The sequence below is a fragment of the Segeticoccus rhizosphaerae genome (assembly GCF_005222685.1).
GTDB lineage: Bacteria > Actinomycetota > Actinomycetes > Actinomycetales > Dermatophilaceae > Segeticoccus > Segeticoccus rhizosphaerae.
Window position 1 is genome coordinate 55960 of record NZ_SWMA01000008.1, and the last position, 57397, is coordinate 113356.

The 57397-nt window shown below is 71.3% G+C and carries 51 protein-coding genes (2 of these 51 running past the window's edge); 27 read left to right on the top strand and 24 right to left on the bottom strand.

Annotated elements, in window-relative coordinates; all coding sequences use genetic code 11:
• The 4 genes from FCN22_RS08215 to FCN22_RS08230 form a co-directional block, all read right to left on the bottom strand.
• A protein-coding gene (locus FCN22_RS08215) for a DNA gyrase/topoisomerase IV subunit A (RefSeq protein ID WP_137121064.1) crosses the window boundary here: on the bottom strand, nt 1-1691 show its 5' portion. The gene continues 835 nt to the left of window position 1, outside the view; 1691 of the gene's 2526 nt are visible here — the first part of the coding sequence; its start codon is at nt 1689-1691; its stop codon lies off the left edge, out of view.
• A gap of 138 nt (nt 1692-1829) precedes the next feature.
• Nucleotides 1830-3263: a dihydrolipoyl dehydrogenase family protein gene (locus FCN22_RS08220; protein WP_137121065.1), complete on the bottom strand. Its 1434-nt coding sequence runs from the start codon at nt 3261-3263 to the stop codon at nt 1830-1832.
• A complete protein-coding gene (locus FCN22_RS08225) occupies nt 3256-3933 on the bottom strand; it encodes an HAD family hydrolase (RefSeq protein WP_137121066.1) in 678 nt (225 codons plus the stop codon). The genes FCN22_RS08220 and FCN22_RS08225 overlap by 8 nt, the downstream gene beginning before the upstream one ends.
• Before the next feature lie 108 nt (nt 3934-4041).
• Nucleotides 4042-4659, bottom strand: coding sequence for a nitroreductase family protein (locus tag FCN22_RS08230; protein ID WP_137121067.1), 618 nt, complete (start codon nt 4657-4659; stop codon nt 4042-4044).
• 156 nt (nt 4660-4815) lie between these two features.
• Here FCN22_RS08230 and FCN22_RS08235 point away from each other — a divergent pair, with 156 nt between their 5' ends.
• Nucleotides 4816-6663: an NAD(P)/FAD-dependent oxidoreductase gene (locus FCN22_RS08235; protein WP_137121068.1), complete on the top strand. Its 1848-nt coding sequence runs from the start codon at nt 4816-4818 to the stop codon at nt 6661-6663.
• Between the two features lie 16 nt (nt 6664-6679).
• Here FCN22_RS08235 and FCN22_RS08240 read toward each other — a convergent pair whose 3' ends face one another.
• Genes FCN22_RS08240 through FCN22_RS08250 form a run of 3 tightly spaced genes read right to left on the bottom strand, consistent with a single transcriptional unit; the run spans nt 6680 to nt 10024 of the window.
• Entirely contained in the window at nt 6680-7471 is a 792-nt protein-coding gene (locus FCN22_RS08240) for a metallophosphoesterase family protein (protein ID WP_137121069.1), read from the bottom strand.
• Nucleotides 7468-8283 (bottom strand): type 1 glutamine amidotransferase, encoded by an 816-nt coding sequence (locus FCN22_RS08245; protein WP_202911469.1) that lies wholly within the window; start codon nt 8281-8283, stop codon nt 7468-7470. The genes FCN22_RS08240 and FCN22_RS08245 overlap by 4 nt, the downstream gene beginning before the upstream one ends.
• Complete coding sequence (locus FCN22_RS08250; RefSeq protein ID WP_137121070.1) at nt 8258-10024, bottom strand: AMP-binding protein; 1767 nt, start codon at nt 10022-10024, stop codon at nt 8258-8260. The genes FCN22_RS08245 and FCN22_RS08250 overlap by 26 nt, the downstream gene beginning before the upstream one ends.
• Nucleotides 10025-10117: 93 nt before the next feature.
• Between FCN22_RS08250 and FCN22_RS08255 the strand changes: the two genes are divergently transcribed.
• The 7 genes from FCN22_RS08255 (at nt 10118) to FCN22_RS08285 (ending at nt 19312) form a co-directional block, all read left to right on the top strand.
• A complete protein-coding gene (locus tag FCN22_RS08255) occupies nt 10118-10681 on the top strand; it encodes an RNA polymerase sigma factor (protein ID WP_202911470.1) in 564 nt (187 codons plus the stop codon).
• Nucleotides 10678-12069 carry a sialidase family protein gene (locus FCN22_RS08260; protein WP_137121071.1) on the top strand — a complete coding sequence of 464 codons (1392 nt, stop codon included), beginning with the start codon at nt 10678-10680 and terminating at the stop codon, nt 12067-12069. The genes FCN22_RS08255 and FCN22_RS08260 overlap by 4 nt, the downstream gene beginning before the upstream one ends.
• 132 nt (nt 12070-12201) lie before the next feature.
• Nucleotides 12202-14886 carry a bifunctional acetate--CoA ligase family protein/GNAT family N-acetyltransferase gene (locus tag FCN22_RS08265; protein ID WP_137121072.1) on the top strand — a complete coding sequence of 895 codons (2685 nt, stop codon included), beginning with the start codon at nt 12202-12204 and terminating at the stop codon, nt 14884-14886.
• A 14-nt stretch (nt 14887-14900) separates the two neighbouring features.
• On the top strand, nt 14901-15503 hold the full coding sequence (locus tag FCN22_RS08270) for a DUF5998 family protein (protein ID WP_238384601.1): 603 nt from the start codon (nt 14901-14903) through the stop codon (nt 15501-15503).
• A gap of 27 nt (nt 15504-15530) precedes the next feature.
• Entirely contained in the window at nt 15531-16661 is a 1131-nt protein-coding gene (locus FCN22_RS08275; protein WP_238384602.1) for an alkaline phosphatase family protein, read from the top strand.
• A 142-nt stretch (nt 16662-16803) separates the two neighbouring features.
• The gene (locus FCN22_RS08280; RefSeq protein WP_137121074.1) at nt 16804-17529 is read left to right on the top strand and encodes a thymidine kinase; all 726 of its coding nucleotides are present in this window, start codon (nt 16804-16806) and stop codon (nt 17527-17529) included.
• 67 nt (nt 17530-17596) lie between these two features.
• Entirely contained in the window at nt 17597-19312 is a 1716-nt protein-coding gene (locus tag FCN22_RS08285) for an MFS transporter (RefSeq protein ID WP_202911471.1), read from the top strand.
• 72 nt (nt 19313-19384) lie between these two features.
• Here the strand turns inward: FCN22_RS08285 and sepH are convergent, their stop codons facing one another.
• The gene (sepH, locus tag FCN22_RS08290; protein WP_137121076.1) at nt 19385-20860 is read right to left on the bottom strand and encodes a septation protein SepH; all 1476 of its coding nucleotides are present in this window, start codon (nt 20858-20860) and stop codon (nt 19385-19387) included.
• 96 nt (nt 20861-20956) lie between these two features.
• Here sepH and FCN22_RS08295 point away from each other — a divergent pair, with 96 nt between their 5' ends.
• From FCN22_RS08295 to FCN22_RS08305, 3 genes are all read left to right on the top strand, one after another.
• Nucleotides 20957-21592, top strand: coding sequence for a trimeric intracellular cation channel family protein (locus FCN22_RS08295; RefSeq protein ID WP_137121077.1), 636 nt, complete (start codon nt 20957-20959; stop codon nt 21590-21592).
• A 122-nt stretch (nt 21593-21714) separates the two neighbouring features.
• A complete protein-coding gene (locus tag FCN22_RS08300; RefSeq protein WP_238384612.1) occupies nt 21715-22836 on the top strand; it encodes a ferrochelatase in 1122 nt (373 codons plus the stop codon).
• Nucleotides 22833-23672, top strand: coding sequence for an inositol monophosphatase family protein (locus tag FCN22_RS08305; protein WP_202911472.1), 840 nt, complete (start codon nt 22833-22835; stop codon nt 23670-23672). Before FCN22_RS08300 ends, FCN22_RS08305 begins: the two co-directional genes overlap by 4 nt.
• Before the next feature lie 39 nt (nt 23673-23711).
• Here the strand turns inward: FCN22_RS08305 and FCN22_RS08310 are convergent, their stop codons facing one another.
• The gene (locus FCN22_RS08310) at nt 23712-25235 is read right to left on the bottom strand and encodes a DHA2 family efflux MFS transporter permease subunit (RefSeq protein WP_137121078.1); all 1524 of its coding nucleotides are present in this window, start codon (nt 25233-25235) and stop codon (nt 23712-23714) included.
• A gap of 163 nt (nt 25236-25398) precedes the next feature.
• The gene (locus FCN22_RS08315) at nt 25399-25599 is read right to left on the bottom strand and encodes a hypothetical protein (protein ID WP_137121079.1); all 201 of its coding nucleotides are present in this window, start codon (nt 25597-25599) and stop codon (nt 25399-25401) included.
• A gap of 284 nt (nt 25600-25883) precedes the next feature.
• Here FCN22_RS08315 and FCN22_RS08320 point away from each other — a divergent pair, with 284 nt between their 5' ends.
• From FCN22_RS08320 to FCN22_RS08340, 5 genes are read left to right on the top strand one after another with little or no spacing between them, the layout of a single operon-like run.
• Complete coding sequence (locus tag FCN22_RS08320; RefSeq protein ID WP_137121080.1) at nt 25884-26183, top strand: DUF4193 domain-containing protein; 300 nt, start codon at nt 25884-25886, stop codon at nt 26181-26183.
• Between the two features lie 33 nt (nt 26184-26216).
• Entirely contained in the window at nt 26217-26693 is a 477-nt protein-coding gene (dut, locus tag FCN22_RS08325; protein WP_137121081.1) for a dUTP diphosphatase, read from the top strand.
• Nucleotides 26694-26701: 8 nt separating this feature from the next.
• Nucleotides 26702-27640: a DUF3710 domain-containing protein gene (locus tag FCN22_RS08330; RefSeq protein ID WP_238384603.1), complete on the top strand. Its 939-nt coding sequence runs from the start codon at nt 26702-26704 to the stop codon at nt 27638-27640.
• Between the two features lie 7 nt (nt 27641-27647).
• Nucleotides 27648-28049 (top strand): OB-fold nucleic acid binding domain-containing protein, encoded by a 402-nt coding sequence (locus FCN22_RS08335; RefSeq protein ID WP_162308160.1) that lies wholly within the window; start codon nt 27648-27650, stop codon nt 28047-28049.
• Nucleotides 28039-28695, top strand: a complete 657-nt coding sequence (locus FCN22_RS08340) for a DUF3159 domain-containing protein (RefSeq protein ID WP_137121082.1) — start codon at nt 28039-28041, stop codon at nt 28693-28695. The genes FCN22_RS08335 and FCN22_RS08340 overlap by 11 nt, the downstream gene beginning before the upstream one ends.
• A gap of 96 nt (nt 28696-28791) precedes the next feature.
• On the opposite strand, the gene FCN22_RS08345 is transcribed toward FCN22_RS08340, so the two are convergent.
• Entirely contained in the window at nt 28792-29475 is a 684-nt protein-coding gene (locus FCN22_RS08345; protein ID WP_137121083.1) for a potassium channel family protein, read from the bottom strand.
• Between the two features lie 24 nt (nt 29476-29499).
• Nucleotides 29500-30162 (bottom strand): potassium channel family protein, encoded by a 663-nt coding sequence (locus FCN22_RS08350; RefSeq protein WP_137121084.1) that lies wholly within the window; start codon nt 30160-30162, stop codon nt 29500-29502.
• A gap of 46 nt (nt 30163-30208) precedes the next feature.
• On the opposite strand from FCN22_RS08350, the gene FCN22_RS08355 reads away from it, so the two are divergent.
• From FCN22_RS08355 to FCN22_RS08385, 7 genes are all read left to right on the top strand, one after another.
• Nucleotides 30209-32254: an APC family permease gene (locus FCN22_RS08355; RefSeq protein ID WP_373681292.1), complete on the top strand. Its 2046-nt coding sequence runs from the start codon at nt 30209-30211 to the stop codon at nt 32252-32254.
• Between the two features lies 1 nt (nt 32255).
• Entirely contained in the window at nt 32256-33524 is a 1269-nt protein-coding gene (locus tag FCN22_RS08360) for a class I SAM-dependent RNA methyltransferase (RefSeq protein WP_137121086.1), read from the top strand.
• Nucleotides 33525-33660: 136 nt separating this feature from the next.
• Nucleotides 33661-36471, top strand: a complete 2811-nt coding sequence (locus tag FCN22_RS08365; RefSeq protein WP_137121087.1) for an aconitate hydratase — start codon at nt 33661-33663, stop codon at nt 36469-36471.
• A 234-nt stretch (nt 36472-36705) separates the two neighbouring features.
• The gene (locus FCN22_RS08370) at nt 36706-37677 is read left to right on the top strand and encodes a hypothetical protein (protein ID WP_238384604.1); all 972 of its coding nucleotides are present in this window, start codon (nt 36706-36708) and stop codon (nt 37675-37677) included.
• Nucleotides 37678-37798: 121 nt separating this feature from the next.
• Nucleotides 37799-38164, top strand: coding sequence for a hypothetical protein (locus FCN22_RS08375; protein ID WP_238384605.1), 366 nt, complete (start codon nt 37799-37801; stop codon nt 38162-38164).
• Between the two features lie 42 nt (nt 38165-38206).
• The gene (gene dxs / locus FCN22_RS08380; RefSeq protein WP_137121088.1) at nt 38207-40087 is read left to right on the top strand and encodes a 1-deoxy-D-xylulose-5-phosphate synthase; all 1881 of its coding nucleotides are present in this window, start codon (nt 38207-38209) and stop codon (nt 40085-40087) included.
• A gap of 242 nt (nt 40088-40329) precedes the next feature.
• Nucleotides 40330-41295, top strand: coding sequence for an alpha/beta fold hydrolase (locus FCN22_RS08385; protein WP_137121089.1), 966 nt, complete (start codon nt 40330-40332; stop codon nt 41293-41295).
• Here the strand turns inward: FCN22_RS08385 and FCN22_RS08390 are convergent.
• The 8 genes from FCN22_RS08390 to FCN22_RS08420 all read right to left on the bottom strand — a co-directional run bounded on the left by FCN22_RS08390 (nt 41263) and on the right by FCN22_RS08420 (nt 49204).
• A complete protein-coding gene (locus tag FCN22_RS08390) occupies nt 41263-43089 on the bottom strand; it encodes a helix-turn-helix domain-containing protein (protein WP_238384606.1) in 1827 nt (608 codons plus the stop codon). The two genes, FCN22_RS08385 and FCN22_RS08390, sit on opposite strands and share 33 nt — an antisense overlap.
• Nucleotides 43090-43141: 52 nt before the next feature.
• Nucleotides 43142-43909 carry a 3-hydroxybutyrate dehydrogenase gene (locus tag FCN22_RS08395; protein ID WP_137121091.1) on the bottom strand — a complete coding sequence of 256 codons (768 nt, stop codon included), beginning with the start codon at nt 43907-43909 and terminating at the stop codon, nt 43142-43144.
• A 122-nt stretch (nt 43910-44031) separates the two neighbouring features.
• Nucleotides 44032-44832 (bottom strand): glycerophosphodiester phosphodiesterase family protein, encoded by an 801-nt coding sequence (locus tag FCN22_RS08400; RefSeq protein ID WP_338016640.1) that lies wholly within the window; start codon nt 44830-44832, stop codon nt 44032-44034.
• Between the two features lie 23 nt (nt 44833-44855).
• On the bottom strand, nt 44856-46385 hold the full coding sequence (locus tag FCN22_RS08405) for a helix-turn-helix domain-containing protein (RefSeq protein WP_137121092.1): 1530 nt from the start codon (nt 46383-46385) through the stop codon (nt 44856-44858).
• A gap of 63 nt (nt 46386-46448) precedes the next feature.
• Nucleotides 46449-46670, bottom strand: coding sequence for a hypothetical protein (locus tag FCN22_RS22675; RefSeq protein WP_338016641.1), 222 nt, complete (start codon nt 46668-46670; stop codon nt 46449-46451).
• Nucleotides 46639-47235, bottom strand: coding sequence for a 3-hydroxyacyl-CoA dehydrogenase family protein (locus tag FCN22_RS08410; RefSeq protein ID WP_338016642.1), 597 nt, complete (start codon nt 47233-47235; stop codon nt 46639-46641). The genes FCN22_RS22675 and FCN22_RS08410 overlap by 32 nt, the downstream gene beginning before the upstream one ends.
• Before the next feature lie 68 nt (nt 47236-47303).
• A complete protein-coding gene (locus tag FCN22_RS08415) occupies nt 47304-48620 on the bottom strand; it encodes an HRDC domain-containing protein (protein WP_137121093.1) in 1317 nt (438 codons plus the stop codon).
• Nucleotides 48617-49204: a DUF3000 domain-containing protein gene (locus tag FCN22_RS08420; protein ID WP_238384607.1), complete on the bottom strand. Its 588-nt coding sequence runs from the start codon at nt 49202-49204 to the stop codon at nt 48617-48619. The genes FCN22_RS08415 and FCN22_RS08420 overlap by 4 nt, the downstream gene beginning before the upstream one ends.
• Before the next feature lie 49 nt (nt 49205-49253).
• Between FCN22_RS08420 and hemE the strand changes: the two genes are divergently transcribed.
• Complete coding sequence (hemE, locus tag FCN22_RS08425; protein ID WP_137121095.1) at nt 49254-50360, top strand: uroporphyrinogen decarboxylase; 1107 nt, start codon at nt 49254-49256, stop codon at nt 50358-50360.
• On the opposite strand, the gene FCN22_RS08430 is transcribed toward hemE, so the two are convergent.
• A complete protein-coding gene (locus FCN22_RS08430) occupies nt 50326-51306 on the bottom strand; it encodes a DUF4349 domain-containing protein (RefSeq protein WP_137121096.1) in 981 nt (326 codons plus the stop codon). The two genes, hemE and FCN22_RS08430, sit on opposite strands and share 35 nt — an antisense overlap.
• A 129-nt stretch (nt 51307-51435) precedes the next feature.
• Here FCN22_RS08430 and hemG point away from each other — a divergent pair, with 129 nt between their 5' ends.
• Together hemG and hemQ are read left to right on the top strand one after the other, a co-directional pair.
• Nucleotides 51436-52857 (top strand): protoporphyrinogen oxidase, encoded by a 1422-nt coding sequence (gene hemG, locus FCN22_RS08435; protein WP_137121097.1) that lies wholly within the window; start codon nt 51436-51438, stop codon nt 52855-52857.
• Between the two features lie 4 nt (nt 52858-52861).
• On the top strand, nt 52862-53563 hold the full coding sequence (gene hemQ, locus FCN22_RS08440) for a hydrogen peroxide-dependent heme synthase (protein WP_137121098.1): 702 nt from the start codon (nt 52862-52864) through the stop codon (nt 53561-53563).
• 88 nt (nt 53564-53651) lie between these two features.
• Here the strand turns inward: hemQ and FCN22_RS08445 are convergent, their stop codons facing one another.
• The gene (locus FCN22_RS08445; RefSeq protein ID WP_137121099.1) at nt 53652-54167 is read right to left on the bottom strand and encodes a DinB family protein; all 516 of its coding nucleotides are present in this window, start codon (nt 54165-54167) and stop codon (nt 53652-53654) included.
• 84 nt (nt 54168-54251) lie between these two features.
• Here FCN22_RS08445 and FCN22_RS08450 point away from each other — a divergent pair, with 84 nt between their 5' ends.
• On the top strand, nt 54252-54638 hold the full coding sequence (locus FCN22_RS08450) for a VOC family protein (protein ID WP_137121100.1): 387 nt from the start codon (nt 54252-54254) through the stop codon (nt 54636-54638).
• Nucleotides 54639-54710: 72 nt separating this feature from the next.
• Here FCN22_RS08450 and msrB read toward each other — a convergent pair whose 3' ends face one another.
• Together msrB and FCN22_RS08460 are read right to left on the bottom strand one after the other, a co-directional pair.
• Complete coding sequence (gene msrB, locus FCN22_RS08455; protein WP_137121101.1) at nt 54711-55127, bottom strand: peptide-methionine (R)-S-oxide reductase MsrB; 417 nt, start codon at nt 55125-55127, stop codon at nt 54711-54713.
• Nucleotides 55128-55220: 93 nt separating this feature from the next.
• Nucleotides 55221-57397, bottom strand: the 3' portion of a protein-coding gene (locus tag FCN22_RS08460; RefSeq protein WP_137121102.1) for a DUF8508 domain-containing protein. 241 nt of this gene lie beyond the right edge of the window; 2177 of the gene's 2418 nt are visible here — the last part of the coding sequence; its start codon lies off the right edge, out of view; the stop codon is at nt 55221-55223.

Genomic DNA, 57397 nt, shown 5'->3' on the forward strand with positions numbered 1-57397 from the left:
ACCAGCCCGACATACCCTCGCGCGGTGGTGCGGACGGCGGCGGTGACGGCGTCGTGCTTGTGCCGTCCGCCCTCATTCGACAGGGGATCGGCGGACGTGGTGCGGGCCAGCAGGCCCGTCGAGGAGAGCAGGACCCAGCAGGGGTCGTCGCTGACCTCGAGCGGGGTGGCGGCGGAAACGGCCTGACCCACCGACTCGAGCAGCACGGTCCGCCGCGGTGTGCCGTGCTTCTTGGCCACCTCGGCCAGCTCGTCGGACACGGTCTTGAGCAGGAGCTTCTCGTCCTCGAGGATCGCGCGCAGTGCCTCGATCTGCTGCTCCAGCTCGGACTTCTCGGTCTCCAACTCGATGCGGGAGAACTTGGTCAACCGCCGCAGCTGCAGGTCGAGGATGTAGGTGGCCTGCGCCTCGGACAGGTCGAAGACGTCGATCAGGCGGGCCCGGGCGACACCCGCGTCGTCGGAGCTGCGGATCACCTGGATCACCTCGTCGATGTCCAGGATCGCGATCAGCAGTCCCTCGACCAGGTGCAGGCGCTCCTCGCGCTTGCGCAACCGGTAGGCGCTGCGCCGGCGCACCACGTCGGTGCGGAAGTCGAGGTAGACCTGGAGCAGCTCCTTCAGGCCGAGGGTGCGTGGCTGGCCGTCGACCAGGCAGACGTTGTTGATGCCGAAGTTGTCCTCCATCGGCGTCAGCTTGTAGAGCTTCTCGAGGACCGCCTCGGGGTTGAAGCCGTTCTTGACCTCGATGACCAGCTGCAGCCCCTTCTTGCGGTCGGTCAGGTCGATGACCCCGCTGATGCCCTGCAGCTTCTTGGCCTGGACGAGGTCCTTGATCTTCTCGATCACCTTCTCCGGGCCGACCGTGTAGGGCAGCTCGGTCACGACGATGCCCTTCTTGCGGGGCGTGACGTTCTCGATCCGCGTGGTCGCCCGGGTCCGGAAGCTGCCACGGCCGGTGAGGTAGGCGTCGCGGATGCCCTCGAGCCCGACGATTCGGCCGCCGGCGGGCAGGTCGGGCCCGGGGACGAACTTCATCAGGTCGTCCAGCGAGCAGGTCGGGTGCTTGATCAGGTGGCGGACCGCGCCGATCACCTCGACCAGGTTGTGCGGCGCCATGTTGGTGGCCATGCCGACCGCGATGCCGCCGGCGCCGTTGACCAGGAGGTTGGGGTAGGCAGCGGGCAGTACCTCCGGCTGCATCAGCTGGTCGTCGTAGTTGGGGACGAACTCGACCGTGTCCTCGTCGAGGCTGCCGGTCATCAGCAGCGCCGCGGGAGCCATCCGCGCCTCGGTGTAGCGAGCGGCGGCGGGGCCGTCGTCGAGGGAGCCGAAGTTGCCGTGGCCGTCGACCAGCGGCAGGCGCATCGAGAAGGGCTGTGCCATCCGCACGAGGGCGTCGTAGATGGAGGCGTCGCCGTGCGGGTGGTACTTGCCCATGACCTCGCCCACGACGCGGCTGCTCTTGACGTGCGCGCGGTCGGGCCGCAGCCCCAGCTCGTTCATGCCGAACAGGATCCGGCGCTGCACGGGCTTCAGGCCGTCGCGGGCGTCCGGGAGCGCGCGGGAGTAGATGACCGAGTAGGCGTATTCGAGGTAGGCGCCGCGCATCTCCTCCTCGACGTCGATGTCGACGATGTGCTCCTCGAAGTCCTCGGGCAGCTGGGGGGTCGTCGACTTGCGGCGGGCCATGCGCGGGGTGTCTCCTTGCTCGAGCGGTCAGGCGTCAGCGACCCATCCTCTCGCACCCGTCCGCGTGGTCGGTCACCGACGCGCCGGTCGTGCTCGTGGGCCCCGCTCCTGTCCTCGCTGCGGCCGTGCCTTCGCCGTCTAGAGACCGTACTCCTCGAGGAAACGCAGCCACACCTCGCTGATCGTGGGGTAGCTCGGCACCGCGTGCCAGAGCCGTTCGAGCGGCACCTCGCCGGCGACAGCCACGGTGGCCGAGTGCAGCAGCTCCGCGACGTCGGGGCCGACGAACGTGACGCCGACGAGAACGCGACGGTCCTCGTCGACGACGAACCGCGCCTTGCCGGAGTAGCTCTCGCGGTGGAGGTAGGCGCCGGCGACGTCGATGTCGAGGTCGACGACCCGCGTGCGCAGCCCCGCCTCCCCGGCCTCCGCCGCAGTGCGGCCCACCGAGGCCACCTGGGGAGTGGTGAAGACCACCTGCGGCACCGCCACGTGGTCGGCCGCGAGGGAGTATGCCGTCCACGCCGCGATCGTGTCGGGCAGCTCGCCCCGGGCACGGGCCACGACCACGGACCCGACGATGCGCGCCTGGTGCTTGCCCTGGTGGGTCAGCGGCGCGCGACCGTTGACGTCTCCCACGGCGTGCAGCCAGTTGCCGTCCAGCCCCTCGACCACCCCGCTGTCGTCCACCGTCAGGGTCTGGCCGGGTTCCAGGCCCACCGTCTCCAGGCCGAGGTCGGAGGTGGCCGGACGGCGTCCCGTGGCGACCAGCAGCTCGTCGCCACTGACCGTGCTGCCGTCGTCGAGCTGCAGGTGCACACCCTGGTCGTCGCGGTCCACGCCACGGGCCCGAGCGCCGGTGTGCAGCGTGACGCCTTGAGCCCGAAGGGAGTCGGCGAGCATCTCGCCCGCGAAGGGTTCGGCGCGGCCGAGCAGTCCCGAGTCGGCCACCAGGGTGACGCGGCTGCCGAGTCCGGTGAAGGCCTGCGCCATCTCCGACCCCACCACGCCGCCACCGAGCACGACGAGGCTCGGCGGCACCTCGTGGGCGCTGGTGGCCTCGCGACTGCCCCAGTGCTTGGTGTCGGCAAGTCCCTCGATGGGTGGCTCGGCCGGCACCGACCCGGTCGCCACGACGACTGCGTGCCGCGCGGTCAGCTGTCGCACCCCGTCGCCGGTCGTGACCTCGACGGCGCGTTCCCCCGCCAAGCGGCCGTGACCGCGCAGGATCTCGATGCCGACACCGACGGCCCACTCCACCTGCCCGGCGTCGTCCCAGTGAGCGGTGAACTCGTCACGGCTGCGCAGGACCGCTGGCACGTCGAGGTCTCCGGCCGCCGCGGTCCCGCCACCGGGGACGTGTCGTGCGGCGTCGACCGCTTCGGGCGGACGCAACAGCGCCTTGGACGGCATACAGGCCCAGAAGGAGCACTCCCCGCCATAACGTTCCGCCTCGACCAAGACGGTGCGCAGCCCGGCTGAGGCGGTGCGCTCGGCGGCGTTCTCGCCGACCGGGCCACCGCCGATCACGATGACGTCATAGCTCGGATCCGGCGTGTCCTGCTCACTCATCTGCACACCGTGCCACACCTTCGCCCGCTTCGCGCGAGACCAGGTCGACTGCGTCGGTGATGGTGTCCGCCTGGCGGTCGACCGGGCCGTCCGCGTCGTCCCAGGCCCGGCCGTGCCGCAACCAGACGGAACGGATGCCCGCTGCGCGCGCGCCTCCGATGTCGGCGACCGGGTTGTCGCCGATCATCCAACGTGCGCCACCAGGACCACCGAGCCGCTCGATCGCCAGCGCGAAGATCGCCGGATCGGGTTTTGCCACACCGGCTTCGCCCGAGATGACCACCGTGTCCACGTGTTCGGTCAGGCGGAGGTGCTCCAGCTTCGCCCGCTGCAGGTCCGCAGGACCGTTGGTGACGACGCCGAGGCGAAAGCCGCTCCGGCGCGCCCGGGCCAGGGCGGCCAGAGCACCGTCGACCAGGTGGGTGTGGCCGGCGGCCTGTGCGATGTAGTCGGCGTGCAGGTCGCCGGCACTCGCGCGCACCCCGAAGCGCTGGCGGAAGGCGGCGAGCCGGTCCTGCGGGTACATCGGCCGGACCTCGTCACCGGTGAGGAAGTCGACCATCTCGGCGCGATGCTCGGCGGTGAACCGTGCGACCCACTTCTGGGCCCATGCGCTGAAGCCGCGGTCGGCGTCGGTGAGGGTGTCGTCCAGGTCGAGCAACAGGATCATGCTTCTCGACCCTAGACCGGCGCCGCGATCAGCGTCCCGGGCCCGGGTCGAGGCCTCCCGGGCGACCGTCGGGAGCGGGTGAGGGGAGCCGGCCCAGGTCTGGCGGGTTCAGAGCCGGTCGTGCTGGCCGAACCGTCCGTGGTGGACGACCTGCTCGGCGCCGCGCCGGCCCCGTTTGAGGCTGGGGCTCTTGCGGTCGGGTGCGGGGTAACCCAGGGCGACGACGCCGATGACGGTGCGGGCCGGAGGGATGGCGAACGTCTCGTGCACCGCGGCCTGCGACTCGGGCGGCACCCCGAAGAACAGCCCGCCCAGCCCTTCGTCGACGGCGGTCAGCAGCATGAGCAACGCGGCCATGCCGGTGTCGATGTCCCAGTAGGGGACCGGCCAGCGAGCCTCGTCCCGGTCGGTCCAGCCCTTGTCGGGCTCGGCGTAGCGGTCGAGGTAGGCGTCCTTGTGCGAGCAGCAGAGGATGAGGGCCGGCGCGGTCTGCAGCCCGGCCAACCAGGAGTCGGGCGCGGCATCCGGGTCGGTGGTCGCGTCCCAAAACGCTTGGCGCTCCTCGGGTTTGGTCAGCACCACGAAGTCCCAGCCCTGGCTGAACCCCGCGCTGGGGGCGCGGGTCGCGTGTCGCAACACGGTGTCCAGCACCTCGTCGGGCACCCGGCGGTCGGGCTGGTAGCGCCGGACCATGCGGCGCTTGCGGACGACCTCGCGGAACTCCATGCGGCCACGATCTCACCCGTGCACAGTTCGGCGCGAGCGCCACGGGTGGCCGTGTGCCACGCGTCCCCGCTGTACCGGTCGAACCGGAGACGGGCCCTGTCGCGAACACGTCCCGAGGTGGTGTGATGTGGGTCCCAGCCGTCGAAGGAGCGAGCCATGACCCAGACCGTCGAGTCGCGCGGAGCCGGGACCGAGCAGGAGGCAGGTGCCGCGGCCCCCGACGCGAGCCAGGCGAGGGTCGACGCCTGGTTGTCGGAGTTCGAGCAGGCACTGACTGCCCGCGACGTGGAGGCGGCCACCCGGTTGTTCGCCCCCACCTGTTACTGGCGCGACCTGATCGCTTTCTCCTGGAACCTCACGACGGTGGAGAACCATGAAGGCGTCGCCGACCTGCTGCAGCGCACCCTCGAGACCACCGACCCCTCCGCCTTCCGCACCGAGGAGCCACCGACGCAGGAGGACGGGGTGGTCACCGCCTGGATCCTGTTCGAGACCGCTGTGGCCCGGGGCCGCGGCTTGCTCCGGCTGACCGACGAGGGTGCCTTCACCCTGCTGACGACGGCCTACGAGCTCAAGGGACACGAGGAGCCGCGCGGCCGCAGGCGTCCCAAGGGTGCCGAGCACGGAGCGCGGCGCGACCGCACCTCCTGGCGGGAGCAGCGTGAGCGGGAGGCCGAGGAGCTCGGCACCTCGCGCCAGCCCTACGTGCTGGTGGTGGGCGGCGGCCAGGGGGGCATCGCCCTCGGCGCCCGGCTCCGTCAGCTCGACGTGCCGGCGATCGTGATCGACAAGCACGACCGCCCGGGTGACCAGTGGCGCGGCCGCTACAAGACCCTGTGCCTGCACGACCCCGTCTGGTACGACCACCTTCCCTACCTGAAGTTCCCGGACAACTGGCCGGTCTTCTCGCCCAAGGACAAGCTCGCCGACTGGCTCGAGTCCTACACCAGGACCATGGAGCTCAACTACTGGGGCGGCACCGAGGCCAAGCACGCGGCTTACGACGAGGACGCCGGGGAGTGGACGGTCACCGTGGAGCGGGAGGGCCGTCAGGTCGTGCTGCACCCGAAGCAGCTGGTCCTGGCCACCGGGATGTCGGGCAAGCCCAACCTGCCGAGCTTCCCCGGGATGGACGTGTTCCGCGGTGAGCAGCACCACTCCAGCGAGCACCCTGGTCCGGACGCGTATGCCGGAAAGCGTTGTGTCGTCATCGGGTCGAACAACAGCGCGTTCGACATCTGTGGTGCGCTGTGGGAGCACGGCGCGCAGGTGACCATGGTGCAGCGGTCGTCCACGCACATCGTGCGGTCTGACTCCCTGATGGAGATCGGCCTGGGCGCGCTCTACTCGGAGGAGGCAGTGGCCGGGGGGATGACCACGGAGAAGGCCGACCTGACCTTCGCCTCGCTGCCCTACCGGATCATGCACGAGTCGCAGATCCCGCTGTACGAGCAGATGCGCGAGCGCGACCAGGACTTCTACCAGCGTCTGGAAAGTGCTGGCTTCTGGCACGACTGGGGCGAGGACGGGTCCGGCCTGTTCATGAAGTACCTCCGGCGCGGCTCCGGCTACTACATCGACGTCGGGTCCGCAGACCTGGTGGCGAACGGTGACGTGGCGCTCGCCCACGGGCAGGTGGACCACCTCACCGAGGATGCGGTGGTGCTGCAGGACGGCACGGAGCTGTCCGCCGACCTGGTCGTCTACGCGACCGGCTACGGATCGATGAACGGCTGGGCGGCCGACCTGATCTCCCAGGAGGTCGCCGACACGGTGGGCAAGGTCTGGGGGCTCGGTTCGGACACCGCCAAGGATCCCGGTCCCTGGGAGGGCGAGCAGCGCAACATGTGGAAGCCCACCCGGCAGGAGGCGCTGTGGTTCCACGGCGGCAACCTGCACCAGTCGCGGCACTACTCGCTCTACCTCGCGCTGCAGCTCAAGGCCCGTCAGGTCGGCATCCCCACGCCGGTCTACCGGCTGGCCGAGGTGCACCACCTGTCCTGAGCCGTATGCCGGGTGCTCACCCGCCCGCGGAGCGCCCGTCACGCGGCCCGAAGGCAGCGAGGGCCTCGGCGTCGCTGGATGTCGAGAGGAGGTATTCCTCCGTCCAGGCGTCGACGTCCGGGTAGTCGCACGTCGCGGCGATCGACGCCCGGGCCACGTCCACGTCGAAACCGCTGCTGCCCAAGGTGACTCGGCCGCCCTCGAGCAGGGCCCAGTGAGCGCCGTCGCCGCCGTACGGCATACCGACGCTGCCCGGGTTGACCACCAGACGCCTGTTGACCAGCCGGGTGAAGGGCATGTGGGTGTGGCCGCAGACGACCGTGCTCACGTCCTCCGGCAGGGCCGCGAACGCCTCCGCCCAGCGGGACATGCGGGTGTCGACGAGCACGACCTCGTCAAGGTCTCGGGGAGTCCCGTGGCAGAAGAGGACCGGGCCGAAGCCCTCGACGGGCACGGTGACCGGGTGGGGGAGCGAGTCGAAGAGATCCACCTGATCGGGCCGCAGCTGCCCCGCTGCCCAGCTCGAGATTTCGTCGGGCACCGCCACCGCCTCACCGCGCGCGATCCTGGCCAGGTCCCGGTCCGCGTTGCCCTGCACGAGCACCGCCCGGTGGCCGAGCCCGACCAGGCGGTCGAGCACGGCCACGGGCTGCGGCCCGGCCGCATGGTCCCCGGTGACCAGCACCAGGTCGGCGCCGGCCACCGCGGGTTCGGCAAGGGCGGCGTCGAGGGCCGGCAGCACGCCGTGCACGTCGGAGAGCACGGCCACGGATCGAACAGGGCCGTCGAAGGTCGGCAGGGACGTCATCCGGCGTGGCGGGAGGTGGCGATCTCCGCAAAGCGCCGCGCGACCTCGCGCCACACCGCCGCGGAGGCCGGTTCGTCGGCCTCGGCCTGCCGCACCACCTCATCGGGGTCGAAGCCCTGCTCGCGCAGCCGGTCACGGTCCCACTTCCGGACACCGGCGGCGTCGGCCTCGGGGTGGAACTGGAACCCCCACGCGGGCGCGCCCTCGATCCGGAACGCCTGGTAGGGACAGCGGTCGCTCTGCGCGAGCCACACTGCGGTGGCCGGCAGTCCGGTGATCGCGTCGACGTGGTGCTCCATGCCGGTGACGACTTCGGGGAGCTCCCGGAACAACGGGTCGTCGGCCGCCTCCGGGCGCAGCGTGAGCACCGTGCTCCCGCTCTCGGGCAGCCCGTGGTCGGGCTTGACCTCGCCACCGGCGATGTGGGCCAGCAGCTGCCCACCCAGGCAGATGCCGAGCAACGGGACGCCGGACTCGAGCGCCGCACGGGCGAGCGCCCGCTCCTGGGCGAGCCACGGCGCCTTCTCGTCGGCGTCCGGCATGAGCCCACCACCGAGCAGGACCAGCGCTGCGACCCCGTCCGTCGACTCCGGCAGCGCTGCGCCGTCATAGGCCTCGACGAGGTCGACTCGCAGCCCGTCCTCGGCGAGCCAGTCGCCGAGCCGGCGCAGGCCGGAGGTCTTGGAGTTCTGGATGACCAGGGCGCGGTGCTCTGCAGCGGTGATGGTGCTCAGTCCTTCGGTCCGTGTCGCGGGGTCGGTTCGGGGTCGCGTCGTCGGTGGTCGGCTAGCCCTTGAGGTCCGGGAAGTCACTCTCCCAGAACTCCAGCTCGCTCGCCCTCGAGGTGAGGTCCTCGCCGGTGCCGTGCGACGCGTCCTCGCGTCCGCGCAGCTCGACGCGGCGGATCTTGCCGGAGATGGTCTTGGGCAGCTCGCCGAACTCGATCCGCCGGATCCGCTTGTACGGCGCGAGGTGCTCCCGGGCGAACCGCAGGATCGACTCCGCGGTCTCCTTGGTGGGCTCGTGACCACCGGCCAGCACGACGTAGGCCTTGGGCACCGACAACCGGGTCGGGTCCGGGGAGGGCACGACGGCGGCCTCGGCGACGGCCGGGTGCTCGATGAGCACCGACTCCAGCTCGAACGGGCTGATCCGGTAGTCCGAGGCCTTGAAGACGTCGTCGGCGCGGCCGACGTAGGTGATGTAGCCGCGCGCGTCCCGGGAGGCGACGTCGCCGGTGTGGTAGGCGCCGTACTCCATCGACTCGGCGGTCCGCCCCGCGTCGCCGTGGTAGCCGGCCATCAGCCCGACCGGACGACCTCCCGGCCCGGACAGCGGCAGGCACAGCTCGCCCTCGGCGCCGTCGCCGGTGCGCTCCTCGCCGGTGAGCGGGTCGAGCAGGACCACGGTGTAACCCGGCAGCGGCCGACCCATCGACCCGGGGACGATCTCCTGGCCGGGTGGGTTGGCGACCTGCGCCGTGGTCTCCGTCTGGCCGTAACCGTCGCGGATGGTGAGCCCGAGAGCGGTCCGCACCTGCTCGATGACCTCGGGGTTGAGCGGCTCACCGGCGCCGACCATCTCGCGCAGCGACAGCCGGTCGCGCCAGCTGGCGAGGTCCTGCTGGATGAGCATCCGGTAGACGGTCGGCGGCGCGCAGAACGTCGTCACCTGCTCGTCGGCCATCGCCTGCAGCAGCGCCGGCGCGTCGAACCGCTCCTGGTTGACCACGAGGATCGTCGCCTCGGCGTTCCACGGCGCGAAGAACGAGCTCCACGCGTGCTTCGCCCAACCGGGGGAGGAGATGTTGAGGTGCACGTCGCCCGGTTGCAGACCGATCCAGTAGACCGTCGAGAGGTGTCCGACGGGATAGGAGAGGTGGGTGTGCTCGACCAGCTTGGGGCGTGCCGTGGTGCCAGAGGTGAAGTAGAGCAGCAGCGTGTCGTCTCCCCGCGTCTGACCGGACGGCTGGAAGGCTCCCGCGAAGGACGTCGACTCGGCGTATGACGTCCAGCCGGCAGTGTCGTCCGCCTCACCCTCCCCGACCGCGACCCGGGTGAAGTCGCCCGGGATGTCGCTGAACTTGGCGGCGTCCGCCGCCCGCGCGACCACGTGCCGCACGGCGCCTCGCTCGATGCGGTCCGCGAGGTCCTGGGTGGTCAGCAGGGTGGTGGCCGGGATGAGCACGGCGCCGAGCTTGATGCAGGCGAGCATGGTCTCCCAGAGCTCGACCTGGTTGTTCAGGACGAGCAGGACGCGATCGCCGCGCACCACGCCGAGCGAGGTCAGCCAGCCCGCCACCTGGGAGGAGCGCCGCGACATCTCGGCATAGGTCACGCTCAGTCCGGAGCCGTCGGCCTCGAGGATGCGCAGGGCCGGCCGCGTGGCGGTCGCGGGGTCGGCGGCAACGCGGTCGAACCAGTCGAGTCCCCAGTTGAACAGCTCCGGCCGCGGGGGGTCATATTCCGCGACGGCCCGGTCATAGTCCTCGCGCCGGTCCAGCAGCAGGTCACGGGCAGTGCGAAACTGGGTGTACGAGTCGGTCTCGGCCATGGCCCGACCCTAGTACCGCAGCACGGGTCGTGGACGGGGACCGACGGACAGACAGGTGACCAACCGGGCGGCTTCCTCGGTCGTCTACGGGGCATGACGACGATGGTGGCCGGGGGAGCGCTGCGTGCCCGACCCCGCCCGGGAGGCGATGTGGCAACGCGCAGCACCGACCTCGACGCGGAGCAGGCCGTCAAGGAGGTCTACGACGCCCACTACGGCATGCTCGTCGGCTGGACCACCAAGCTCGTCAGCGACCCCGATCTGGCCCATGACTTCGTCACCGAAGCATTCGTCAAGCTGCTGCGCCACTGGGACACCGTCATCGAGCCGCGGGCCTGGCTCTACACCACCGTCGCCAACCAGGTGCGTGACCACTGGCGCAAGCGCGGGCGCGAGGCCACGGCATACGAGCGGTTGCAGGCCGGGCAGCGTGACCCCGACGTGGCACCGCTGCAGGACCAGGCCACGACCCTGTCGGTGCGCGAGGCCGTGGAGTCGCTGCCACCGCGGTTGCGAACCCCCGTGCTCCTGCACTACTTCGCGGATCTGACGGTGGTCCAGATCGCCCGGCAGCTCGGCAAGTCCGAGGGCACCATCAAAAGAGACCTGTATGACGCCCGCCACAAGATGGCGGCGATGCTGGAGGGAGTTCGATGAACGACGAGCGGGAGCGGCACGAGGGTGACGACCCCGTCGCCGACTTCTTCGCGCGCGAGCGGGCCTCGATCCGACCCGAACCGGCGGACGACCTGCGCTGGCAGCGCATCGTCCGGGAGGCCCGGCGTGGCCGGCAGTCCCGCTGGCTCGCCACCGTCGGGGGAGTGGCGGCGGCCGGTGTCGTGGCCGCGACGCTCGCCTTCGGACCGCAGGTCGCAGACACGCTCCGCGGCACCCCGCAGCTCGGGCCAGTCGCACCTGCCTCGCAGTCGGCCGCACGCTCGGCGGCGCCCACCCCCCACGTGTCGTCCGCGCCGTTGCCGAACCCCACCACCGGGTCGTCGACGAGCTCGCCTACGGGAGCCCAGTCCTCGACGGCCTCGGCGTCGCCGGAGGCCGGCACGTTCGTCGCGGGCTCCTTGTCCAACTCGGGCAACAAGCGTCTCTACCTGCTCGGCAACAGCCAGTGCGGCGACAGCCGATGCCCGGTGCTGCAGACCTCGTCGGACAACGGCAGGACCTGGGAGGTCGTGCACACCTTCTCCGCCCAGGACGCTGACCTGACCCAGGTGCGCTTCGCCAACCCCGAGGTGGGCTGGGCCTACGGCACCTCGTCGATCCGGATGACCCGCGACGGCGGCCGCACCTGGCACGGTTACCCCTTCCCGGGCGATGCCGTCCTCGACCTGGAGTCCAACGGCAAGGTCGTCATCGTCACCTCCAGCAGCCAGTGCGCGTCCGGCACCTGCTCCGGCGTCCTGCGGGTCTCTGTCACGCCCATCGGGGGATCGGCAGCGACGCAGACGGCGCAGTTCCATGGCGGTCTGCAGCGAGCCGACATCGCCACCAGCAGGGAGCACACGGTCATCGATCCGCGCTGGCCCACCACGGCCAGCCGGGTCGGCGGCCCGTGGACCCTGGCGGGCGCGGACCTCGTCGGCACCGGGCCGGTCAGCAACATCACGACCAGCTGCATCGCGACCGGCAAGGGCCTGCTCACGGTCGGCTCCAACGACCCGGGACGACTGGTCTCGCTGTGCCCGGTCGGCGGGACCGGCACCTTCGAGGTGCACAGCAGTGACGACGGCGGCTCCACCTGGACCCGGCAGGGCAACGGCCTGTCACTGCCCGGCAGCGGCCCGGTCTCGCTCGCCGCCGCCAGCAAGTCGCACCTGCTCGCGATGCGGGGCGACACCCTGCTGGTCAGCACCGACGCCGGTGCCAGCTGGCACACTCCGGCCGGCCCGCCGCCGACGCCGAGGCAGGGCTGGGCCTGGATCGGTGCACCAGGCGGCACCCAGCTCTACGCGATCGCCCACGACCAGGGCGGCTACTGGGTGAGCAACGACTGGGGCGAGCACTGGACCGAGGTGACTCCCGGCTCCTGACCGTCCACGTCATACCCGCCCAAGGCCCTGCTCTCGTGCGGATCACTGTTGCGGCCAGAGGGCGCTGGTCGCGGGGATGGCAACAACGATCCGAGGCGCGGCCCGGGCGCCCGGGGACGGCATACTGGCCGGATGACCGACGCACGTGAGCTGCCCGAGGGCTACCCCTCCGAGTGGGAGGCCGACGTCGTCCTCCGCGACGGGTCCGTGGCCCACGTGCGACCGATCACGCCGTCCGACGCCGACGCCATCCAGGCCTTCCACGCCCGCCAGTCCGCCGAATCGGTCTACCTGCGCTTCTTCGCGCCGATCAAGCGGATCAGCGACCGTGACCTGGAGCGGTTCACCCACGTCGACTACGTCGCCCGGGTCGCCCTCATCACCACCGTCGGCGAGGAGATCATCGGCATCGCCCGCTACGACCGGCTCGAAGGAGCCTCGGGACCCACGGCGGAGGTCGCCTTCAACATCGCCGACAGCTACCAGGGCCGCGGGGTGGGGTCGGTGCTGCTCGAGCACCTCGCGACCATCGGCAGCGACCACGGCGTCCGCCGGTTCGTGGCCGACGTGCTACCCCAGAACCGCAGGATGATCGGGGTCTTCGAGGACGCCGGCTTCGAGGTCACCCACCAGTTCGACGACGGCGTCATCGCGGTGTCCTTCGACATCGAGCCGACGGCCCGCAGCCAGGCGGTCATGCTCTCGCGCGAGCACCGGGCCGAGTCGGTCAGCGTGCGCGCGGTCCTGCACCCGAGCTCGGTAGCGGTGGTGGGGGCCAGCCGGCGCACCAACTCGATCGGGCACCGGTTGCTCCAGAACGTCGTGGAGGGCGGCTTCACCGGCACGGTCCACCCGGTCAACCCGGAGGCGAGCGAGGTGCTGGGCCGCAGGGCGGTTGCCCGGGTGTCCGACATCGGGGAGCCGGTGGACCTCGCGGTCATCGCCGTGCCGGCGCCGGCGGTCGTCGACGTGGTCCGCGACTGCGCCCGCGCCGGGGTGAAGGCGGTGCTGGTCGCCTCCGCGGGTTTTGCCGAGACAGGGCCTGACGGCGCGGCACTGCAGGACGCGTTGCTGCGGACGGCGCGCACCAGCGGCATGCGCGTCGTCGGGCCGAACTCGTTCGGCATCATCAACGCCGATCCCGACGTTCGCCTGAACGCCTCCTTGGCGCCTGCGATCCCGGCGCCGGGGACCCTGGGCCTGTTCTCCCAGAGCGGCGCCCTCGGGATCGCCGTCCTCGAGTCGGCGAGCCGGCGTGGCCTCGGCATCTCGGCTTTCGTCTCCGCGGGCAACCGGGTGGACATCTCGGGCAACGACATCATGCAGTACTGGATCGACGACGACGGCACCGACGTGGTCGGCCTCTACCTCGAGTCGATGGGCAACCCCCGCAAGTTCTCCCGCATCGCCCGCCACCTCGCTGCCGGGAAGCCGGTCATCGTGATCAAGTCGGGGATCTCGGCATACGGTGTGCCGCCCGGACACCGGGTGCGGCTCACGCGCGCCCGGCCGGGGGCGTTCGACGCGATGCTCCGGCAGTCCGGTGTGATCCGGGTCGAGAACGTCCACCAGCTGCTCGACGTCGGTCAGTTGCTCCTGCACCAGCCGTTGCCGGGGGGACCCCGCGTCGCCATCGTCGGCAACTCGGACGCCCTCGGTGCGCTGACCGCGGACTCCTGCCTCAGCTGGGGACTGGAGGTGGCCCACGGACCCGTCTCCATCCCGTCCGGTGGGTCGGCGGAGGAGTTCCGTGCGGCGTTGGCCACGGCGTTCGACGACCCGGAGGTCGACAGCGTGATCGCGTGCTTCGTCCCGCCGCTGATGACCGCCGACGAGGAGGTCGCGTCGGCACTGGCCGAGGAGGCCGCGAAGCACGACAAGCCCTGTGTCGCCACGTTTCTCGGTATGCGGGGAGTGACCGAGGCCTTGTCGGCGGCATCCCCCGACCCACGAGGGCGACGGTCGGTGGTGCCGGCCTACACGATGCCCGAGGACGGGGTGCGGGCCCTGGTGGCCGCCACGCGGTACGGCGAGTGGCGGGTCCGCGACCACGGGCAGCGGGTCTCACCCGACGGCATCGACCGGGCACGCGCGCGGGCGCTGGTGCACGAGGTGCTCGCCGGGTCGCCGGACGGCCGGCAGCTGCGCCCGGACGAGGTCACCGAGCTGCTCGCGGCCTACGGTGTCGCGGTCTGGCCCACGGTGTCGGTGGCCGCCGCGGACGACGCGGTGCGCGCCGCCGACGGACTGGGCTATCCCGTCGTGCTGAAGTCGGTGTCGCCCCTTGTGCGTCACCAGGGTGGGCTGACCGGCGTGCGGGTGGACCTTTCGAACGCTGAGGCGGTGCGCACGGCATACGCGGCTCTGGACGCACGGTTGGCACCGCTGCACGCCAACCGCTTCGTGGTCCAGCGCCAGGCCACCCTGGGTGTGCCTTGCGTGATCGGCACGGCGGAGGACCCGCTGTTCGGGCCGGTCGTGAGCTTCAGCGTGGGGGGACCTCCGACGGAGCTGCTCGACGACGTCGCGCACCGCATCCCGCCGCTGACCGACGTCGACGTGGCGGATCTCGTCGGCTCGGTGCGGGCGGCACCGCTGCTGCACGGACACCGAGGAGCCGCGCCCGTGGACCTCGCGGCCCTGCACGAGCTCGTCGCGCGGTTGTCGGTGCTGGCCGACGACCTGCCCGAGGTCGCGTCGCTCGAGCTCAATCCGGTGAACGCGCACGAGCAGGGTGCGGACGTGCTCGGCGCGGAGGTGGCGCTCGCGCCGGCGCCGGTCCGGACGGACACGGGTCGCCGGGCCCTGACCTCGTGAGCGAGGATGGGGTCATGGTCCGTTCCAGCAACCGGTCGATGATCGACCACAGCTCCCTGCCGTCCGAGGTCACCGAGGCGATCGAGCAGGCCGGTTACTACCCTGCCCTCGTGGTCGACGTCGTCGCGGCGGCGGTGGCCGGTGACGAGGTGGTGTCGCACCTCGTGCACCAGGAGACGACCTTCGACGAGGACGCGGTCCGGCGCCACATCACCGTGCTGGTGATGACGGGGGGCAGGCTGGTCATCGTGCACGCGGACGACCACGCCGCCGACCACGACGACGCGCAGCAGGTCGCGACGGCCACGAGCGAGACGGTGCCGCTGTCTGCGGTGCGGGGAGTGATGCTCACGCACGTGGTCCCGGGGCCGGACCGCTACGTGCCGGGCACGCTGGGCCGAGAGGTCAGCCTGACCCTTGGCTGGGGGGCGGTCAGCCGGGTCGACCTGCTGCCGGCGACCTGTGGCGATCCGACGTGCGAGGGCGACCACGGCTACGACGGCACGATCACCTCCGACGACATCAGCCTGCGGATCAGCGCCGAGGCGGATGGTGACACCGCGCTGGGCCAGGCCCTGGCTTTCGCAGGTCACCTGTCCTCGGCCATCGGGCGCTGACCGTTGCCGACGCAGGTCCAGCCCCTGGTGCCCTCCTACGACGGTGCCGGCCTGGCCGGGGTGCTGCCGTCGGTCGTCCACTCGCTGGGCGTGGCCGGACCGCCGGGGCCCTTCCCCCTGCCGCCGGCACGTCGGGCCGTGGTGGTGCTGGTCGACGGGCTGGGCCTGGAGCTACTGCGCTCGCGCAGCGGCCACGCCCCCTTTCTGCGTTCCCTGCTGGCGGGGTCACCGAGCCTGACCTCCGGGTTCCCGTCCACGACGGCCACCAGCATGGGGACCTTCGGGACCGGCCTGCCGCCCGGAGCGCACGGACTCGTCGGCTACGAGGTGCTCATCCCCGGGGAGGACCGGCTGCTCAACGAGCTGTCCTGGGAGGACGGCCCTGACCCCTTCGTCTGGCAACCCTCGGAGACGGTGTTCCAGCGCGCCGAGGCCGCCGGGGTGGCCGTCACCCGGGTCGGGCCGCACTACTTCGACGGCTCCGGGCTGACCAATGCGGCGTTGCGGGGCGGTGGCTTTCGGGCGGCGCGCGGTCTGGAGGCGGCGGTGGACACCACGCTGGCCGCGGTGCGCGAGACGCCCCGGTCGCTCGTCTACCTCTACTGGGGCGACCTGGACAAGGTCGGTCACGTGCACGGCTGCCGGTCGTGGCAGTGGGGCGACGAGCTGGAGCAGATCGACGCGCAGCTCGCTCGCCTGAGCGAGGCGCTCCCGACCGACACCTCGTTGACCATCACGGCCGACCACGGCATGGTCGATGCGCCTCACGCGTTGCGCATCGACCTCGCGCACGACGAGGAGCTGGCAGCCGGGATCCGCCACGTGGCAGGGGAGTTCCGCGGACTGCAGCTGCACTGCGAGGACGGGGCCGCCGCCGACGTGATGCAGACGTGGTCGGACCGGGTCGGTGAGCGGGCCTGGATCCGCAGCCGTGACGAGGCGATCGACCAGGGCTGGTTCGGGCCGGTGACCCAGCGGGTGCGACCGCGCATCGGGGAGATCATCGTCGCGATGCGCGAGAACTTCGCGATCGTCGACTCGCGTTCGGCGCGTCCGCAACTGCTCTCGCTGCTGGGACTGCACGGTTCGCTCACTCCGGACGAGCTGGCGATCCCGATGCTGCACCGGATGGCGAACAGCCAGGCAACCGGTCGGTAGGTTGCTGCTCCTCGACCGGGAAGGTCAATGGTTTCCTCAGTCCTGGAGCCGCAATCAGGTGACCAGCGGAGGGCGGCACAAGGGCACGGTGGCGCGACCCTGCCGCGGAGGAACAGCGGCAGTGAACATAGAGTCAGCGACCGTGGCTGAGCTCGTCTTCTTCTCCGGGACCATGGACTGCGGCAAGTCGACACTGGCCCTGCAGATGGACCACAACCACGCGGCGAGGGGCAGGGGCGGCCTGATCTTCACCAAGCACGACCGGGCGGGGGAGGCGGTGCTCTCGTCGCGGCTGGGGCTGTCCACGCCTGCCCTGGAGGTGACCGACGAACTCGACTTCTGGGACGTCATCGTCGGGCAGGCCACCCACGGGCGCCGGGTCGACTACCTCATCTGCGACGAGACGCAGTTCTACACCCCCCTTCAGGTGGAGCAGCTGGCGCGACTGGTGGACGAGATGGGGATCGATGTCTACGCCTTCGGCATCACGGCAGACTTCCGCACCGAGCTGTTCCCCGGATCGCGCCGGATGATCGAGCTGGCCGATCGCACCGAGGTGCTGCAGGTCGAGGCTCTGTGCTGGTGCGGTCGCCGGGCCACCCACAACGCCCGCGTCGTGGAGGGCACCATGGTGGTCGAGGGCGCGCAGGTGGTCGTGGGCGACACCGGTGCGGCACGCGAAGGTGTCGTCGAGTACGAGGTGCTCTGTCGCCGGCACTACATGCGTCGTATGACGTCCCATGCCGCCCGCGCGGCAGCGGTCTCCGCCGAGGTGCTCCCCTTCGACCTCGACGTGTGCCCGCTCCCCGTCCGCCGCGATGCCGAGGAGTCCGAGCGTCGCGGCGCGACGCCTGACCGCCGGAAGTGAGCGACGCGCGGGTCCGGTAGCGGCCCCGCATCAGCGCGGATCGCCGCGCATTCGGCAAGATGGGGGTGTGCCGCCCGATGACCACTTCGACCCACCGGCGTGGACGGACGGACCGGATCGTGCCGTGCCTCCGCCCGACGGGGATGGAGCACGGCATCGACGGGCGGCCCGTCGCCGGGCCCGTGCGGGCAAGCTGGCCAAGGGCGTCGGCCGGGGAGCCCGGGGCGTGGGCAAGGGAGCCGGCGCCAGCGCCCGGGTGACCGGGAAGGCGGCCACGTCAGCCTTCCACCTGGCGCGTCGGGCAAGCCATGCGGAGGGAGCTGGGGAGAGCGGGCTGTCCCGCCTCGTGGAGCTGGGGGCGGTCAACGCGGCCGGGGACACCACCGTTGCGGTGGCCCTCGCCGGCTCGCTGTTCTTCCAGGTGCCGTCGGGCGAGGCACGCGGTCAGGTGGCCCTGTTCCTGCTGCTGACCATGCTGCCCTTCGCGATCATCGCGCCGCTCGTCGGTCCCTTCCTCGACCGGTTCCGGCGCGGCCGCCGGTGGGCGATCGGCACCACGATGGCGCTGCGCGCCTTCTTGTGCTGGGTGCTCGCCGCGTCCGTCTCCGAGCAGTCGGCGTGGCAGTTCCCTGCAGCGCTGGGGGTCCTGATCGCCTCCAAGGCCTACAACGTCACGCGTTCGGCCGCCACGCCACGGATGGTGCCGCGCCAGCTGACGTTGGTGAAGGCCAACGGGCGGCTGTCGCTGGCGGGAGTGGCGGGCGCGGCGCTCGCCGCCCCGATCGCGGGCGGGCTCTCGCTCGTCGGCCCCGAGTGGACGCTCCGCTTCGGCTTCCTGGTCTTCATCCTCGGCACCATCCTGGCGATCCTGCTGCCATCCCGGGTGGACTCCTCGACCGGCGAGGAGGAGCTGTCGATGCTCGGCATGACCGGGGCCGGCAAGGGGCGCCGGCTCGGCCCGGAGGTCGTGACCGCGCTCCGGGCCAACGTCGGGCTCCGGGCGCTGTCCGGGTTCCTCACGATCTACATGGCCTTCCTGCTGCGCGATGTGCCGTTCCCCGGGTGGGAACACCGGATGTCGCTGCAGATCGCGCTCGTGGTCGGCGCCGCCGGTGCCGGCAGCGCGCTCGGCACCTTCCTCGGGTCGGTCGTACGCTCGCGGCCGCCACAGGTGGTCGTGCTCGCGGTCCTGATCGTCGATGCCGTCGTCGCCGTGGCGGCCGCGCTCTTCTTCGGGGTCGTGCTCGCTGTGGTGCTCGGGCTGACCGTCGGACTCTGTCAGCAGCTGGGCAAGCTCTCGCTCGACGCGATGATCCAGGACCGGGTGCCCGAGGAGGTGCGCACCAGCGTCTTCGCCCGCTCCGAGACCCTGCTGCAGCTGTCCTGGGTCCTCGGTGGCGGCCTGGGCATCCTGCTCCCGCTCAACGCCGGTCTCGGCCTCGGGGTGATCGGTGGGCTGCTGGTGTGCTGGCTGGCGCTGGTGCTGTTCCTCCGGGGTGGTCGGAAGCTGCCCGTCCCTGAGGCGGCTGGGCGGGTACCGGGACGTCGCCGCGGTGCCGGCCAGGGGCCCAGGGCTCCCCGGTCGGCACCGACCGAACGGATGGCCCGGCGCGGACGGACGCGGCCGATGCCGCACGATGATCCACACGAAAAATCCCCCGGCGAGCAACCCTTCGACCCGGGTGCGGCCTACGAGGTGGAGCGGCCGCCGACGGACCGGCGGCACCCACCGCGGCCGCCCGACCCGGACGGGCGGTGGAGTGACGGCTGGCAGGACCGCTGAGGCCATGGCGGGCGCCGTTCTTCCGTGCGGCGAGTCCGTGCACCTCCCGCCCCTGGATCACGCGTCAGCGGATCAGCCGTCGCTGCGGGGCGTCCCGAACATGATGTCGTCCCAGCTCGGGACACTCGGCCGTCCGCTCTTGCGCGACGACCGCCGCGGCTTGGTGCGGTCGGGCTCGGACTGTTCGGCCTCGGCAGCCACCGAGGCCACCTGCTCCGGCGCCGAGCGAGGCTGGGCAGCGTCGGGTTCATCGGCCTGAGGGTCCTCATCGACGGCATCGGCCGAGCCGGCTTCGGGCCGGGCTGCTTCGGAGCCGTCGGCCTGATCGGGCTCGACCCGACCGGTTCCAGCGGACTCCTCTGCCTCGTCCTCGGCGGTCTCGTCCGTCCCGGCCTCCACGGGCTCCACGGCCTTCACGGGCTCCGCGGCCTCCTCTTCGGGACTGCTCTCTTCGGCCTCGTCCGCGTCGAACAGCCCGGGCTCCTCGAACCGCGTCCCCTGCGGTTCCGCCTCTTCGCCTTTGGCCTCCACGCCGGCGCCCGTGGTCACCGGCTCGGGATCGGCTTCGGGAGCTGCGTGTGCGCCCGGTGGCGGGGGCATCGTCGCCGGGTCGTAGGCGATGTCCTCCAGCGGCAGGGCATCGTCGGGAGCGTCCTCCGCGCCGGGCACGTGCGCCGGCGAGGTGGGAGGAGCGGTCTTGCGCTTGCCGCGACGACCGGAACGGCGGCCACGCGCGGCGCTGCGCTCGCGCATCGTGGTCATCAGGTCGACCGGCTCCTCGTGCGACGCGTGGGACCGGTCGCTGTGCGCGGAGTCATCCTCTTCGCGGCGCGACCCGGTGCGCTGCGCCGAGGTGGCGCCGGCAGCACCCGACCGCTCGGCGGGACGCAGCCCGCCCTCGGCCTCGACGTCATACACACGGGTCTTGCGGCGCGGGCCGGCGGCGGTCGGGATGGGGCCACCCACCGGCTCCTGCTCGTCGCCGCTGAGCCACCTCGCCTCGTCGTCGAGCGGGGTCAGCGCGCGGTCGAGCGGGTCGAAGTGCCATGAGGCGCGCCGCTCGCGGCCACCGGCCGGGAAGATCGCGACGACGGTCCACGGTCCGGTCTCGCGCCGCCAGGCGTCCCACTGCGCCGCGTCGGCAGGCACGCCGCGGTCGGTCAACCGGGCGGACACCCGTGCCTCGACGGTCTGCACGCTGGCGGCCCCGCCAGGGGTGCGACCGCGGACCGAGACCCGCCGGGCCAGCCCCGCGATGTGCTCGCGCTCGGCGAGGATGGGGCCTTCGTAGCGATGGACCTTCTCGACCGGCCAGCCGGCTCGTTCGGCGGCTTCCTCGGCACTGGCGCCACCGCGGATCAGCGCCTGGACGTCTCGGGGCCGCAGCGTGCTCCCGCCGTCCTCCGCGGGCAACGGTCGCCTCGGGTGGTGCCGCAGGCCGTCGCGCAGCTGGTCGTCGATGGGTAGGCGGAAACGCTCCTCGCCGTCGCCGGCCAGCAGCAGGTGCTCACCGTCCTCGTGCACACCGATCAGTCGCAGGTCCTGCATTCACGTCTCCTGTGGTCGCCCCGTTCAGGGGCGACTCTGCCACCTTCGCCGCCTGCGGCACAGTCGGACGCGCCGCACCGGTAGTTTTGGGAGGCCATGCTCATCCACGACGCCAACCTCCAGCTCGCCCTCGACATGGTGGGTGTGTTCGTCTTCGCGCTCTCCGGGGGCCTCGTGGCCGTGCGCAAGCGGCTCGACGTGGTCGGTGTCATCGTGCTCGCGTGGGTCGCCGGTCTGGGCGGCGGGACGATCCGCGACGTCCTCATCGGCGCGGTGCCACCGGTCGGCGTGTCCGACTGGCGTCAGATGGCCGCGGCCGCGGCGGCCGGTCTCCTGACCTTCGTGTTCCATCCGGGATTCGGCCGGATCAGTCGCTTCGTCCGGGTCCTTGACGCGTTGGGCCTCGCGGTGTTCGCGGTGGGCGGCTCGCTGAAGGCGCTCGGCTACGGCGTGACCCCGATCACCGCGGTCGTCGTCGGCGTGGTGACGGCGGTGGGTGGCGGGATGATGCGCGACGTCCTGGCGGGGCAGGTGCCGGAGGTGCTCCGCCACGAGCTGTATGCCGTGCCCGCTCTGCTCGGGTCGACGATCGTCGTCGTGGCCTCGAAGACCGAGCACCTCAACGTCGTGGTCGTCTGGCTTGCGGTGGCACTCGTCTTCGCGGTGCGGATGGGCGCTGTCATGCTGGACCTCAACGCCCCCAAGCCCCTACGCACCGGAGACCGTTCGTGACCTCACCTGCCGCCGAACCCGCCGACCCCGTGGGCCCTGCCGACCCTACCCAGCCGTCCACCGGCCCCGTCGAGCCGGCCGACCCGGCGACCCCGGACGAGGTGCTCGAGCCCGCGCCGGACCTGCGGGAGACCGACCGCCTGGAGCCCTACGACGCCGTGCTGCTGCTGTCCTTCGGTGGCCCGGAGGCGCCCGAGGAGGTCATGCCGTTCCTCCGCCGGGTCACCGCCGGTCGTGGCGTCCCCGACGACCGCCTCGCCGAGGTGGCGGAGCACTACCACCGGTTCGGGGGCCGCAGCCCGATCAACGACCAGAACCGCGCGCTGCTCGCAGCCCTGCGCGGTGAGCTGGACCGCCGGGGGACCACCACGCCGCTGCTGTGGGGCAACCGCAACTCCGAGCCCTTCCTGAGCGACGTCCTGCGCGGCGCGCACGAGACCGGGCTGCGCCGGGTGGTGACCATCGTGACCAGCGCCTACTCGTCATACTCCTCCTGCCGGCAGTACCGCGAGGACCTCGCCGACGCGGTCGCGGAGCTGGCGGACGAGGGCCGTTCGATGGAGGTCGACAAGATCCGCCCGTACGCCAACCATCCCGGCTTCACACACGCCACGGTGCGGCTGGTGACCGAGGCCGCCCGTGAGCTGGCGCAGCGCACCGGCGCCGACGACGCGCACACCCGCCTGGTCTTCGTCACGCACTCGATCCCGACCGGGATGGACGAGACCTCGGGCCCGGGGGACGGCGAGGGCAGGGCCTACCAGCGCCAGCACGCACAGCTGGCCGCCGCCGTCGCCGACGAGCTCGGCGTCACGCTCGGCCGCGAGCTGGACTGGTCGCTCGTCTACTGCTCGCGGTCCGGGTCGCCGTCGCGGCCCTGGCTCGAGCCCGACGTCTGTGACCACCTGCGGGAGCTCGCGCAGGAGGGTGTCACCAATGTCGTGCTGGCTCCGATCGGCTTCGTGTCGGACCACATGGAGGTCATCTACGACCTCGACACCGAGGCCGCGCAGGTCGCTGCGGAGCTCGGGATCACCATGGTGCGCGTCCCCACGGTCGGCACCGACGAGGAGTTCGTCAGCGGCCTGGTGGACCTGCTCGAGGAGCGCGCCGCGCAGGCCCGCGGCGAACAGGTGGCGCGTCCCGCCTGGCCCGACCCGCACGCCCTGCCCGCCATCTGTCCCGCCGGGTGCTGCCCCAACCTGCGCGAGCACCGGCCCGCCCTGTGCGGAGCGGACCGGTGACCCGGTCGCAGATCCGTTCCGGCGAGGGCGCAGAGCTCGAGGAGCTGGCCGTCGAGCTGGCCCGCGAGGCCGGTCGGCTGATCGTCGAGGAGCGCCCCGACCGGGTGACGGTCGCCGAGACCAAGAGCAGCGCGACCGACGTCGTGACGGTCATGGACCAGCGGGCTGAGCGCCTGCTGCGTGACCGTCTGGCCGCGGCCCGGCCGGATGACGGCATCCTCGGCGAGGAGGGGGAGAGCACCTCGGGCAGCAGCGGACTCACCTGGGTCGTGGATCCGATCGACGGCACCGTCAACTACCTCTACGGGCTGGCGGCCTTCGCGGTGTCGGTCGCGGTCGTGACGGGCGACCCGACCACGCCGGGCGCGTGGGAGCCGGTCGCGGCGGCGGTCGACCATCCCGTCGCCGGCGAGACCTTCCACGCCCGCGCCGGCGGTGGGTCCTTCGTGTCGTCCGCGGCCGGCTCGCCGGTCGGGCTCCGGGCCAACCACGTGGACCGGTTGGACCGCGCCCTGATCGGCACCGGCTTCGGCTACCGGGCCGAGGACCGCCGGCGCCAGGGGGCGGTCGTCGCCGACCTGCTGCCGCACGTGCGTGACATCCGCCGGGCCGGCAGCGCCGCACTCGACCTCTGTCACGTGGCGGCCGGGCGGCTCGACGGTTACTACGAATCGGGCCTCAACCCGTGGGACCTCGCAGGCGGGCAGCTGGTGCTGACCGAGGCGGGCGGCCGGGTCAGCGGCCTGCACGGTGCACCGCCGAGCCGGGACATGGTGATCGCCGCGGGCCCGGCCCTGCACCCCCTGCTCCGCGACGCGGTCGACACCCGACACTGATCACTGGTCGCCCCGCGCGGCCCGACCCGCGGCGGCCAGTCAGTGGACGGCGGCGACCGTGGGGTCGACGGCCTTGGCGGACGGGTGCCGCGGCAGGAAGAACGCCGGGATGAAGGTCAGGATGACCAACACCCACGCCACCGTGAACGTGCCCGAGAAGCCGTCGGCGATCTGGGCCACGGCCTGCGGGATCTGGGCCTGCGTCAGCTGCGGCGGCTGGCCGGACTGCATGGACTCCATGAGCTTGCCGCCGAGCGGCGACCCCAGGATCTGGTTGGTGAGCACCACCGACATGACCGCCGCACCGACCGAGCTGGCGATCTGCTGGACGATGTTCATCAACGTGGAGCCCCGCGCGATCATCTGGTCCGACAGCGTCTGCAGCGCCGCCGTCATGTTGGGCATCATCGTCGCGCCCATGCCCATTCCCATGACGAACAGCGCGCTGAGCAGCAGCCAGTACGACGTGTCGGCACCCACCTGGGTGAGCACCGCCATACCGACGACGATCAGGACCAGACCGGACAGGACGATCCGTCCGGGACCGATCTTGTCGGTGAGCTTGCCGGCCAGCGGCATGGTGAACATCGCGCCGATACCCTGCGGCGCCATGAGGATTCCGGCCGAGAGGGTGGATTCGCCCCGGACCTGCAGGAAGTAGCTCGGGATGAGCAGCATGGCGCCGAAGAAGGCCACGGCGAACATGAACATCGTGATCACGGCCACGGTGAGCTGGCGGTTCTTGAAGAGGCGCAGCTCGATCAGGGGGTGCTCGGGCCGGAACGCATGCACCACGAACAGGGCGATCAGCACCGCACCGATCGCCGCGGGAACCAGGACCTTGGTGGCGAGGACGGTGCCTTCACCCGGCACGGACGAGACGCCGAAGAGCAGCAGCGCCAAGCCAGGCGACATGAGCAGCATGCCGACGAAGTCGAAGGACTCCGACGGGGTGGGGGCGTCCTTGGGCAGCACCCTGGCCGCCGTCAGGAAGGCAGCGATGCCGATCGGCACGTTGATCAGGAAGATCCAGTGCCAGCTGACGCTCTCGATCAGCCAGCCGCCGAGGATCGGGCCGGCGATCGGGCCGAGCAGCATGGGTACGCCGAGCACTGCCATGACGCGGCCGACCCGCTCCGGTCGCGCGGCGCGGGTCATGATCGTCATGCCCAGCGGCATCAGCATGCCGCCGCCGAGACCCTGGATGACCCGGAAGGTGATCAGCGACTCGATGCTCCAGGCGGTGCTGCACAGAACGGACCCGAGGACGAACAGCACGAGGGCCAGCAGGTAGAGCCGCTTGGTGCCGAACCGGTCGGCCGCCCACCCGGTCAGGGGGATCACCGTGGCGAGGGCCAGCGTGTAGCCGGTCATCGTCCACGCCACCGTGGCGTAGGTGGCGTCGAACGTCGACTGGAAGGTCGGCAGAGCGACGCTCACCACGGTGATGTCCAGGATGGACATGATGGCGCCCAGCACCACCACACCCGCGACCTTCAGGACGGCGGCGTCCAGTTTGTCGTCGGCGGCGGGCCTCGCAGAAGACGGTGGAGCAGCGGACATCAGTGATCCTCCGGACGGTTCCCCCTGCAGGGGCTGGCGGGTGACGGCGACGCCATCGGGTGTCGCCCCCGAGGCACATCACGATTTTGTCACGCAGCGGCCGCGGGGAGCGACAGAATTTCCGGCGCTACCCGGCGATCTTGATCACGTCCTCAGGCAACTGCTAGCAGGCGGCCGGATCGCCGCCCAGGAGCGGCTCGGCCTCGGGCACGCGCACGCCGTGCTCGCGTGCGGTGCGCACCAGCGTCTCCAGCTCGCCCGTCCGCAGCTCGACCAGGTAGTCGTCGCCCTTGCGACGCGCCTCCTGCAGTGCCCGCACGGTCTGCTTGATCCGCCGCTTGATCACGGCCACGAACTCACTCATGCCTTGCCACCTCCTGGTCCGGGGCGCAGACCATATGCGACGACCCCGGGGCGCTGTCCAACGCGGCAGGTGAGCGGGGGTGCAGGGGCGGTGGTTTTCGCCCGAGGCGGACCCCGGTGTGCGGACGCCGAGCGGGATAGGGCACAATCCGCCGCGCGACTCGGGCACAAAACGTGACCCCGCCGCGTTATCCCCGCAAAGCCGCGACACACCGTCCGCGGTGCCGCATTCTTGAACATCCTTGATCTGGTCACAGAACATCCCGAGGGAGGGGTTCCCACCCCATGGCAACTGATTACGACGCACCACGCAAGACCGACGACGACGGGGCCGAGGACTCCATCGAGGAGCTGAAGTCCCGCCGCGTGAGCAAGTCCACGTCGAGTGTCGACGTCGACGAGACCGAGCAGGCCGAGGGCTTCGAGCTGCCGGGTGCAGACCTGTCCGGCGAGGAGTTGTCGGTCCGGGTCCTGCCCCGCCAGGCCGACGAGTTCACCTGTTCCCAATGCTTCCTGGTCCACCACCGCAGCCAGCTCGCCAAGGAGGTCGGCGGCCAGCCGGTGTGCCGCGACTGTGCCGCCTGAGGTGGGCAGGCGCACCAGATAGGGTCACTCCTCGTGACTGACCCCGCTCCCGTCCCGGTGCTGCTGCGACGGTTGGATCCCGACCTCCCGGCGCCCGGCTACGCACATCCGGGGGACGCAGGCGTGGATCTGCACGCGCGCGAGGACGTCACCTTGGCGCCGGGGGAGCGGGCTCTGGTGCCGACCGGGGTGGCCATCGCCCTGCCGCAGGGATACGCCGCATTCGTGCACCCCCGCTCGGGGCTCGCCAGCCGGCACGGAATCACCACGCTGAACGCGCCGGGCACGGTCGACGCGGGCTACCGTGGAGAGATCCAGGTGAACCTGATCAACACCGACAAGGACCAGGCCTTCACCCTCCACCGGGGTGACCGGGTCGCGCAGCTGGTGGTGCAGCAGGTGAGCCCGGTCAGGTTCATCGAGGTGGACTCGCTCCCGGGAAGCCATCGGGGTGACACTGGACACGGAGCCAGTGGGGGCTTCGGCCCCCAGACGACGACAAAGGACTGAGCACGCAAGTGGGCATCTTCCGCCGCAAGGAGAACAAGACCGGGCGCCATCGCGGCACCGACCGGCCGGCCGTCGTGCCGGCGGCTTCGGACGAGGCGCCCCTCATCGAGGACGGTCCCGTCACCGACGAGGCGTCCACCACGGACCCCGCGTCCGTGCCGGGCGAGCCGGGCGAGGGCACGGTGGACGACGTGGCGACCGACGCGGGAGTCGGCACCGAGGGCGAGCAGGAGGAGCCGGAGGACGAGCCGGAAGCGCCGGTGCCCACCGCACCGGTCACCCGCCGACACGGCCCGGTGGATCGCTCCGAGGGGCCGTTCGACGAGTCCGAGGTGGAGGGTCCAGGCGGGCGCCTCGACCTCGGCGCCCTGTGGCTGCCCGGCCGGCCGGGCATGGAGCTGCGGGTCGAGGTCGACCAGGAGAACCAGACGATCGTGGCGCTGACGGCCGCGCTCGGTCAGTCCGCGGTGCAGCTGCAGGCCTTCGCCGCGCCGAAGTCCAGCGGCATCTGGGACGAGGTGCGCAGCGAGATCGCGGACAGCATCATCGCCCAGGGTGGCACGGCCGAGGAGGTCGACGGGCCCCTTGGCGCCGAGCTGCAGACCCGGATGCCCGGTCGCGGCGCGGACGGTCGCACCGTCTTCTCGCCGGTCCGGTTCATCGGCGTGGACGGGCCACGATGGTTCCTGCGCGGGGTGCTGTCCGGCCGTGCCGGGTCGGACGTCGACGCGGCGGCCGAGCTGATCGAGATCGTCAAGGAGACGGTCGTGGTCCGAGGACCCGACGCCATGGCTCCGCGGGAGCTGCTCGGCCTGCATCTGCCGGCCGAGGTCACGCAGGACGGTCAGGACGAGGCGGGGGCCACCGAGCCCGAGGACGGCGGCCAGCAGGACGCCGACGACCTCAACCCGTTCGAGCGCGGCCCAGAGATCACCGAGATCCGCTGAGGCTCCCGTGTCACACTCCACCGCATCCACCCCATCCACCGCCGGCAGGCTGAGGCAGCTCGCCAGCCGGTTGTCGCGCACCCAGGACGAGGCCGAGGTGGAGGAGCTGCGGGTCGAGTCGGACCGTCCCGGGGTCACCGCGATCGCACAGCTGCAGAACCGTCGGCACGCCAACGTCTGCGGCGTCGTCCGCAGCGTCACGCTCCGTCCCCGCGAGAACGTCCCCGCCCTCGCCGTCGAGCTCTACGACGGCACCGAGCTGATGACGTTGGTGTGGCTCGGCCGTCGGCGGATCCGCGGCATCGAGCCCGGCGTCTTCCTCACGGCCAGGGGATGCGTCTGCATGCGCCGGGGCACGCCGACCATGTTCAACCCCTACTACGAGCTGATGCCCGGCCGTGGACACTGAGGCCGTGGTGGACGCGCCCACGGTGGAGGGCCTGATCAAGGAGCGGCTGTCGGCTGCCCTCGGGGGCTGGCGCGGTTCGCTCGAGACCGCGTTGCCGACCGCGGCGTTCGTCGTCGCCTGGGTCTGGGCGCACGACGTGCGCACCGCCGTCTACGCCGCGGTCGCCGTGGCGGTGGTGCTCCTCGTGGTCCGGCTGGCCATGCGACAGACGCCCCGCTACGTCTTCTCGGCTGTCATCGCCACCGCGATCGCCGCCTTCTTCGCCCTGCGCAGCGGTCAGGCGCAGGACGCCTTCCTCCCCGGCATCCTCGGCAGCATCGGCTTCGGGCTGCTCAGCATCGTCTCCGTGCTGGGACGCTGGCCATTGGTCGGATTCATCGTGGCCGCAGGCGATCCCGCGATGGCCGAGGACCCGCTCGGGTGGCGACGCAACGCCGCACTCGTCCGGGTCTGCAACCGCCTGACCCTGGTGCTCGTCGGACTGTATGCCGTCCGCGTGGCCATCATGCTGCCGCTCTACTTCGCCGGCCAGGTCGCTCTGCTCGGCGTGTCCAAGATCGTGCTGGGCTGGCCGGCCTACCTCGCGGCCGTAGCCGTGATGGGCCTGATCCTCGTGCGCGGCAACACCGCTCTCAGCGACGACTGAGCGGCGACGACCCGCGGCCACGATGGAGCGGAGCGACCCTGCCGCCGAGGAGCCGCGACCACCGGGACCGAGCGGCGAGGGCCAGCGGCACGGTCGTCACTCCCTGCCCCGGGTGGGCCGCTGGCCAGGGCTCAGCATCTGCTCGAGGGCATCCTCGGTCTCCGGCGTGGACACGAACAACAGCTCGTCGCCACCCTCGATGGAGTCGTCCCGGGTCGGCGCAATCGCCTTGTCCTCGCGCAGGATCGCCACGAGCACACACTCCGGGGGCAACTCCAGGTCTCCGACGCGGTGCCCGGCATACGGGCTCTCGATCGGCAGGGTCAGTTCCACCATCGTGGCGTTGCCCTGCTGGAACTGGAAGATCCGCACCAGGTCACCGACGCTGACGGCCTCCTCGACCAGGGCGGTCATCAGGCGTGGCGTGGACACCGCCACGTCGACCCCCCACGCCTCGTCGAAGAGCCACTCGTTCCTGGGGTTGTTGACCCGGGCCACCGTGCGGGGGACCCCGAACTCGGTCTTGGCCAGCAGCGACACCACGAGGTTGGCCTTGTCGTCACCGGTCGCGGCGACGACCGTGTCGCAGTCGGCCAGCCCCGCCTCGCGCAGGGCGCTGATCTCACAGGCGTCTGCGAGCAGCCAGGAGGCCTCCGGCATCCGCCGTGACTGGACGTCGTCGGCGTCCTTGTCGACGAGCAGGACCTGGTGGCCGTTGTGCAGCAGCTCGCGGGCGATGGAGCGGCCGACGCTGCCCGCTCCGGCGATGACGACGCGCATGGGGTCGCAGGTCCTTTCGGTGGGCTACGCGGGAGGAGGGGACTGGTCGAGCAGCTGCTCGATGACCGGGATCTGGTCGGACGTGGCGACGACGTGGACGAGGTCACCCTCCTGGTAGACGGTGTCCGGGCCCGGGATCATGCCCTCGCCGAGACGCGTGAGGTAGGCGATGCGAGCGCCGGCGACGGCCTCGATCCTGGAGAACCGCTGGCCGACCCAGTCGGCGTGGACCGGCACATCGGCCAGCACGATCTTGCCGCTCGGGTCGGTGTGCTCCGGCACCGAACCCAACGGCAGCAACCGGCGCAGGGTCTGGTCGGCCGTCCAGCGGACCGTGGCCACGGTGGGGATCCCGAGTCGCTGGTAGACCTCGGCCCGACCGGGGTCGTAGATCCGCGCCACCACGTGCTCGACGCCGTAGGTCTCGCGGGCAACTCGCGCGGCAAGGACGTTGGAGTTGTCACCGCTGCTGACCGCTGCGAACGCGTAGGCGTTCTCGATCTCCGCCTCGCGCAGGGTGTCGCGGTCGAAGCCGAGGCCGGTCACCCGGCGGCCCTCGAACGTGGCGCCCAGACGACGGAACGCCGCGGGGTTCTGGTCGATGACGGCCACGTCGTGGCCCTGCTCCTCCAGCGTGCCCGCGAGCATGGAACCCACGCGGCCGCAGCCCATGATCACGAAGTGCACGGTGCGACCGTACACCGCGGGCTGCGCGGACATACACTTGCGGATCGTGTCGACATCGGGCCGGATCATCAAGCGCGTTCTCGTGGGTCACGCCATGCGCAGCGACCGCCTCGGTGAGACCCTCCTGCCCAAGCGGATCGCCTTGCCGGTCTTCGCGAGCGACGCGCTCTCCTCGGTCGCCTACGCCCCCGACGAGATCTTCATCACCCTGTCGGTCGCCGGTCTGTCGGCCTACGCGTTCTCCTGGAAGGTCGCGGTCGCCGTCGCGCTCGTGATGCTGACGATCGTGGCGTCCTACCGGCAGAACGTGCACGCCTACCCCTCGGGAGGCGGGGACTACGAGGTCGCGACCACCAACATCGGGTCCTTCGCCGGCCTCACCGTCGCGAGCGCCCTGCTCGTCGACTACGTGCTCACCGTGGCGGTGTCGATCTCGTCCGGGGTCCAGAACGCCGCGTCGGCACTGGGGTTCGTCAACGGGCACGAGGCGACGTATGCCGTCGCGCTGGTGGTCCTCCTCGCGGCGGTCAATCTGCGCGGCGTGCGCGAGTCCGGCGCCACCTTCGCCATCCCCACCTACTGCTTCATGGCGGCGATCATCGGGATGACCGCGTGGGGGCTCGCGCGGCTCGCGTTCGGGTCACTGCCGGCCGTGTCGAGCGCGCAGTTCGAGGTGCCCTCCGACACCAGCTTCACCCACGGCCTGGGCACGGCGGCGGGCGCCTTCCTGATCCTGCGCACCTTCTCCTCGGGTTGTGCCGCGCTGACCGGCGTCGAGGCGATCAGCAACGGCGTGCCGGCCTTCCGCAAGCCCAAGAGCCGCAACGCCGCGACGACGCTGCTGCTGATGGGGACCATCGCCGTCACCATGCTCATCGGCATCATCGTGCTGGCCAACGTGACACACCTGCGCTACGTCGACCCGGACTCCGACATGAACCGGCTGACCCTGGACGGGGTCCACGGGGTGCAGACCGCGCCCGGTGTGGCGATGTTCCCGAACGGCGTGGAGTACGACCAGCACACGGTCGTCGGCCAGCTCTCCGACGCGGTGTTCTCCAACTTCCCGCCCGCCTTCTACTTCACTATCGCCGCCACCGGCATCATCCTCGTGCTGGCGGCCAACACCGCCTTCAACGGCTTCCCGGTGCTCGCGTCGATCCTCGCCAAGGACGGCTTCCTGCCCCGGCAGCTGCACACCCGCGGCGATCGGCTCGCCTACAGCAACGGCATCCTGATCCTCGCGGCCGGCGCGATCGTGCTCATCGTCGCCTTCGATGCCCAGGTGACCCGGCTGATCCAGCTCTACATCGTGGGCGTGTTCGTCTCGTTCACCACCAGCCAGATCGGCATGATCCTGCACTGGAACCGCAACCTGCGCCGGGAGAAGGACCGTCGGACGCGGGCACGGATGATGCGCAGCCGCGCGATCAACGCGCTCGGGGCGAGCATGTCGGGGACCGTGCTGGTCGTGGTGCTGGTCACCAAGTTCACCAAGGGCGCCTGGATCGCCATCGCGGCCATGGTGGTGCTCTTCGTCATGATGCGCGCCATCCGTGGCCACTACCGGCAGGTGAGCGAGGAGCTGGCGGTGGACGACGACGCCGAGGAGACCGTGCTCCCCTCGCGCGTGCACGCGGTGGTGCTCGTCTCCAAGATCCACAAGCCGACCATGCGGGCGCTGTCCTACGCCAGGGCAACCCGGCCGTCGATCCTCGAGGCCGTCACCGTCGACGTCGAGGCCGAGGAGACCAAGGCGTTGCAGGACGAGTGGGACCGGCGCGACATCCCGGTGCCGCTCAAGGCGCTCGCGTCGCCCTACCGTGAGATCACCCGGCCGGTGGTCGACTACGTGAAGTCGATCCGGCGCGACAGCCCCCGGGAGGTCGTGGTGGTCTACATCCCGGAATACGTCGTCGGGCACTGGTACGAGCAGATCCTGCACAACCAGAGCGCGCTGCGGCTCAAGGGCCGGCTGCTGTTCACCCCCGGAGTCATGGTGGCCAGCGTCCCGTGGCAGCTGCACTCGTCCGAGGGCGCCGAGGGCCGGCTCGAGGGACCGACCCCCGGGTCGGTGCGCCGGGGGAGCTGACGTGGGGGAGCAAGCGCCTTCTCGCGTCGGCGAGCTGGTCGAGCTCGACATCGGCCCCGTCGCCCACGGCGGCCACTGCGTCGCCCGTGACGAGGGGCAGGTGGTCTTCGTCCGGCACAGCCTGCCCGGCGAGCGGGTCCGCGCGCGCATCACCGAGGGGCGGGCCGACTCGCGGTTCCTGCGGGCGGACGCCGAGGAGGTGCTCGTCGCATCCCCCCACCGCGTCACGCCCCCCTGCCCGTATGCCGGGCCGGGCCGGTGCGGCGGGTGCGACTGGCAACACGCGTCCCCGGCCTACTCGCGGGAGCTCAAGGCGGCCGTGGTCTCCGAGCAGCTGCGCCGGCTGGCCGGTCTCGAGCTGCCGGTGACGGTCGAGCCGGTGCCCTCGCCAGTCGACGTCGACATCGGCGCCGACGCCGCGGACCGCGGGCTGCGCTGGCGGACCCGGGTGGAGTTCGCCGTGGGCGAGGGAGGCCATGCCGGCCTTCGCCGGCACAGGTCACACGACGTCATACCCCTCGACGACTGCCTGATCGCCACCGACGCCGTCGTCGGCACCGGGGTGCTGGGCCGTGACTGGACGGGGTCGAGGTCGGTGGACGTCGTCGCACCGAGCGGTGGTCCGGACGTCGTGGTCGTCCCTGTCCCGTCCGGCGAGGGGTCGGCACCGCGGGTCGTCGAACACGTCGCGGTGGGGGAGTGGAGCCACGAATTCGTCGTGGGAGCGCGCGGGTTCTGGCAGGTGCACGCCGGTGCGGCGGCCACCTTCGTGGGCCACGTCCTCGACGAGCTTGCGCCGCGGCCGGGTGACCGTGCGGTCGACCTCTACTGCGGCGTGGGGCTGTTCGCCGCTGCGCTCGCCCACGCGGTGGGCGAGGACGGCGCCGTCCTGGCGATCGAGTCCGACGCCGGCGCGGTGGCCGACGCCGAGGACAACCTGCGGGCCCTCCCACAAGTCGAGATCCGCGGGGGCACGGTCGACCGGGTTCTGCGACCGCTGGTGCGCCAAGGGATCCGTGCCGACCTCGTGGTGCTGGACCCCCCGCGCAGCGGGGCTGGTCGAAGAGTCATCCGGGACGTCGCGGCCCTCGGGGCCCGAGCCATTGCCTACGTCGCCTGCGACCCCGCGGCGCTGGCCCGGGACCTCGCCTACGCGAAGGACGCGGGTTATCGGCTGGACCGGTTGCGCGCCTTCGATGCCTTCCCGATGACACACCACGTCGAGTGCATCGCCACACTGGTCCGCGAAGAGCCGCGTGAACGGCGGTGAGCCGACCGCCCGTTGCGTCACCCGAAACCCGTCGGGAGTCAGCGCAGGGGCTGGCTGGCGGCCCAGCCGAGACCGGGCGACCCGGGTGTGGTTCAATGTATCTTGACGTCAAGATAAATCGACGAAGGAGCGGCGGATGACTGGCAGCACGGACAGCTTCGGGTCCAAGGGCAAGCTCGAGGTCGGTGAGAAGTCCTATGACATCTTCCGGCTCGCGAGCATCGAGGGCAGCGACCGGCTCCCCTACAGCCTGAAGATCCTGCTCGAGAACCTCCTGCGGGGCGAGGACGGCGTGAACATCACCGCCGACCAGGTCCGCGCGGTCGCCCAGTGGGACGCGAAGGCCGAGCCCAGCACGGAGATCCAGTACACGCCGGCGCGCGTCATCATGCAGGACTTCACCGGCGTGCCCTGCATCGTCGACCTCGCCACCATGCGCGAAGCCGTCAGTGAGCTCGGCGGTGACGCCGGCAAGATCAACCCGCTCGCCCCGGCCGAGATGGTCATCGACCACTCGGTGATCGCCGACGTCGCTGGCAGCCGCGACGCGTTCGCACGCAACGTCGAGCTGGAGTACGAGCGCAACGGCGAGCGCTACCAGTTCCTGCGGTGGGGTCAGACCGCGTTCGACGACTTCAAGGTCGTCCCTCCGGGCACCGGCATCGTGCACCAGGTCAACATCGAGCACCTGGCCCGCGTGGTCTTCGACCGCGACGGCCTGGCCTACCCCGACACGTGCGTGGGCACCGACTCGCACACCACCATGGTCAACGGTCTGGGCGTCCTCGGCTGGGGCGTGGGCGGCATCGAGGCCGAGGCCGCGATGCTCGGACAACCGGTCTCGATGCTCATTCCCCGGGTCGTCGGCTTCAAGCTCACCGGCGAGATCCCTGCCGGCGCCACCGCGACCGATGTGGTGCTGACCATCACCGAGCAGTTGCGCGAGCACGGGGTCGTCGGCAAGTTCGTCGAGTTCTACGGTGAGGGCGTCGCGGCCGTGCCTTTGGCCAACCGCGCCACCATCGGCAACATGAGCCCCGAGTTCGGTTCCACCGCAGCGATGTTCCCGGTCGACGACGTGACGCTGGACTACCTGCGGCTCACGGGCCGCAGCGACGAGCAGGTCGCCCTGGTCGAGGCCTACGCCAAGGAGCAGGGGCTGTGGCACGACCCGTCCCGCGAGCTGGAGTTCTCCGAGTACCTCGAGCTCGACCTGTCCACCGTCGTGCCGTCGATCGCCGGGCCGAAGCGCCCGCAGGACCGCATCTCCCTCACTGACGCGAAGTCGTCGTTCCGCACCTCGCTGCGCGACTACGTCACCACCGACGCGGACTCGATGGTCGACGAAGCCGGCAAGGAGTCCTTCCCCGCCAGCGACGCCCCGGCCGTGGACGGCCAGAGCCCCGAGCAGCTGGCGCAGGACGCGCCGCACCACGGCACGGCGGCCGGCGGTATCCGGCGCACGAGCAAGAAGGTGCCGCTGACCCTGGCCGACGGCACCCGGACCGAGCTGGATCACGGCCACGTCGCGATCGCCTCGATCACCTCGTGCACCAACACGTCCAACCCCTCGGTGATGGTCGCCGCCGCCCTCCTTGCCCGCAACGCAGTCGACAAGGGCCTCACGGCCAAGCCGTGGGTCAAGACCTCCCTGGCGCCCGGCTCCAAGGTCGTCATGGACTACTACGCCAAGGCCGGGCTCGTGCCCTACCTGGAGAAGCTCGGCTTCCACCTGGTGGGCTACGGCTGCACCACGTGCATCGGCAACTCCGGCCCGCTGCCGGAGGAGGTCTCCCAGGTCGTGAACGAGGCCGACCTCGCGGTGGTCTCGGTGCTGTCCGGCAACCGCAACTTCGAGGGCCGGATCAACCCGGACATCAAGATGAACTACCTGGCCTCACCGCCGTTGGTGGTGGCCTACGCCCTCGCCGGCACGATGGACTGGGACCCGCAGAGCGAGCCGCTCGGCACCGACGCCGACGGCAAGGACGTCTTCCTGGCCGACGTCTGGCCGGACGCAGCCGAGGTGGCGCACGTGGTCGAGTCGTCCATCGACAAGGACATGTTCACCTCCGACTACTCCGACGTCTTCCAGGGCGACGAGCGCTGGCGCTCGCTGCCGACCCCCGAGGGCAAGACGTTCGAGTGGGCCGAGGAGTCGACCTACGTGCGCAAGCCCCCCTACTTCGAGGGCATGGGACTGGAACCGGCGCCGCTGGAGGACATCTCCGGGGCCCGGGTGCTGGCCAAGCTGGGTGACTCGGTCACGACCGACCACATCAGCCCGGCGGGGTCGTTCCGCGCGGACAGCCCGGCCGGCGTCTACCTCACCGAGCACGGCGTCGAGCGCAAGGACTTCAACTCCTACGGTTCGCGTCGCGGCAACCACGAAGTGATGATCCGCGGCACCTTCGCCAACATCCGGCTGAAGAACCAGCTGCTCGACGACGTCTCCGGCGGATTCACCCGCGACTTCACCCGCGACGGTGAGCAGAGCACGATCTTCGACGCGGCACAGAACTACGAGAAGGCAGGGGTGCCCCTGGTCGTGCTCGCCGGCAAGGAGTACGGCTCGGGCTCGTCCCGCGACTGGGCGGCCAAGGGCACCCGGCTCCTCGGCGTCAAGGCCGTGATCGCGGTGTCCTACGAGCGGATCCACCGGTCGAACCTGATCGGCATGGGCGTGCTGCCACTGCAGTTCCCCGACGGCCAGGACGCCGAGTCCCTGGGCCTCACCGGCACCGAGACGTTCGACATCTCCGGCATCACGGCAATGAACGACGGTGCCACGCCGCGCACGGTACGCGTCACGGCCAGGAGAGACGGGGCCGAGCCGGTGTCATTCGACGCGGTGGTGCGGATCGACACCCCCGGGGAGGCCGACTACTACCGGCACGACGGGATCCTGCAGTACGTCCTGCGTTCGCTGGTCGACGCGAAGGCCTGACGCACCGAACCAGCCGTATGCCGTGAGGTCACCTCACGGCATACGGCCGGTTGTCGCCCGTCTCGGGCCAGGGTCGGACGCGCGCGGGCCGATGTGCGTGCGTTTTCCGCGGTTTCGCGAATCGTGCCCGGTGCGCATGGGCCGGGGCTGTGGACGACGTCTGCGGGACCCGGGCCGTCTGCGCGACGCTGAGTCGTGCCCCTTCAGGAGACTGTCGTCGCGTCAGAGCCCCGCTTGGACACCTCGAAGCCGTTCACGAGGGCGCAGGCGTTGAGCTCCGGGATCAGCAGGCGTGCCCTGACGAATGGGAACTTTCGACGGATCGTCTGGGGGGTCTATGTCGATGCCGCCGTCCCTCCGACGCCGATGATCGAGGCGGCGGCTGCGCTCCTGGTGTCGCCGACTGGTTCGCACGCCAGCCACTTCACCGCGGCGAGGATCTGGGGAGGTGTCGTCCCGGACCAGCCGCTCATCCACGTGTGTGCGGCCCCGGGGTCGACCCGGTGCCAGCGACAAGGGATCCGCTCGCACGAGTGCGCGGACCTGCACCACGCTGTCACCTCGGAGCGCACCCCCGTAGGCGCCGTCATCATCGACAGCGGGGTCCGGGTGTCCACGCCTGCTCGGTCCTTCCTCGAGCTGGCCTCGGCCATGGGGCTGGTCGACCTGGTGGTGCTGGGTGACAGCCTGGTCAAGTCGAAGCGGGTCGTGCCCCACGACCTGGTCGAGGCGGCCGACGACTGGCACGGGCCCGGCGCCGTGCGCGCGCGGCGTGCGGCCAGGTTCGTCCGAGCCGGTGTGGACTCTCCCATGGAGACGCGGCTGCGCATGCTGATGGTCCTGGCCGGACTGCCCGAGCCAACCGTCAACCACGTCATCCGGTGGCCCGACGGCTCGTGGCGATTTCGGTTCGATCTGGCGTTCCCGGACCACCGGCTCGCGATCGAGTACGACGGCAGGCACCACGTGCAGGACGACGCCACCTGGGAGTCCGACATCTACCGGCGGGAGGACCTCGACAGGGGGAAGTGGCGTCGGGTGACGGTGATCTCGTCCGGCATCTTCGTGAGTCCGGACCAGACCCTGCGCCGGATCGTGGACGTCATGCGTGAGGTCGGGGTGCCGGGCGTGCCGCGACGGTTGTCGGATGAGTGGCGGGCCCATTTCCCCGGCCGACCTGTCAGCTACCTGTCCGATCGCACCTGAGTGGTCACCGGGCTGGGGCCAGATCGACCGCGAGCGTGCCGGGCGCGTGCGTTTTCCGCGGTTTCGCGGATCCGGCATGTCCGGTTGGGGCCCTGTCGGTAGGAGCCCGCAGACTGGAGGCGTGAGCGCGACCCCTCCCGGCTGGCCGGCCGCGGTGCCGCCACCGGGTGCCCCGGGGTGGCAGCCTGCCGCCGCCTCGTGGCTGCTCGACCACTGCCCACCCGACTACCGCGCGTATGCCGCGTGGCGCCGCCACCCGGTGGCCCTCGCCTGGGTGACCGTGCGCCACGTCGACGCCCAGCTGGCCGCCATGCGCGAGGCCTACCGGCAGGCCCGGGTGGAGCTGGGCGACGTGCTGCCGGCCGACGGTCTGGAGCAGGTCCTCGAGAACCTCGAGGCCGAGGGCCTACGGTTGAGGGGGGCGGCGCGAAGCGCCCGACTACTGCAGGACGCCCTTCGGGGTAAGCAGTACATACCCCGGCTCTGATCTACACTCGGGAGTCGCCGTCGCGGAAGGACTGTCACCATCGTGGGTGTGCTCGCATCGATCAACGGGCCGGATGATCTCCGGGCCCTGTCGCCCGACCAGCTCGACGGCCTCGCCAAGGAGATCCGCGAGTTCCTCATCGACTCGGTTTGCCGGACGGGGGGACACCTCGGGCCCAACCTCGGCGTGGTCGAGCTCACCATCGCGCTGCATCGCGTCTTCGAGTCACCCCGCGACACGATCGTCTTCGACGTGGGCCACCAGACCTACGTCCACAAGCTGCTCACGGGCCGGCATGACTTCAGCAAGCTGAAGAAGCAGGGCGGACTGTCGGGCTACGCCTCACGTGCGGAGTCCGAGCACGACGTGATGGAGAACTCGCACGCGTCGACGTCGCTGTCGTGGGCCGACGGCATCGCCAAGGCGCACCGACTGCGCGGGGAGCGCGAACGTCATACGGTCGCGGTCATCGGTGACGGTGCCCTCACAGGCGGGATGGCGTGGGAGGCGCTCAACAACATCGCGGTGGACAAGGACCTGCCGCTCGTCATCGTGGTCAACGACAACGAGCGGTCCTACGCGCCGACCACCGGCGGCCTCGCTGACCACCTGGCGACGTTGCGCACCACCAAGGGCTACGAGCGGTTCCTGGCCTGGGGCCGCAACCGGCTCAACCGCACACCGGTGCTCGGCCCGGCCGTCTACGACACCCTGCACGGCATGAAGAAGGGCCTGAAGGACATCGTCGCGCCGCAGGGGATGTTCGAGGACCTCGGGCTCAAGTACCTCGGGCCCGTCGACGGACACGACGAGCAGGCGGTCGAGAGCGCCCTGCGCAAGGCCCGCGCCTACGGCGGCCCGGTCCTCGTGCACGTCCTCACCCAGAAGGGGCGCGGCTACGCGCCCGCGGAGCACGACGAGGCCGACCAGTTCCACGCGGTCGGCGTCATCAACCCCGAGACCGGTCTGCCGTTCGAGGCGGGCGGCCGGATCTGGACCGACGAGTTCAACGACGAGATGTGCGCCATCGGCGCCGAGCGCGAGGACGTGGTGGCACTCACCGCGGCCATGCTGATCCCGGTCGGGCTCGACGGGTTCGCCGCGCGCTACCCCGACCGGGTCTTCGACGTCGGCATCGCCGAGCAGCACGTCACGACGATGGCCGCCGGCCTGGCCTTCGGCGGACTGCACCCCGTGGTCGCCGTCTACTCGACCTTCCTCAACCGTGCCTTCGACCAGCTGCTCATGGACTGCGCCCTGCACCACGCCGGGGTGACCTTCGTCCTCGACCGGGCCGGTGTGACCGGCAGCGACGGCCCGTCACACAACGGCATGTGGGACATGACGCTCACCTCCGTGGTTCCCGGCCTCCGGCTTGCTGCCCCGCGCGACGGCCGACAGGTGCGGCTGCTGCTGCGCGAGGCGATCGACGTCGACGATGCACCGACGGTGCTGCGCTTCCCCAAGGGCGACGTGGCCGACCCCATCGACGCGGTGGCGACCCACGGCAGCGTGGACGTCCTCCACCCGGCGGCGCGCGACGAGGTGGACCTGCTCGTCGTGGGAGTCGGGTCGATGGCACAGGTCGGGGTCGCAGTCGCCGAGAAGCTCGAGGCCCAGGGCCTTTCCGTTGCCGCGGTCGATCCCCGTTGGGTCCTGCCTGTGAGCGAGGACCTGGTGCAGCTGGCCGCGGGCGCCGGTGCTGTGGCGGTGATCGAGGACAACCTCGTCTCCGGAGGCATCGGCTCGGCCGTGACCCAGGCCCTGCGCGCAGCCGGGTTGTCCCAGCCGGTGCACTGTCACGGCATACCCAAGCGCTTCCTCTCACACGCCTCCCGCAGTCAGGTGCTCGACGAGGTCGGCCTCACTCCCGACGCCATCGCCACCTCCCTGACAAGGGCGTTGACCCCGCCCGTGTCCTGAGCACATAGCTCCCCACGCAGCTATGGCTGCCGGGCCCACCGAACCGGCCTCTCTCCTCACGTAGTTTCGCTGCGCAGAGGGTCCGGTCCCGCTTCGCCGCACGCGTCGACGCGTCGAGCAGCTGCCGAGCGTGCTGCGGGTGCCGCTGTCACCAGCACTGTTCGTGCTCGGGGTCCTGCTTGGTCTCGTGGCGTAGTTCGCACCCGGTGGGGTCACCGGGGTCTGGCGCAAGGGAGGTCTGGATGTCGGACGTTGAGCTGCGGGACCGATACCGGGTGGAGGTGCCGGGCGGTGGACTGGACGTGCACGACCTGACTTCTCCTGCGGTGCTGCTCGAGGGCGCGGCCACCCCCAACGTGGTCCTGGCGCTGCACGGGATCACGGCCAACGGCCTGACCTGGCAGCCGGTCGCGTCAGCGCTCGGCCGGACGAGCGCCGGGCCGACCCGCTTCCTGGCTCCCGACCTGCGCGGCAGGGCGGGCAGCCGCGATGTCACCGGCCCGTGGGGACTTCCCGCCCACGTCGACGACGTGCTCGCCATGGCCGACGCGTTCGGCGCCCAGAACTTCACGCTGGTCGGCCATTCGATGGGCGCCTTCGTCGCCGCCCTGGCCGCAGCGCGCCACCCTGACCGGGTGCGCTCGGTGGTGCTGGTGGACGGCGGGTTCGCCTTCCCGGTCCCACCCGACTTGGACGTGGACGCGGCACTGCAGGCCGTCATCGGCCCGGTGATGGAGCGACTGTCGATGCGGTTCGCCGATGCCGACGCCTACCTCGACTTCTGGCGCGAGCACCCGGCGCTCGGGCCGTTGTTCGACGGTCCGGCCGGCGGTGCGCTGCAGGCCTACCTGATGCACGACCTGGTGTCCCAAGGAGGCGCCCTGGCGAGCACCTGCGTGCTCGATGCCGTGCGGGCGGACGGCGCGGACGTGCTCTTCGACGCGGAGGTCCACGCCGGTGCACGGACCGCGGCCGGTGCCGGCATCCCTGTCGAGTTCCTCTGGGCGCAGCGCGGCCTGCTGGACGAGCCGCGGGGCCTGTATGACGAGCAGCGGCTCGCCGCGCTCCGGCTGCCGGAGGACGTCCGGGTCACCGGGATACCGGGCACGAACCACTACAGCGTGGTGCTCGGCCGCCTTGGCGCGGGCCAGGTCGCCGCAGCGATCGCGCGGGTGTCAGGCGTCGGGAAGCAGCCGGCGCAGACGTAGGGCCAGCTGGATCTCCAGTGAACGTTCCGGCTGCTGCCAGTCGCTGCCGAGCAGGGCGCTGATCCGTTCGATCCGCTGCGCGACCGTGTTGACGTGCACGTGCAGCGAGTCGGCCGCGTGGCGCGGGCTGCAACCTGCGGCGAAGTAGGCCTCCAGGGTGGTCAGCAGCTCCGTCCTGCGCCGTCTGTCGTAGTCGGCCACCGGGCCGAGGACCGTGTCGACGAACAGCCCGATCTGCGGGGAGCTCCCCACGACCAGCCCCGCGAACCCCAGGTCTGCCGCCGCGGCGCCGTCGCCCTCACGGCCGAGCGCGGTCAAGGCGGCCACGGTCCGGGCGGCTTCGGCGTGCAGGTCGGGGAGAGCAGCGAGCTCGCTGGTCGGTCCGGCCGCGCCGACCGTCACGCGGGCTCGGCGGCCGAGCCGCTGGGCCACCTGCCGAGCAGGCGGCCCGGCCTCGCCGGCGCCGATGACGGCGACGACGTCTCCGTCGTGCTCTCCGACCAGGCCGGCGCCGTCGAGGGCGCTCTGGGTGGACAGCACGAGGGACCGGCGCGGCTGGTCGCCGGCGCCGCGCACCACCAGCACGACGTGGGGCTCGTCGGGGTCCAGCCGGCGGCCCCGGGCCCGAGCGGTCCGGCTCGCCAGATCGCCCCGTCCGGTCATCAGGTCGGCGACAAGGTCGGACGAGGCACGCTGCTCGGCGTCCGCCTCGGCCCGCGCGAACAGCAGGATCAAAGCGGTGACGAGCGCGGCGCGCTCGATGGTGCGTTCGTCCGCGTCGTCGAGGTCGCCGCCTCGCTCGAGCACGAGAGTCCCCAGCACCTCCGGTCCCGCGGACACGGTGACGGCCCAACGGGAACCGTCGTGGGCGAGCCGGCCGGTGGCATGTGTGGCGCTGACCACGTCGAGCATGGACGGCGGGCACGTGTCGTCGGTGCTCTCGGCGTCGAGGAAGGTGACCGAGGCGTCCAGCAGGTCGCCGAGCGCGGCCGTGAGGTCCTCCACCCCACCTCCTGCCAGGACGATCTTGGTGAAGCTGTCGTGGGCGGCGGCGGCCCGCTCGACCCCGGCGGTGTAGCGGCCCACCGTCTCGTGGGCGGCGGACAGCGCCGCCAGGGCCTGGGTGGTCTCCGCCGCCGCCCGAGTCTGGACGAGCGACACGGCCGCGAGCGCGGCGAGCGAACCGAGCAGGGCCACCTCCTCGCGGGTGAAGGGTCGCGGGGTGCGGTTGGCGGCGAAGAGCACGCCGACGAACGCCTCCTCCACGAGCAGCGGGGTGCCGCAGATCGCGACGAGGCCCTCGTCGTTGACGGCCCCGTCGATGGACCTGGTGTGGTTGAACCGCCCGTCGGCCATGTAGTCGGCCGTCCAGTAGGGCTTGTGGGTGGAGGCGGCCAGGCCACCGAGGCCGTCACCCAGGCTGAGCCGCACGTTCTGGAACGCGATCGACACCGAACCGTCCGTGGTCCGCATGAAGGTGTCGCCCCGGGCGGGGTCGTAGAGCGTCAGGTAGGCGACGTCGGTGCCGAGCAGCGCGCGCGCCCGACGGACGATCGCCTCGAGCACGCCGGCAGGATCCTGCGCGGCGGCCAGGTCGCGAGCCGTGTCCACCAGGGCGGCCAGTTCGGACTCGCGTCTCCGGTGGGCGTCGAAGACGCCACGGACGACCAGGGCGTCCTCCCGGGCCTCGGCGTCTCCCTCGACGGCCGCGAGCTGCTCAGGTCGTGCCCCGGCCGCCAGGAGGCGCAGGAGGGTGCGCGACGGTGGCTCGGGCTCATCGGCGGGTCCGGTCACGATATGAGGGGGCGCTGGCATCCTGCCGATCCTAAGGTGGTGGCGGCACGAGTCAGCGCGCTGTCCATCCGCCGTCCATGACGTATGACGAGCCGGTCACCGAGGCCGCCGACGGTCCGCACAGGAAGCCCACGAGGTCCGCCACCTCGCGCGGTTCGACGAGGCGCTTGACCACCACCGGCTCGAGCATGATCCGTTCGAGAACCTCCTCCTCGGAGATGCCGTGGCTGGCGGCCTGGTCGGCGACCTGTCCTTCGACGAGGGGTGTGCGCACGTAGGCGGGGTTGACGCAGTTGCTGGTGACGCCGTGCGCACCGGCCTCGATGGCCACCACCTTTGACAGCCCCTCGAGCCCGTGCTTGGCCGCGACGTAGGCGGCCTTGAACTCGCTCGCTCGCAGTCCGTGCACGCTGGACACGTTGACGATTCGGCCCCACTCCCGGTCGTACATGTGCGGCAGCACCTGGCGGATCAGCCGGAACGGTGCCTGCAGCATGATCGCGAGGATCTGGTCGAACCGGTCGGGTGGGAAGTCCTGCACCGGGGCGATGTGCTGGATGCCGGCGTTGTTGACCAGGATCTCCACGTCCTGGGGCAGCGCGGCGAGTCCGTCGAGGTCCGCCAGGTCGCAGGTGAGTCGGTCCAACCGGTCCGGTGGCCCGTCGAGCGACTCGAGGCCCACCAGGTCACGGTCGAGCGCGATGACGTGGGCGCCCTGCGCCAGCAGGTGCGCCACGCACGCCGCACCGATCCCGCTGGCCGCGCCGGTGACGAGGGCACGTCGACCGGCGAGCGGCGCGGGGCCTTCTGGCTCTGACATGGTCAGCACAGTAGGGACGACGGGCGCGTGCGGCGGTGTGGCTGCACGACATACTTGCCGCCCACTCCATGTGTCAGGCGCCCGTGCAGGCTTCCCCTGAGTGACGCGGCAGCGGCCTCGCGTCAGCCGGGCCAGGCGCCACGGTCGCGCAGCACGTCGCGCAGCAGGTCGGCGCGGTCGGTGATGAGGCCGTCGACGCCGAGGTCGAGCAGGCGATGCATGTCCTCGGTCTCGTTCACCGTCCAGACATGCACCTGGACCCCTGCGCGGTGGGCGTGCGCGACCGTCCGGTGGGTGACGACGCGAAGGCGTCCGAAGGACTCGGGCAGCTGCAGGCAGTCCACGTCGCGCAGCGCGCGCCCGGCGAGGCGTGTACGGCCGGCCATCGACGCGGTCCGGAAGGCCGCCACCGTGGTCGGACCGCCCGACGTGGCGACGGGCGCCGACAACCGCCGCAGGACCGCCCGGCGGCTGCGGTCGGAGAACGAGGCCACCAGCACCCGGTCGTGCGCCCGCGTGCGCTCGATCGCCTGGACGAGCGGCTGCACCGCGGCCCTCGACTTCACGTCGACGTTGACCCGCAGCTGCGGCCAGGTGCCGAGCAGGTCCTCGAAGAGCGGGATCGGCTCGCTCGTGCCGATGCGCGCGAGCGTCACCTCGCGCCAGGGCAGCTCCGCGATCGCGCCGAGCGCGTCGGTGACACGATCGAGCGTCGCGTCGTGGAACGCGACGAGCCGACCGTCGCTGGTGGCGTGGACGTCGGTCTCCACGTAGCGGTAACCGAGGTCGACCGCTGCGGCGAAGGCCGACATGGAGTTCTCGTGGCCGTCGAGGGAGAACCCGCGATGAGCCATGGCGATCGGCCCGTCCTGGTCGAGGAAGGTCGGAGCCGGGCGGTGGGCTCGGCGCGCGGGCGGGATCACACTCCCACGCTATCGGCGCCGACTCAGATGTCGCGGAAGGTCTGGATGCCGGCCCCGAGCGCGTTGAGCCGCAGGGCCAGGTCCTCATAGCCGCGGTTGATCACATAGACGTTGCGCAGCACAGAAGTGCCCGGCGCAGCCAGCATCGCGAGCAGGATGACCACGCCGGGGCGCAGGGCCGGCGGGCAGATGACCTCCGCGGCGCGCCAACGCGTCGGCCCCTCGATCATCACGCGGTGCGGGTCCATCAGCTGCACCTTGGCGCCCACCTTGGTCAGCTCGGTGAGGTAGATGGCGCGGTTCTCGTAGACCCAGTCGTGGATCATGGTCGACCCCTGGGCGCACGCCGCGATGATCGCGAAGAACGGCAGGTTGTCGATGTTGAGGCCCGGGAAGGGCATCGGGTGGACCTTGTCCAGGGGCGCGGTGAGCGGTCCCGGGATGGTGCGCAGGTCGACCAGCCGGGTGTGGCCGTTGGCGGAGGGATACTCGGGGGTCAGCTCGTACTTCATCCCCATGCCCTCGAGCAGCGCGAGCTCGATCTCCATGAACTCGATCGGGACCCGTCTGATGGTGATCTCCGACTCGGTGACGACCGCCGCCGCCAGCAGGCTCATCGCCTCGATCGGGTCCTCGGACGGGGAGTACTCGACGTCGACGTCGATCTCCTTCACGCCCCGCACGGTGAGGGTGGTCGAGCCGATGCCCTCGATCGTGACCCCGAGCTGCTGCAGGAAGAAGCAGAGGTCCTGCACCATGTAGTTGGGGCTGGCGTTGCGGATGACCGTGGTGCCCTCCCACCGGGCAGCTGCGAAAAGGACGTTCTCGGTCACGGTGTCACCGCGTTCGGTGAGGACGATGGCGCGCTGCGGGGTCACGGCACGGTCGACGTGGGCGTGGTAGGCGCCGTGGGTGGCGGTCACGTCGAGGCCGAACTGGTGCAGTGCGGACATGTGCGGCTCGACGGTGCGGACCCCCAGGTCGCAGCCGCCGGCGTAGGGCAGGCTGAACTCGGTGAACTCGTGCAGGAGCGGGCCGAGGAACATGATGATGGTCCGGGTGCGCCGGGCTGCCGCCTCGTCCATCGCCTCGAGGTTGAGGCGCTCGGGCGGGGCGATCTCCAGGTCGTTGCTGTCGGGCAGCCAGCGGGTGCGGACCCCGATGCTCGCGAGGACCTCGAGGATGCGGTTGACCTCCTCGATCCGGGCCAGGTTGCGCAGCGTCGTCCTGCCCTTGTTGAGCAGCGAGCCGCACAGCAGGGCGACGGCGGCGTTCTTGCTGGTCCGCACGTCGATCTCGCCATCCAGCTGGACCCCTCCGTCGATCCGCAGGTTCTGCGGGACGGTCGAGCCGACGGCGACGAACTCCGAGTCCAGCTTCTCACCGATCCGCGCCAGCATCTCAAGGCTGAGATTCTGCTTGCCCTGCTCGATGCGGGCGATCGCGCTCTGGCTGGTCCTGAGCAGATCCGCCAATTCCGTTTGGGTGAGGTTCTGATGGCGCCGGGCGTCCCGGATGAGCGTGCCGATGCGGCCAAGGTAGTCCTCATTCATGCGCCCCACTGTAGATCACATGTGAGATATTTCGACAAACGCGCATCGGCGCGTCGGCGCGCCTCAGCAGGTGACGTTGGCCACTCCCGGAGGCAGGAAACGCTGACCGCAGACCTTCTCGGCGATCCCGGTACGGTCGCGCAGGGGAGTGAGCCCGCCGTTCCAGAACTGGAACCCGGCGCCGGTGATCATCGCGAGGTCCAGGTCCATCGGGCTGTCCACGACTCCCTCGTCCAGCATCCGTCGCGCCTCGTCAGCGAGGGCCGACAGCACCTGCTCGCGCACCTGCTCCGGCGTGAGGACCACCCGGCCGCGTCGGCTGCTCCAGCAGGGCCAGCACCTCCGGATCGGGCGCGGGCCGGCCCTCGGGGGAGTGCCGGACCAGGATCCGGGTCTTCTTCAACACCTTGCCGGTGGCGAAGGCCGTGGCCAGCGTCGCCTCGTCGGTCTGCCCGCCGCTGACGACCTCGAGCAACGGCATGACCGCGACGGGGTTGAAGAAGTGGAAGCCGACCACGCGTTCCGGATGGGTCAGCCGGGAGGCCATCTCGGTGACGGAGAGGGACGAGGTGTTGGTCGCGAGGACGCACTCCCGTCCGACGACCGCCTCGACCTGCGCAAAGACCTCCTGCTTGACGGACAGATCCTGGAAGACCGCCTCGATGACGAAGTCCGCCTCGGCGAAGCCGTCCTTGCTCGCGGAGCCCGTGGCCAGTCCCTTGAGGCGGCGCGCCGCGTCGGCGCCGACCCGGCCCTTGTTGAGCGGCTTGTCGACCTCGCCGTGGACGACGATCTTCTCGGCGAGGATCCGCGGGGTTCGATGTCGGGTCGCCCTGAGGCTACTCGTCAGTAACCCCGCTGGTCAGGCGACCCCGTCGTGACCCCGCTCACGAAGATCCACACGAGGGGTCGACGGCATCACGAGGGGTGGTGCTCGCAGGCGGCGCAGATCACCGGCGCGGCGATGTCGACCTGCCACGGGCGAGCGCCGAGCTGGTCCAGCGCGGCGCGCACGGCCTCGGGCGTGGGCTCCGCCGGGGGTGTCCAGAGCACCCGGCGGAGCAGGTCGGGCGTGAGCAGGTTCTCAACCGGCACGTGGTGCTCGTCCGCGAACTTCCCCAGCAGTTCACGGGATTCGGCCAGCCGTGCGGCGGCGACCGGCTCGCGGTCGGCCCACGATCGAGCGGGCGGGGGAGCGTCGCTCTTGATCGTCAGGGGAGGCAGGTCCTGCTCGGGCAGGCGGAGCGCACGGTGGATGGCGTCGAGCCACTGCCGCTGGTAGCGGCGGACCCCCTTGTGCACTCGCCCGGTGGCGAGGTCGGCCGCGGCCCGCGGCGCCCGGGTAGCCAGGTCGATGATCAGCGCGTCGGGCAGCACCCGGCCGGGTGCGGTGTCGCGCTCCTGGGCGATCGCTTCGCGGGTCTGCCACAGCTCGCGCACGAGGGCAGCTCCCCGGCGGTTGCGGATGCGGTGCATCCCCGACGTGCGCCGCCACGGGTCCAGGCGCACCCGGGGGCCGGTGAAGTGGGTCAACGCCTCGAACTCCTGGGTCGCCCACTCGGTCTTGCCCTGCGCCTCGAGGTCGGCCGCGATCCTGTCGCGCACCTCCACGAGCACCTCGACGTCCAGCGCGGCATAGCGCAGCCACGGCTCAGGCAACGGGCGGGTGGACCAGTCGACCGCGGAGTGCTCCTTGGCCAGGCTCAGCCCGAGGTAGTGCGCGACGACCGCGGCCAGGCCGACCCGGGGGAGGCCCACCAGCCGGCTTCCGAGCTCGGTGTCGAACAGCCGCGTCGGCGTGAGGCCGACCTCGGCGAGGCAGGGCAGGTCCTGGGTCGCCGCGTGCAGGATCCACTCCTGCGGTCCGATCACCTCGGCGACCGGCCCGAGGTCGGGGCAGGCGATCGGGTCGATCAGGAAGGTGCCGGACCCGGCGCGGCGGATCTGCACGAGGTAGGCGCGTTGGCCGTAGCGGTAACCGGAGGCCCGCTCGGCATCGAGCGCCACCGGGCCGCTGCCCCGCGCGAGCGCGTCCGCAACGGCGACGAGTCGGCGTTCGTCGGTGACGACGTCGGGCACGCCGTCGGCCGGCTCGTCGAGGGGGACCAGCGGGGTCTCCGCCTCGGCGGGTTCGTGTTCGGGCTCATGATCGGACTCGTGGTCGGACTCGGTCGCCGTGCTGTCCTGGCTGTTGGTCGGCGCCTTCCCGGCTCCTGCGTCGCGCAGCGGGGTCATCGGCGCTGACCAGGCAGCGCGGTGACGCCGTCGGGCAGGGGTGGAAGCCCCGCGATCGTGCACAACAGGTCGACCCACGCGGACAGGTGCCCGCCCAGGTCCTGACCCACCGGCGTCCAGGACGCGCGCACCTCCATCTCGACGGTGGGCTCGCGATCGGCCAGGCCGGCGAAGCTCTCGGAGACGACGCGGGTCACGGTGCCCGCCTCCGCGGTGTAGCCGATGTCCCGCGCGCCCAGGCTGTCCACCAGCCAGGACCAGCCGACGGCGCCGAGCATCGGGTCGGTCGCCACCTCGGGCTCGAGCTCGGCGCGCGCGAATGTCACCGCGCGCCAGACACCCTCCCACGGCTCCGGAGCGGATGGGTCGTGCAGCAGCACGAACCGCCCCGAAGCGAGCTCGTCACCATCGTCGGCATCGCCGGTGGCGACCACCTCGGCGGTGAGGGCCACGGCATACGGCGCGATGCGGGTGGGCGCAGGCACTTCGGTGAGGCGGACCTCGGGGCGCAACCGCGCGCCACGCAGATCGAGCAGGGCCTGCGTGAACTCGGGAGGGGCGTCGCTGACGCTTCGCGTTGCCACAGCAGCAGGGTATGTCGGCACGTTGCCCGAGGCGGGTAGGCCACGCCGGATGGGCCGACCCGATGCGCCCGGTCGGCCGCCCCGGGTCGCGTGCGAGGATCGGCCCGTGACCCCCCCTGCTGCCCCCAGTCCCCGTGACAGCGCCCTCGTCCGTGCCGCCCGCGGTGAGGCGGTGACGCACACGCCGGTGTGGTTCATGCGGCAGGCCGGGCGCTCACTGCCGGAGTACCGCGCGCTGCGGGAGGGCGTCCCCATGCTGGAGGCGTGCCGCACGCCCGACCTCGTCGCCGAGGTCACCCTGCAGCCGGTGCGACGGCACGGAGTTGACGCCGCGATCTTCTTCAGCGACATCGTGGTGCCGTTGGCCGCGGTCGGGGTGGACCTCGACATCGTCCCCGGTGTGGGCCCGGTCGTGGCCGAGCCCTTCCGCACGCGCAAGGACCTCGACCGGTTGCCCGAGCTGACCCCCGACCTGGTGCCCGACATCACCCGAGCCGTCGAGCTCCTCGTCGCCGAGCTGGGGCCGACGCCGCTGATCGGGTTCGCCGGCGCACCGTTCACCCTCGCCTCCTACCTCGTGGAGGGCGGACCCTCGAAGAACCACGAGCACACCAAGGCGTTGATGCACGGCGACCCCACTCTCTGGCACGACCTTGGGTCGCGGCTGGCCCAGATCTCCGGATCCTTCCTCCGGGTCCAGGCACAGGCCGGGGCCTCGGCGGTGCAGCTGTTCGACTCCTGGGTGGGAGCGCTGCCGCGCGCCGACTACGAGCAGTTCGCCCAGCCGCACGCGGCGTCTGCGCTCGCGGCCGTGGCCGACCTCGACGTGCCGCGCATCCACTTCGGGGTCGGCACCGGCGAGCTGCTCGCGTCGATGGGCGCGGCGGGCGCCGAGGTCGTCGGTGTGGACTACCGACTGTCACTCACCGATGCACTGGCCCGGCTCGACGGCCGGTATGCCGTGCAGGGCAACCTGGATCCCGCGCTGCTGTTCGCACCGTGGGAGGCCCTCGAGGCGAAGGTCCGAGCCATCGTGCAGGAGGGCTTGGCCGCGCCGGGCCACATCTTCAACCTCGGCCACGGGGTGCTGCCGGCCACCGACCCGGACGTCCTGACCCGGGTCACGGCGCTGGTGCAGGAGTGCTCCCGCCGCTGACCGTCGCGGTGCGGCGCCGGCGCAGCCAGAACAGCACCGGCATGCCGACCACGAGCACGAGCGCGATGAACGGCACCAGCACGCCCAGCACGGTGACGACGGCCGCGGCCGCCGAGACGAAGGCGTGCCAGCCGGCCGACAGCCCCTCGACGAATCCGCTGGGTCCGGCCGGGGCCGGCTCCACCGGCACCGCCGTGGTGCTCAACGTCACGGTCACCGTCGACATGGCGACCTGCGTCTTCAGGCTGGACATCTGGGACTTCAGCGACTCCAGGGTCGCCTCACGGGTGGTGAGCGCCGACTCGAGCTGGGTGATCTGGTCGAGGTCGGCCGCGTCCCTCATCAGCCGCCGCAACCGGTCGACACTGGTCTGCATCGTCGTGATCCGGCTGGCGGTGTCGACGTAGTCCTTGGTGACGTCGGTGCTGCTGGTGGTCCGCTCGGTCACCGTGCCGACGTCGGCGAGCTGACCCAACACGGTGTCGAGCCGTTCGGCCGGCACCGCCAGGGTGATGGTCGCGCGCCCGCCGAAGTCGCGGCTCGGCGAGGTGCGCAGGTCATCGTCCCCGCCGACCTGCTCGTCGACCACGTAACCCTGGGCAGCCGCCAGGATCCGGTGCACCCGGGCCACCGACTGCTTGACCTGGTCGACGCGGATGGTCAGGTCGGCGGTGCGGATCAGCTTGCGGTCGGACTGGGCGATGTCGACCGCTTGCTCGGCGGTCGGGCTGGCGTCGCCCGAGCCGACCGAACCGACCGAGTTTGGCCCGGCGAGCTCGGGCCCGCTCCGGGGGGAGGTCGCGGAACGCGCGGAGCCGCCACCGCTCTGATCGGCCACGCCCGCGCTGGAGCGGGACCCGCCGTCCCCGCTGCAGCCGGCGACGAGCAACGTGCACAGACCTGCGGCGGCAACCAGCGCCGAGGTCCGTCGATGTGTCCTGATCATGACCGCTCTCCTTGTCCGGTGTGCGTGCCGTCAGGACTTGGAGGGACGCCGGGGCGAGTCGGATCCACATCGGCGGTCTCGATGTCGTCACGACCCGGACACGAGTCGGTCTCGTGAGAACCTGACGCCATGGGTGCAGCGGTCGCGGTCGTGGGTGGCGGGATCAGCGGGCTGACGGCCGCCTGGGAACTCATCCGGGCCGATCCCACCCTGCAGATCACGGTGCTGGACGCGGGGGACGAGGTCGGCGGCAAGCTGCGGCGCGCCACGGTCGCAGGCGTGTCGATCGACGTCGGCGCCGAGTCGATGCTCGCGCGACGGCCGGAGGCGGTCGGCCTGGTCGAGGAGCTCGGCCTGGCCGACCGGCTCGTCCACCCTGAGCCGGTGGGTGCGTCGATCTGGTCGCGGGGCAGGTTGCACCCGATGCCCAAGGGGACGCTGATGGGCGTGCCGGCCAGTCCGGGCACGGCGCGCGGGTTGCTTTCCGATGACGAGGTGGCACGCGCCGAAAGCGAGGCGCAGCAGCGCTTCTCGCCGATCGAGCAGGACCTGTCCGTCGGCGACTTCGTGGCCGGACGAGTCGGTGATGCCGTCGTCGACCGGCTGGTCGAGCCGCTGCTCGGCGGTGTCTACGCCGGGCACGCGCGGCAGCTCTCGCTGCACGCGACCGTGGCGCCGCTCTGGCAGGCCGCGACCCGCGGCGACTCGCTGCTCAGGGCTGCCGAGCGCGCGGCGGTCGCCGCGGTGGGCAACCAGGCCCCGGTCTTCGCGGGCCTCGTGGGCGGAATCGCCGTGCTGCCCCAGCGGCTGGCCGAGCTCCTGTCGGCCAGGGGCGTGCGGATCGAGAGCGGCGCCATCGTGCGCCGGGTGGAGCGGACCCCTTCCGGCTGGCGGGTGGTCGCCGGGCCCGTGCCGGCACCGGTCGCGTGGGACGTCGACGGAGTCGTGCTCGCCACCCCCGCGGCACCCGCGGCCAGGCTGCTGCGCGACCACGCGCCGCTGGCGGCGGATGCGCTGGCTCAGGTCGACTACGCCTCGATGGCGATCGTCACCCTCGCGTTGCCCGCGGCGACGGTCCCGGACCTGCCCGGGTCAGGGTTCCTCGTGCCGCCGGTCGAGGGCCACACGATCAAGGCGGCCACGTTCAGCGCCGCCAAGTGGCGCTGGGTCGCGGACGCCGGCGCCGAGCAGGGGGTGGTGCTGTTGCGAGCCTCGATCGGCCGGCACGGTGAGGTGGCCGACCTGCAGCGCCCGGACGAGGAGCTGGTCGCCCGCGCCCGCCGGGACCTCTCCGAAGCGCTCGGCGCGGTGCTGCCCGCGCCGGTCGACAGCCGGGTCCAGCGCTGGGGAGGCGCCCTGCCGCAGTACGCCGTCGGGCACGTGGAGCGCGTGGCCACGATCCGCGAGGGCGTCGCGGACCTGCCCGGTCTGGAGGTCTGCGGAGCCGCCTACGACGGGGTCGGCATACCGGCGTGCATCGGCTCCGGTCGCAGTGCCGCAGAGACGTTGCTCACCCACCTGCGCTCCGTGCCCGCGACCGAGGGACAATGACCTCATGAGCCCGAAGCCCTCCGCCTCCCAGATCCGCGAGATCAACGACACCCTCCGCTACACCATGTGGTCCGTCTTCAAGGTGGACGGGCCGCTGCCCGAGGACCGGGCGAAGCTGGCCGGCGAGGTCGAGACGCTCTTCGCCGACCTCGCCGCAGAGGACGTCGTGGTGCGCGGGGTCTACGACGTCGCGGGACTGCGCGCCGACGCCGACTTCATGGTCTGGTGGCACGCCGAGCGCATCGAGCAGCTGCAGGGCGCGTTCCAGCGGCTGCGCCGCACCACGCTGGGGGCGCAGCTGCGGCCGGTGTGGTCCAACGCCGCGCTGCACCGTCCGGCCGAGTTCAACAAGTCGCACATCCCGGCGTTCCTCACCGACGAGCACCCGAAGGACTTCATCGCGGTCTACCCGTTCGTGCGCTCCTACGACTGGTACCTGCTCGATGACAAGGAGCGGCGGGCGCTGCTGGCCGAGCACGGTCAGCTGGCGCGGGCCTACCCCGACGTGCGGGCCAACACCATCGCCGCGTTCGCGCTCGGCGACTACGAGTGGGTGCTCGCGTTCGAGGCCGACGACATGTCCCGGATCGTCGACCTGATGCGGCACCTACGCGCCTCGGAGACGAGGCGACACGTCCGGCTCGAGGTGCCGTTCTACAGCGGTCACCGGGTCGAGGTCGCGGCCCTGGTCGACGCCCTCCCCTGACCGCCGGCCCCACCCACCCCACTTGTTGCTGGGAGGAGGCGTCAGATGTGACGCCTCCTCCCAGCAACAAGCCAGCGTGGGGCCGCGGTCAGTGGCCGGTGGCGCCGTCGATCCGCTCGCGGATCAGGTCAGCGTGCCCGTTGTGCCGGGCGTACTCCTCGATCATGTGCAGGTAGACCCACCGCAGTGAGAAGGGTCCGTGCCCGTCGTCGGTGAAAGCGTGGTCGAGGTCCATCCCCGCCACCGCCTCGTCCGCGGCCCGGCACTCCGCGTCGAAGGTCCTCAGATCGTCCGCCACGGAGGCGTTTGCGAGGTCCTCGAAGTCCTTCTCCTCGTCGTCGGGTGTGCAGTAGATCTCTCCGAGGTCCGCCCCAGCCAGGCCGTTGCGGAACCAGCCGCGCTCCACCTCGGCCATGTGCCGCACCAGCCCGAGCAGGGTGAGATTGGATGGTGGCGCCGACGCGGTCTTCAGCTGCTCGTCGCTGAGGCCCGCGCACTTCATCAGCAGGGTCTGCCGGTGGAAGTCCAGCCAGCCCCGCAGCATCGGCTGCTCGGCGCCGGTGGTGGGGACCAGGGCCTTCCGGGTGTCCGTCGATTCGCTCATCCGCCGACCGTAGCGGGGTGGGGCTGACGTCGGGTCCATTCCCGCGCCAGCCCGTGACCGGCGGCGGCGGCATACGGTGTCGTCATGATCAGTGCGGTGCACACGCTCATCTACTCCGACGACGCCCCGGCCACGCGGGCCTTCCTGCGCGACGTGCTGCAGTGGCCGCACGTGGAGGACGTCGGCTCCGAGCCGGGCTGGCTGATCTTCAACACCGGACCCGGCGAGCTGGGGGTCCATCCCACCTCGGGCGAAGAGGGGCAGGGCAGCTACTCGGCGCCCCGAGCCCACCAGATCAGCCTGATGTGCGACGACGTCGAGGCGACCGTGGCCGAGCTGACCGAGCGAGGGGCGGAGTTCACCGGTGAGGTGTCTGACAGCGGTTTCGGGCTCACGATCATGATGAAGCTGCCGGGCGCCGACGACCTCCTGCTCTACCAGCCGAAGCACAAGACGGCGTACGACCTCTGACGGGGAGAACGCGAGCGGCCCCCGGAAGGCGTCGGATAGAACGCCTTCCGGGGGCCGGTTCGTGGCCTCGGGTCAGGCCTTCGACTCGAGCCGAAGGCTGATGCTGTTCATGCAGTAGCGCTGGTCGGTCGGGGTGTCGTAGCCCTCACCCTCGAAGACGTGCCCGAGGTGCGAACCGCAGGATGCGCAGCGGACCTCGACGCGCTTCATGCCGAGGGTGCTGTCCTCGATGTAGTCGACGCGGTCCTCGGCCAGTGGGGCGTAGAACGAGGGCCAGCCACAGTGGCTGTGGAACTTGGTGTCGCTGCGGAACAGCTCGGTGCCGCAGGCCCGGCAGGAGTAGACACCCTCGGTCTCGGTGTCGACGTATTCTCCGACGCCCGGGCGCTCGGTGGCGGCCCGGCGCAGCACGGCATACTCCTGCGGGGTCAGCTCCTCGCGCCACTGCTCGTCGGTCTTGGTGATGGGATATGCGCGGTCGGTCGTCAACGCGGACCTCCTCGGGTCATCGGGTTCACCTTGCACAACACCGGCCGGGGGCGATGCGTTCCCGGCCGGTGTCGTCGAAGGTCAGTCGCGGGCTCAGCCGAGGCCGCCCCGGATCGCCAGTCGCACGATCTGCGGGTCGTGGTCGGAGTCCTGGTCGTGGAACTCGGCGTTGGTGTGCACCACGTCATAGTCGTAGGCCGGGTGCAGTGCGCCGGGAGGGGCCACGGTCAGCGCGGGGCTGATCATGATGTGGTCGAGCACCTGGCTGTTGCCCTCGTAGACGTAGGTGTAGCGCTCCGCGGCCGGGAGGGTTCGCGGCAGGTCCAGCAGCTCCGTCGCCGGGTCGGTGCCGACCAGGATGTCGGCCGTGTCGCTGAACTCGAAGTCGTTGAGGTCACCGAGCACGACGACCCGGGCGTTCGGGTCGTGCGTCATCAGCTGGTCGAGGAAGGCCCGCACCTCGTGCGCCTGGCCGTTGCGCTGCGTCTCGCTGAACCGCTCCGGCTGCTGCCACCGGCCGAAGAGCGGGTCGTCGCCGCCCTTGGAGTTGAAGTGGTTGGCGATGGCGAAGACGGTGCGGCCGCGGAAGGTGAACTCACCCACCAGCGGTTTGCGCGAGTCCTCCCAGACGCTGCTGGTCGGGTCGATGCGGCCGGGGGAGTGGGTCAGGTGGGTCTCGTCGCCGCTGCCCTCCACCCCGGTCGAGGTGGTGGCGTCGCCCGGAGCGCGGTCGACGAAGGCGACGTCCCGCGCCGGGTTGAACAGGAAGACCGAGCGGATGTTGCCGCCCGGCTGGCCGCCGTCCTGGTCGTTCTCGGGGTTGACCCAGCGTGCCTCGTATGCCGGGCCGCCGGCCGCCTTGATGGCCGCCACCAGCTTGTCGACCGTCGTGGTGGAGTCGACCACTCCGTCGTCCTGCGCACCGTTGTTGTCCTGGATCTCCTCCAGCGCCAGGATGTCCGGGCTCTTCAGGTTGTGCACCACCTGGGCCGCGAGCCGGACGAACTTGGACTGCGGGTTGCTCGGTGCGAGGTTTTCGACGTTGAAGGTCGCGACCGCGAGCTGGTTGTTGGTCTGCGCCGTCGTCACCTCACGCTGCAACCCGGCGGGCTCGAGGGTGCCCAACGAGGTCGCCTCCAGCATGAAGTTGCTGAAGTTGTAGTCGAGCACGCCCACGGTGCTGCCGCCGAGCACATCGCCCACGTCGGCGCGCGGCATCCGGACGTCGGAGTCGAGGGTCGTGACGATGACCCGCATCGCGTTGGGGTGGTCGTAGCCGCTGTAGACGACCCCGCCGTGGATGCTGCGGACCGCGTCGACGTTCTGCCCCGGCACGACCGGGAGCTCGCCGTAGGAGTTGGTCGGTCCGACCGCCTCCGCGTCCTCGACGGCGACACGCATACCCTCCATCGACTCGTAGAAGTCGATCGCGCTGCTGCTGGGATCGAACGTTGCGCTGTCGTATTCGACGTTGCTGGGGTCGCCCTGCTCGATGGTCTGCTGCGGCGCGACGCGGTCGATGCCGAGCCGGACCGGTGCGGGCAACGGGTTGCGGGTGGAGTCGACCGTGACGTCCGGGTCGACCAGCTCGGTGGTGGTGAGGTTGTCCGTGCGGCTGCCGCCGGGGCGGTACTCCTGCACGGTGGCCTTGACGGTCAGCGCGTCACCCGTGGCCACGTCGATGTCGCCGTGGGTGAAGACGTAGATGCCCTCGCTCGTCGCCGGGTCGTCATCGGGCGTGGTGGACTGCATCCAGAAGCCGTCGGGGCCGACTGCGGTCACCACACCGTTGACGCCCTCGACGGCCTTGCCCGTGAGCGTCGAGAGGTGGCTGGTGCCCTGGATCTCGGCGATGGTGGCCGTGGTCAGGGTGGGCGGCGTCTGGGTCGTGCAGTCGATCGCCGCCGCCGACGAGTTCCGCGGTGTGGGATCGACGCTCGCGAAGTCGGCGGCGTTGTTGTCGCTGTCGAAGCAGACCGCGGTCCGGGTGGAGGACGTGGTGTTGTCGGTCCCCGGGGCTGGTGCGCTCTCGGAGTACGCAGCACCACCCCAGCCGAGCAGGTCCACGGTGTTGCCCGCGTCGTCGAGGACGGCGACCCGCGCGCCCGAGCTGGACATCGCGATGGTGCCGGTCGCGTCGGGTGTTGGCAGCGTCACGGCCGTGCCGGCGTTGTTGGCGCCCGCGTCCTCCTGGACCAGGTAGTGCGTGCCCGGCTGGACCGTGCCGCTGAGCGCAGTGGTGCTGGAGGGCGCCGTGCCCTTCTCCTGGC

Coding starts and splice junctions, on each gene's coding strand:
- FCN22_RS08220 (WP_137121065.1), bottom strand. CDS start 3,263: ATGAGTGAGCAGGACACGCCGGATCCGAGCTATGACGTCATCGTGATC.
- FCN22_RS08225 (WP_137121066.1), bottom strand. CDS start 3,933: ATGATCCTGTTGCTCGACCTGGACGACACCCTCACCGACGCCGACCGC.
- FCN22_RS08230 (WP_137121067.1), bottom strand. CDS start 4,659: ATGGAGTTCCGCGAGGTCGTCCGCAAGCGCCGCATGGTCCGGCGCTAC.
- FCN22_RS08235 (WP_137121068.1), top strand. CDS start 4,816: ATGACCCAGACCGTCGAGTCGCGCGGAGCCGGGACCGAGCAGGAGGCA.
- FCN22_RS08240 (WP_137121069.1), bottom strand. CDS start 7,471: ATGACGTCCCTGCCGACCTTCGACGGCCCTGTTCGATCCGTGGCCGTG.
- FCN22_RS08250 (WP_137121070.1), bottom strand. CDS start 10,024: ATGGCCGAGACCGACTCGTACACCCAGTTTCGCACTGCCCGTGACCTG.
- FCN22_RS08255 (WP_202911470.1), top strand. CDS start 10,118: ATGACGACGATGGTGGCCGGGGGAGCGCTGCGTGCCCGACCCCGCCCG.
- FCN22_RS08260 (WP_137121071.1), top strand. CDS start 10,678: ATGAACGACGAGCGGGAGCGGCACGAGGGTGACGACCCCGTCGCCGAC.
- FCN22_RS08265 (WP_137121072.1), top strand. CDS start 12,202: ATGACCGACGCACGTGAGCTGCCCGAGGGCTACCCCTCCGAGTGGGAG.
- FCN22_RS08270 (WP_238384601.1), top strand. CDS start 14,901: ATGGTCCGTTCCAGCAACCGGTCGATGATCGACCACAGCTCCCTGCCG.
- sepH (WP_137121076.1), bottom strand. CDS start 20,860: ATGCAGGACCTGCGACTGATCGGTGTGCACGAGGACGGTGAGCACCTG.
- FCN22_RS08295 (WP_137121077.1), top strand. CDS start 20,957: ATGCTCATCCACGACGCCAACCTCCAGCTCGCCCTCGACATGGTGGGT.
- FCN22_RS08310 (WP_137121078.1), bottom strand. CDS start 25,235: ATGTCCGCTGCTCCACCGTCTTCTGCGAGGCCCGCCGCCGACGACAAA.
- FCN22_RS08315 (WP_137121079.1), bottom strand. CDS start 25,599: ATGAGTGAGTTCGTGGCCGTGATCAAGCGGCGGATCAAGCAGACCGTG.
- FCN22_RS08320 (WP_137121080.1), top strand. CDS start 25,884: ATGGCAACTGATTACGACGCACCACGCAAGACCGACGACGACGGGGCC.
- FCN22_RS08345 (WP_137121083.1), bottom strand. CDS start 29,475: ATGCGCGTCGTCATCGCCGGAGCGGGCAGCGTCGGCCGCTCCATCGCC.
- FCN22_RS08365 (WP_137121087.1), top strand. CDS start 33,661: ATGACTGGCAGCACGGACAGCTTCGGGTCCAAGGGCAAGCTCGAGGTC.
- FCN22_RS08385 (WP_137121089.1), top strand. CDS start 40,330: ATGTCGGACGTTGAGCTGCGGGACCGATACCGGGTGGAGGTGCCGGGC.
- FCN22_RS08395 (WP_137121091.1), bottom strand. CDS start 43,909: ATGTCAGAGCCAGAAGGCCCCGCGCCGCTCGCCGGTCGACGTGCCCTC.
- FCN22_RS08405 (WP_137121092.1), bottom strand. CDS start 46,385: ATGAATGAGGACTACCTTGGCCGCATCGGCACGCTCATCCGGGACGCC.
- FCN22_RS08415 (WP_137121093.1), bottom strand. CDS start 48,620: ATGACCCCGCTGCGCGACGCAGGAGCCGGGAAGGCGCCGACCAACAGC.
- hemE (WP_137121095.1), top strand. CDS start 49,254: ATGGGCCGACCCGATGCGCCCGGTCGGCCGCCCCGGGTCGCGTGCGAG.
- FCN22_RS08430 (WP_137121096.1), bottom strand. CDS start 51,306: ATGATCAGGACACATCGACGGACCTCGGCGCTGGTTGCCGCCGCAGGT.
- hemG (WP_137121097.1), top strand. CDS start 51,436: ATGGGTGCAGCGGTCGCGGTCGTGGGTGGCGGGATCAGCGGGCTGACG.
- hemQ (WP_137121098.1), top strand. CDS start 52,862: ATGAGCCCGAAGCCCTCCGCCTCCCAGATCCGCGAGATCAACGACACC.
- FCN22_RS08445 (WP_137121099.1), bottom strand. CDS start 54,167: ATGAGCGAATCGACGGACACCCGGAAGGCCCTGGTCCCCACCACCGGC.
- FCN22_RS08450 (WP_137121100.1), top strand. CDS start 54,252: ATGATCAGTGCGGTGCACACGCTCATCTACTCCGACGACGCCCCGGCC.